Origin of the sequence: Candidatus Salinivivens marinus (assembly GCF_965655845.1) — a bacterium.
GTDB classification, from domain to species: Bacteria; Pseudomonadota; Alphaproteobacteria; order Rhodobacterales; family Rhodobacteraceae; genus Salinivivens; species Salinivivens marinus.
Genome location: NZ_CBFHHX010000009.1, coordinates 57,672 through 114,847 on the forward strand (window position 1 = coordinate 57,672; position 57,176 = coordinate 114,847).

The following is a 57,176-nucleotide window of genomic DNA, read 5'->3' on the forward strand; positions in this document are numbered from 1 at the left end:
AACTGCGTTGGCGGAACGTAACCTTAAACTGGATGAAATTATGGAAGAATGGTTGTTACTTGAAGATAAAAAGGGATGACAAATTGCTACTGTCCTTATAATTTAAGCAGGCCGTTTTACCTACTCTAATGTACTTTATCTATACACTTTTTGTAAATAAACCCTAATAATGAGACGGTAATTACAATTCGAAAAATATGATGAGCGCTTACTAAAGCTGGACTTGAGGCAACAGTCAAAGCAATTAATGACATTTCTGTGACGCCGCCAGGTGCAAAGGATATAAAAAGCGTAACCACGGACAAGTCTGATAAGCTTTGGAGCACTAATACAAAAATGAACGCCAAGATAAGCATTGTGACTACCGACAATGTTGATAATCGAATTGCAATGAAAAGAATATTTTTATCTATCCCATAAAATCTTGCGCCCAGGCTGGCTCCGATTACAACCTGTGCGACTAAAATCAGTATATTGGGAAGTTGAATGTTAGCATCTGTGCCCAAAGTAACAAAAACTGTTAAAAGCATCGGGCCAAACAAGTGCCCAGCAGGTATCCTTAAGCGCGATCCTAGACTCAAGCCTACAATTACTAAAAAAAAGATGTAAATTAGGTCAATTAAAGTGATCGCTGCATTTTCTTGTATGGTAATTCCGGCTGCACTTCCAACTGGAGCTCCAAACCAAATTGAAATTATGATTGGAACTAGAATTATTACCAAAATTATACGTAAGAATTGCAGAAGAGTGACGATTTTTATTTCTCCGCCATACTCTTCAGACATGGCTATACTTTCCATTAACCCACCGGGCGCAGAGGAGAAAAATGCTGTGGCTCGATCATATTTTCCAAACTTTGTTAAAATTTTATAGTTCAAAAAATGGGCGCACCAACTAAAAACAATTAAACCTAATAAACTCGGTAGATAATCAGTTATCTGAAGTATGAGATCAGCAGTAACCTGTAATCCAATCATTACGCCAATTATCGCCACAAAGTAATTTCTGAATTTTTGTGGGAAAGTGTAATTTTCAGGAATTATTTTAGTTCCAAAATTAATTGACCATACAGCACACATTAATAATGAACCTATCATCCAAGGCAGTGGCATTAGGGTTTTTGATGTTAACCAGCCGGCTGATCCTCCAAGCGCTAATAAAAATACCGTATATAAAAGGCTTTTCCTCAATGAAATTCCTTTGTTAAAAATTAGTTTTACAGAAAATAGCATTCCTAACGCGGAAGACTGTTATTTTTCTCTATCGTATTTTTGCAGAAACTGAAAGAAGGATAACGTATCAGGGTGGTTACACTCCAGAGCAAGAGTGTAAGCATTCACCATGAAAAAACAGGCCTTGTTTAAATTAGATGTTGTATATGCGGCTTTAGCGTATAACTCTGCTAATTTTACTCCATCATTATTCTGGTGGGCAGTTAAAATTTTTTCCTCTAAATCGATTTTATTTTTTATGCTTGAGTCCATTTTGGACCTCATTAGCAACCCAACAATGAAAACAATGAGTAGGATTATCCATCGCGGGTGAAAATCTACCACCATCAAAATTTACCGCGTAACGTCCTCGTTGCATGCCCTCGACGACTGGAACATCTTCCTCGAAAACTAGCTTCCATTGTTTCATATTTTGGAGCCGCAATTGCTCCGGAGTGTTTTCCTTAGAATAAAATAGGTGAATGTGTTCATATGTTTTCTCAGGACCATCTGGTATTAGGATAATTACAAACGCATGATCCCTATGAACACCCAGTAGAACATTAGGATAAACTGCAATGTATTCAGCGGCAGTTTCCCATTTAGCATTTAAATCAGCAAAATCAGGAAAAACGTTACCGTTCCCATCTTTTAGCTGCTGATAAACTCTTGTTCCCTGGCCCGAAAATTTATTTTTGTGTTCAATGTGATAATGATCTTCTAATTTGGAGTAAATGTTCAAGCCAGGGTGCACCCAAGGTAAATGATAACTTTCACAATAATTTTCTACCGCCAATTTCCAATTTGCTGCAACTTCGATCGTAAATGAACTCTCCTTACCTCCGTGAAAAAGGGGTCTATCGAAGTCTGACCATCTATCTATCAATTCTTTCATGTTGTCTTCAAATTTTGGTGCGTCTCCGGAAAGATTTATCCAAATTACACCCATCCATACGTGGCTTCGAATTTCAGTTAATCCTAATTCAGACCTATCAATAGCATCATGCAGATTTCTACCTGGCCCCCCCACATGAGGTGTGCTGATTAGACTGCCTTCTGTGGAATAACACCAGCTATGATAGGGACATCTGATAGCTCCTTCTATAGATTTCACTCTATCAATAAGTATCATGCCGCGATGTCGACAAGTGTTTTGAAAAACTTTTACTTTGTTTTTTTTAGTGCGAATAATAAATAAAGGAGTGCCCTGAAAAGAAATAGGCACAGCGTCTCCTATATTTGGAATTTGAGCTGAAACTGCCAGCCCACTCCATTTTCCAAAAAGTAGGATATCTTTTTCTTCTTTAAAAACAGATGGGCAAGTGTAATGTTCATTTGGAAGCCCATTTGCTTCATCTACTGGTAAGCACACCTGATTTAGTCTAGCTGTCTTTTCCATTGTCTGGCTCAATTTTTTTATATTGATAAAAAAAGATACTATTTGAGGCTAGCTCAAAACGACACCTGACTAAATTGAAAACGACAATATTTTCAGCTTGTTGTTCAGCCGCGAGACAGAGCTGCTACACCCGTTCTGGCAATTTCTATAAGGCCCAGCGGACGCATCAATTCTGCAAATGCATCAACTTTTTCTGGTGTGCCGGTGATTTGAAAAGTAAAGCTGTCTAGCGTGCTATCTACCACGTTTGCCCTAAAAATGTCCGCTAAACGTAATGCTTCTACTCGTTTTTCACCTTTTCCTCCAACCTTGAGCAGAGCAAGCTCTCGCTCTACATGAGGGCCGTCTACAGTTAAATCGTGTACCTCATGAACAGGTACAATTCGTCCTAATTGGGCTTTTATTTGTTCAATAACCTGAGGAGTGCCTGTTGTTACGATTGTAATTCGACTGAGATGACCCTCGTGGTCAACCTCTGCTACCGTTAGACTATCGATATTGTATCCGCGGCCTGAGAAAAGCCCTATTACGCGAGCAAGAACTCCAGCCTCATTATCAACTAATATTGCTAAGGTATGTGTTTGTATTTCATCACCAAAAGTAGACCTAAGATCATAAGCAGAATGCTTGCTAGATCCTTTTTTTATTTTTAATGCTGACATCTGTAACCTACGAAGTAAATTCTCATACTAATACTGCCCCGCTGCTTCCTATGGCGTCCTCCGTTGTCGCTTCTCCTAACAACATTTTGTTATGAGGCTCCCCAGACGGGATCATTGGGAAGCAGTTCTCATGTTTCTCAACTAAACAATCAAAGAGAACCGGACCATCGTAAGACAGCATTTCCATAATAGCATCATCTAAATCTGCAGGATCTGATACCATGATGCCTTTTGCACCAAATGCATCTGCCAATTTCACAAAGTCGGGAAGGGCATCAGACCAGCTGTGAGAGTAGCGTTCACCGTGCAGCAACTCTTGCCATTGTCTTACCATACCCAATCTTTCGTTATTTAATATAAATTGCTTAACAGGTAACTTATATTGGACTGCCGTACCCATTTCCTGCATATTCATCAGCCAACTAGCCTCGCCAGCGACATTAATAACCAATGCCTTTGGGTGAGCAATTTGCACGCCTATTGATGCAGGAAAGCCATAACCCATTGTTCCAAGTCCGCCTGAAGTCATCCATTGATTGGGTTCCTCAAAACCTAAGAACTGAGCAGCCCACATTTGATGCTGACCAACTTCAGTGCATATAAACCGGTCTGCTCTACTCCGAGTAAGTTGTTCTAGACGCTCAAGCGCAAATTGTGGTTTAATTGTCTTTTTACTATTTTTATAGTCCAGACACTTAACAGATCGCCATTCGCTTATTTGGCTCCACCATTTATCGATAGCGGCAGAGTTCGTCTTACGTCCTCGGGCTTTCCACATATTCAAAACGTCATCTAATACGTGTGCAATATCGCCTATGATAGGAATGTCAACGTGAATTACTTTATTAATAGATGATGGATCAATATCAATGTGCGCTTTTTTAGAGCTTGGGCTAAAAGCATCTATTCTACCGGTAATCCGATCATCAAATCGAGCACCGATATTTATCATAAGATCGCAATCGTGCATCGCCATGTTGGCCTCGTAAAGCCCATGCATTCCTAACATTCCAAGCCAGTTGCTGCCGGACGCGGGATAGCACCCCAAGCCCATTAGAGTGGAAGTTATTGGGAAATTAGTACCTTTAACCAATTCTCTCAGAAGTTGGCTCGCACCTGTGCCAGAATTAATCACTCCGCCACCTGTGTAAAAAATTGGTTTTTCCGATTGTTCAATTGCTTCAACGAGTTTTGTAATTTGTTCAATATCGCCTTTTAATTTAGGCCTGTATTGGGAGGTTGGTGCTTTTTTATTTGAAATGTAAAAACCAGAAGCAAATTGAACATCTTTTGGAATATCAACTAAAACAGGCCCTGGGCGACCAGATTTTGCAACATGAAAAGCTTCATGTAAAATCGGTGCCAACTGATCTGTGTCTTTAACCAGCCAATTGTGTTTAGTACATGGTCTTGTGATCCCAACCGTATCTGCTTCCTGAAAAGCGTCTGAGCCGATCATAAAGGTAGGTACCTGTCCAGTAAGAACAACTAAAGGAATAGAATCCATTAAAGCGTCGGTCAATCCTGTAACAGCGTTAGTCGCGCCTGGTCCAGATGTTACTAAAACCACTCCAGGTTTTCCAGTTGACCTAGCGTATCCTTCAGCCGCATGAACTGCTCCTTGTTCATGTCTAACTAGGATATGCCTTATCTCATTTTGTTGGAAAATTTCATCGTAGATTGGCAGTACTGCTCCACCCGGGTATCCAAACACAGTATCTACCCCTTGATCCTTTAAGGCTTTTACTACCATTTTGGCTCCAGTCATTTGGCTAGTCATATAGAAACTCCTGCTCACTCTTTAACTAATTAGTAAATCGATAAAATTTGCTCTAATTCACTCGCAAAGGCCAACATATGAACAACAAAAAGATTGGTCAACTAGAAATGGCTCTATTTAGCGATAATTTAACGATATTTTTTAATTTTATTACGAATATTATTGAAATAAAGTAATAATTGGAAAGAATATTTCTTTTTTTGGCAACACACAAAAAAATGAGCCTCACTAGGGCTCATTTTTTTATTATAATTGGTAAAACAAACTAAGAATTAGTTTCGTCGGCCTCTTTAGTGTTTGCTTCCTGATCTTCCGCTACTTCTTCATCAAGAGCTGCGCTTCCAATATCGTCAAATAATTCTGCTATTTCAAACTCAGCTTCTGCCTCTGCCTCAGCAGCAACATCTTGAATGGATTTACCGGATGCTTGTAGCTCAGCCTCTTCGTTCGACCTGGCTACATTAAGAACTATCGTTGCCGTCACTTCTGGGTGTAAAACAACAGACATTTCATGCAGCCCAAGCTCCTTGATAGGCTTAACCAGAGAAATTTGCTTACGGTCAATAGAAAACCCTGCAGAAGTAGCGACTTCCGCTGCATCTCTTGGAGAAACCGACCCATAAAGAGCTCCCGAGTCTGATGCAGATCTAATGACTATAAAAGTCTGCCCATCCAGCTTTCCTAAAAGTGCATCTGCTTCTTTCTTAGTTTCTAAATTTTGGGCCTCGAGCTGAGATTTCTGCCTTTCAAAAGCAGCAATATTAGTTTCTGATGCTGTTTGCGCCTTTCCTTGAGGCAGTAGAAAATTTCTTGCATAGCCTGGTTTAACGTCAACCACGTCGCCCATCTGGCCTAGTTTTGATACTCTTTCCAAAAGAATAACTTGCATTGTGTCTACCTCTCTTCCTACTTAACGGCGTAAGGTAATAGCGCTAAGAAGCGTGCACGTTTTATAGCACGGGCCAATTCTCGTTGCTTTTTTGCAGAAACCGCTGTGATTCTTGATGGCACAACTTTTCCACGTTCTGATATGTATCTTTGAAGCAATTTTGTGTCTTTATAATCAATTTTTGGGGCATTCTCACTTGAGAATGGACACACTTTCTTTCTGCGAAAAAACGGTTTGTTTGTCATTTTGAAAACTCCTTACAGGCCTAATCGTGCTGTTCGCGCCTGTCGCCGCGATCATCTCGTTTATGCATTTGAACTGATGGACCTTCGTCGTGTTTATCAACTTTAATAGTTAAAACTCGCATCACATCTTCGTTGAGACGCATTAATCGTTCCATTTCTTGAACAGCCTCTGACGGTGAATCTGTTCGCATCATTGCATAATGCCCTTTACGATTTTTGTTTATTTTATAGGCCATTGTTTTCAATCCCCAATATTCGGAGTTGACTACTGTACCACCATTATCTTTAAGGACTATTCCAAAGTGCTCAACAAGGCCTTCCGCCTGGGTATTTGATAAGTCTTGTCGAGAAATAAAAACATGCTCATATAGAGGCATCTTTGTTTCCAATCTATCAATGGCGCGTTTCATAGGAAGGGGGTTAAATCTTTTTGTTCCCAACCACGAGTGACTACGCTTACACAAACTACAAAAAGATTGTGGTTACTTATACTAATTTCGTAAAACTACAAGCCCATAATTACAATACATAAGTAGTAACTTTTAGGTCATAATGCAGAATGAATAGTGGCTTTAGGATACTAGCACCACACCGGTTATTCCACGGTTACGGATTTTGCCAAATTTCGGGGCTGATCAACATCGGTACCTTTAAACACAGCGGTGAAGTATGCAAGCAACTGAATTGGTAGTGCGTAGATTAATGGCGCTAATAGGGGGTCGGCTTTTGGCATTTCTATAGAAGTTTCAGATTTTAATCCGGCCTCTCGAAGGCCGTCATTATCAGAAATTACTATCACATTTGCTTTTCGTGCGATTACCTCCTGCATATTTGAAATGCTTTTTTCAAATAAATTGTCATATGGCGCTAAAATAATGACTGGGACACTATCATCTATAAGTGCAATTGGACCATGTTTGAGTTCTCCAGAAGCATATCCTTCAGCATGAATATAGCTTATTTCTTTTAATTTTAATGCTCCCTCAAGGGCCAGCGGATACATTAAACCACGTCCCAAAAACAGTACATCACTAGTTGTCGACAATTTGTAAGAAATATCTTTTAGTGAATTAACATTTCCCAAGTATTGGTTGAGTATTGCTGGTAAGTTTTTTAAGTTATTGACTGTTTTTGAAATATCGGTTGAAGAAATTTCTGCTCTATCCTTTGCAGCCTTTAAAGTTGCCAACAACAATACGGCCAGTTGACATGTGAACGCTTTGGTTGAAGCTACGCCTATTTCTGGGCCAGCGTGAATCTCCAATACCTCATCACTTTCCCGAGCAATTGAGCTTGTAGAGACGTTCACAATGGAAATAATCTTTTCTGCTCTGCCGCTACAGTAGCGTAATGCTGCCAATGTATCTGCTGTTTCTCCCGATTGACTTACAAAAATTGCTACAGTGGCATGCTCAATCGGCGGCTCTCGGTATCGAAATTCGCTAGCAATATCAATTTCAACAGGGATTTTAGCTAGTTTTTCAATCCAATATTTTGCAACGTAACAAGCGTAGTATGCAGTTCCGCAGGCTACCAAAATAATCCTTGATACTTCCGTGAAGTTTATTTTTTTCAAAAGGTTAAATGTTGGTTTGCCGGTGCTGTCGCTAAGATAGGAACTAATTGCTCTTTCCAAAGCTATTGGTTGCTCGTGGATCTCTTTTTCCATAAAATGGCTAAAACCAGATTTATCATGAAAATTTATGCTTTGATTTAAGTATGTAATCTGTCGAGAAACAGAATTTCCCTTTATGTCATATATTTCTGCGCCTTCTCGAGTTAGTACAGCGTGATCTCCCTCTTCAAGATAGGCAACTTTTTTTGTCAGTGGCAGCAGTGCTAGAGCATCTGAACCAAGATATATTTCATTTTTGCCATATCCAACCGCTAAAGGCGATCCAGATCTTGCAGCAAAAATGAGATTTTTTTGTCCCTCAAATAGCATTGCTATTGCAAAAGAACCGCTAAGTTTCAATAATGTCTTTCTTGCCGCAACGAGTGGCTCATCTCCCTCATCGATAAATTTCGAGCACAAGATTGCAATTGTTTCAGAGTCGGTATCTGTTACAGCTTTGTAGCCCTCACATTTTAATTCTTCTCGAAGGGTAAGAAAGTTTTCGATTATACCATTATGTACAACTGAAACTGCGCCTCTAGTATGGGGGTGTGCATTTTTTTCGTTTGGCTCCCCGTGTGTTGCCCATCTAGTATGCCCAATCCCCGCTTTTCCTTTTAGCGGTTCAAAAACAAGTTTGTCTTGCAATTCTACTAGTTTGCCAACTGCTCGCCGTCGATCGAGTGAACCATCATCTTTCACGGTGGCAATGCCAGAGCTATCGTATCCCCGGTATTCCAAGCGCTTTAATGCTTCGACCAGAATTGGTGCTGCTTCATGTTTACCTAAGATTCCAATTATGCCACACATTATTTTGCCTTGGGATTTTTCTTGCGGCTTAAAACTGCTTTAAGTTTTTTAGCGCCACCCTTTTTATTACTTTGATCGGAGCGTGCAATGGCTAAATCTTGAGCTGCTACATCTTTCGTAATCACTGATCCGCTACCAGTCATTGCATTATTTCCTATATTCACGGGAGCAACAAGCATGGTATTTGACCCAATAAATACGTCTTCACCAATTACGGATTTATGCTTGTTAAAACCATCGTAATTACATGTGATCGTGCCGGCGCCAATATTTGTATTCTGACCAATCTCGGCGTCACCAATGTACGAAAGGTGGTTTATCTTTGAATGTTTTGCAACTTTTGCATTCTTTATTTCTACAAAGTTACCAATCTTAACACCCTTTGACAGATCTACTCCTGGTCTAATTCGAGCGAAGGGGCCAATATTGCAATCCTTAGAGATTTTACATCCCTCAAGATATGAGAATGCTTTGACCTTGCAGCCAGTGCCTATTGTAACGCCGGGCCCAAATATGACGTTTGGTTCAATGACCGTATCTTGGCCAAGGTTAGTATCTAATGAAAAGAAAACAGTCTCGGGCGCAACAAGATGAATGCCGTTATTCAAAGCCACATTCCGCGCTGTCTGTTGAAATCTTTTCTCAGCATAGGCGAGTTGCTGAGGCGAATTAATGCCTAGTGCTTCCGTCGGATCACAAGTCAAGTAGGTGCTACTCAGCCCTTCTGTTTTAGCTAATTCAATACAGTCGGTTAGATAAATTTCATTATTTTTATTATTTCTATCTAACTCTTTCAAAAGCTTTTTTATCAATACCGCGCTACCGGCCATAACGCCACTATTACATAACGTGATTGCTAACTCTTCATCGTTTGCGTCCTTGTGTTCGACTATTCGTAAAAGTTCTTTGTTTTTTGTAACTAGTCGCCCGTAACCGGTGGGATCTTGCGGATGAAAACCTAAAACTACCAAATCAGCTTGCTTACACTCATTTTCAATTTTAGTCATTGTTTTGGCTGATATAAAAGGAGTATCACCGAAAAGTACGATTAAATTACCATCAAAGTCTGCTAACTCGTTTGTGGCCACACCCACGGCATGACCTGTTCCTAGTTGTTCCTCTTGTATTGCAAAATCGATAGAGGTGACCTCATTTCCCAAGACCTTTTTTATCTCAGATTGTCCATGACCCAAAACAATCAAGATTTTTTTAGGATCAATTGATTTAGCTGTTCTTATGCAGTGAGAAATAAGTGGAAAATTTCCTACTTCATGTAAGACTTTAGGACGAGAAGAGATCATCCGAGTTCCTTTGCCTGCGGCCAGTATTATAACTGCAGTATCCATAGAAAATCCTTAATGTTTGAACCCGTTTTATCGAAAAAATGCTTCGTTGCAAGCGTAACTTGTGTCAAAATTAGTTGCTGAATGTTTCATTTTGTGGTGAAGATTCTAGCTAAAATACGTGGAGTTTAGATATGAAAACTGTTGTTTTTGACTTAGATGGCACACTTGCCGACACAAGCGCAGATTTAATATCAGCCGCTAATTTTTGTTTTGATAGTTTGGGTTACCCAAAGCTTCTAGATTGCAAAGAGGATGCTGGAGTGGCAATGCGTGGCGGTAGGGCAATGCTAGAATTAGGCTGCCAAAAAATTGGATTGAATGATGAGCAGTTTATTCACCAACAATATCCGATTCTTCTCAATGCTTATTCTAAAAGCTTGGACAAGCACACCGAATTTTTCCCACACGCGTTGGACTCTATTCGTCAGCTACAACTGCTGGGTGTAAACTCTGCTATTTGCACGAACAAGCCGTCTGCTTTGGCAGAAGAGTTGATGGTGCGGTTGGGGGCAAGACATTTGTTCCAAGAGTTAATTGGATCGGATACCCTTTTATCTAAAAAGCCTGATCCTGCTCCCTTCATAGCGGCCGTAACTGGCTCAGGCGGTCTTGTTGAACAATCATTGATGGTTGGTGATACTTCTACAGACTTTGATACAGCAAAGGCCGTTGGCGTACCAATAATTATGGTCGACTTTGGCTTTGCAGGCTTTGATTTTAGTGCCTCCAAACCTGATGCAATACTCAAATCTTTCTTAGATCTTCCAGAGATTGTAATTGGGCTGCTAGATGCATAGCTGCAAAAATAGGATACGAATGCCTAGTAGACTTTTGGTAAAAATAATAGCTTTTAACGATTTAATTCATTTGCCTAATTCGTATTGAAGAATTAAATCAGAGAAATCTGATATTATTTTCTCTATCTTAAATCTTTTGAGAAGTTTATTAAGAAGTTATTAATTTCAAAATCATTTTTCTGGTAATGAAACAATGGAAATATTCAACGGCAGTTTTACTCAACAAGAACCCTTATCCCAGGAAGCAATAAATGCAGCTTTACAAGTTCTACATTCGGGCCGCTTGCACCGATATAATTTAAAAGAGGGAGATGCAGGCGAGGTTGCTTTACTTGAGGTTGAATTTGCTAAAAGGGTGGCGTCAGAATTTTGTTTGGCGGTAGCCTCCGGCGGCTATGCCTTGGCTACAGCATTACGTGCTGTAGATGTAAAACCAGGGCAGAAGGTTTTGACAAATGCATTTACCTTGGCTCCTGTTCCGGGCGCAATTGCTTCAATTAATGCAGTTCCTCTTTTAGTTGAGGTTACTGAGAATTTAACGATCGACTTCGACGATCTAGAAGTAAAGGCCCCGCAATCTGATGTTCTCTTATTGAGCCATATGAGGGGACATATATGCGACATGGACAAACTTCTACAAATAACAAACCGGCACGGTATCAAGGTAATAGAGGATTGTGCTCATACAATGGGTGCGAGCTGGAATAAAAAACCATCTGGCTCTTATGGAATTATTGGTTGTTTTTCTACTCAAACTTACAAACATATAAATTCAGGCGAGGGTGGTTTAATTACTACGAACGATCCCGAAATAATGGCAAAATCTATTGCTTTATCGGGGTCTTACATGATGTTTGAAAAGCATCTGTCTGCTCCGGATAAAGCCCATTTTGATGTGGCAAAATATGAAACGCCAAACATATCTGGTCGTATGGACCAATTGAGAGCTGCCATTTTACGGCCGCAGCTCAAGGAGCTTGATAATCAGATTGCTCGCTGGAATGAGAGATACATGATAGTAGAGTCTTCTTTAAGGCCGGTGGAAGGTCTGCAAATAATTGAACGTCAAACCGAAGAGAATTTTGTTGGGTCATCTTTTCAATTTTTGCTGCTAAATCGGTCCTATGCTGAGATAAAAGCAATAGTTGAGGGCTGCAAAAGTAGGGGGGTTGAACTAAAATGGTTTGGCCAAGACGAGCCTATTGGCTTCACTTCAAAATATGATACCTGGAAATACATCCCATTTCAAAAAATGACTAAGTCCGATCGAATTATCAATTCAATATTAGATATGCGTTTACCTTTAACATTCTCATTAGAAGATTGTAAATTAATAGCTACGATAATTGGTCAAGAGGTAGAGCGCAAGAAACTATTCGAAAGAAATGGCTAGTGTGATAAAGAGTTATTTTATTGAGTAATATCTGGTACGGCTTTGGGGTCTGTGTTCTAATTGGGTTTATTTTAATGATGCGTTTAGGCTTTCAGACAGCTTATTTGGATGAAAGTGCGGTAATAGATCATTACGCTGAGCAGTATGTTACTACCATGCATGATAGAGGTATTGATGCCTCTGTATCAGATTGTGTTGCAGTTCAAGATGAGAGTTTTTGGATTCGATTAAGAATAGAATGCGATGGTGCCAAAATTGAAATTTATAAGATTGGACTTTGGGGCCAGCTTGTTAATGAAAACTCTCAGGTTTTTCGAAAAGATATATAATTGTGTCTTTGGAGAGGCAACTCTCCGGTAAAAAATTAGATCTCTTCTAAAAAGACCTCAAATTTTTTTGTCTACTAGGACAAAATGTACGCTTTATCATCTCTTCTGTACGTTGTTTAACTACAAAAAAAAGACTCGTGTTGACCCTGGCAAAGTCTGAGGTTAAACCACGATCAAGCCAAACTCGATGTGCGATGCATATTGAAACCTAGAAGGAGCCATCTGTGGACGAGATGTTGTCGGAATACCTCCCGATCCTCATATTTTTGGCTATAGCTTTAGCCTTGGGACTGCTTTTGTTGTTATCTGCTACAATAATCGCCGTTAGAAACCCCGATACTGAGAAAGTATCTGCTTACGAATGTGGCTTTAATGCATTTGATGATGCGAGAATGAAGTTTGACGTGAGATTTTACTTAGTCTCTATTTTATTCATCATTTTTGATCTTGAAATCGCTTTTTTATTTCCATGGGCTGTAGCATTTAAAGATGTTTCATTGTTGGGGTTTTGGTCGATGATGGTATTTCTTTTAATACTTACTATCGGCTTTGCTTATGAGTGGAAAAAAGGTGCTTTAGAATGGGAGTAATGACTGGGTCGAATACTGCTGGACGTGATTTCGAAGTGGAAACCACGGCCCTAAGTGGTCAGCTGCAGGACAAAGGCTATTTGCTTACAACTACTGAAGATGTCATAAACTGGGCAAGAACTGGGTCGCTTCATTGGATGACTTTCGGTTTGGCTTGCTGTGCAGTAGAAATGATGCACACCTCAATGCCACGATATGATTTAGAGCGTTTTGGTACTGCACCAAGGGCATCTCCGAGGCAATCTGACTTGATGATTGTTGCAGGCACTTTGACTAACAAAATGGCACCTGCTTTGAGAAAAGTTTATGATCAAATGCCAGAGCCAAGGTATGTTATATCAATGGGTTCATGCGCAAATGGTGGTGGATATTATCACTACTCATATTCAGTCGTTAGGGGGTGCGATCGAATTGTGCCAGTGGATGTGTATGTTCCTGGCTGCCCTCCAACCGCAGAGGCTCTGCTATACGGGATAATGGCGTTACAGCGTAAAATTCGGCGGACAGGAACTATTGTCCGATGATTGAAGCATTGCATGATCTGGCAGAATATGTAGAGCAGAAAAGAAGTGATTGTGTAATTTCTTGGGATGTTACGAATGGCGAACTCAACATTTCTGTTGCTCCTTCTAATATTGCAAGTTTTGTAGAGTTTCTTAGGTCCGACAATAGGTGTAAGTTCTCTACATTGGTGGATATAACAGGCGTTGATTACCCCGATAGAACAAAGCGCTTTGATGTGGTCTATCATTTATTGTCAATGTATCAGAACCACAGGATCAGATTGAAGGTTTCGATCAGGGAAAGTGAGGCGATTCACTCTATAGTAAGTGTTCATCCGAGCGCAAACTGGTTCGAACGAGAAGTTTTTGATATGTTCGGCATCCTGTTTAGAGATCACCCAGATTTGAGACGGATCCTTACAGATTATGGGTTCCAAGGTTTCCCTTTAAGGAAAGATTTTCCAACCACAGGTTATAACGAAGTGCGTTATGATGAAGTCCAGAAGAAAGTAGTTTATGAGCCAGTGAGCTTAACGCAGGAATATCGTCAGTTTGACTTTATGAGCCCCTGGGAGGGCGCGGAATACATAATTTCTGATGATGAGGCTGGGGGGGCAAACTAATGGACGGGTCAAAAGGTTTTAAGGATACTCTGACGAGCGAACAGAAAATTCGAAACTTCAATATTAATTTTGGTCCCCAACATCCTGCAGCACATGGTGTTTTAAGACTTGTTCTTGAGTTGGACGGTGAGATTGTCGACCGGTGTGATCCTCACATTGGTCTTCTGCATCGGGGTACTGAAAAATTAATGGAGAGTAGGACTTACCTACAGAACCTACCATACTTTGATCGTCTGGACTATGTGGCTCCAATGAACCAAGAGCATGCTTGGTGTCTTGCGATTGAAAAATTAACAAAAGTCAATGTACCAAGAAGAGCTTCGTTAATCAGGGTTTTGTATTCAGAGATAGGCAGAATACTGAACCATTTATTAAATGTTACCACCCAAGCTATGGATGTGGGAGCTTTAACACCTCCATTGTGGGGGTTTGAGGAGCGTGAGAAGCTAATGGTCTTCTACGAGCGGGCATGCGGTGCTCGTTTGCATGCCGCATATTTTAGACCGGGCGGGGTTCATCAGGACTTGCCAGACGATTTGCTGAAAGATATTGCGAATTGGGCAGATGAGTTCCCAGCAGTTTTGCAGGATATAGACGAATTATTGACTGAAAACAGAATTTTTAAACAGCGAAATGTCGATATAGGTATAGTATCAGAGGACGACATTCAAAAATTTGGTTTCTCAGGAGTAATGGTGCGGGGTTCGGGGTTGGCATGGGATTTAAGGCGTGCTCAACCTTACGAATGTTACGATGAGTTTGATTTTAAAGTGCCAGTTGGAAAAAATGGAGATTGTTATGATCGATATTTGGTTCGAATGGAGGAAATGCGGCAATCGCTCTCTATCATAAAGCAGGCGATACAAAAGCTTTTGGACGAGCCCGGTGATATCCTTGCTCGAGGTAAAATAACGCCTCCAAAACGTGCTGAGATGAAAGGTTCAATGGAGGCTTTGATTCATCATTTTAAGCTCTATACAGAGGGTTTTCATGTGCCCGAAGGAGAAATTTATTCTTGTGTTGAGGCTCCTAAAGGAGAATTTGGGGTTTATCTTGTCTCGGATGGCTCTAACAAGCCATATCGAGCAAAGTTGCGTGCGCCCGGCTACCTTCATTTGCAGGCGATGGATCACATGGCGTCTGGCCATCAGCTCGCAGATGTTGCTGCTATCATCGGAACCATGGATATAGTATTTGGAGAGATTGACCGCTAATGTTAAGACGATTGCATGAGGAGCAGCCTAGATCTTTCTCATTTACTCGTGAGAATAAAGTTTGGGCTGAAACTCAAATTAAAAAGTACCCTGCCGGTCGTGAGGCGTCTGCGATAATCCCTTTACTTTGGAGGGCGCAGGAGCAAGAGGGTTGGCTGACTCGGCCAGCTATAGAGTATGTCGCGGATTTGTTAGGCATGGCGTATATGAGGGCTTTGGAGGTCGCTACCTTTTATTTTATGTTCCACCTTAAGCCTGTTGGAAATATTGCTCACATCCAAGTTTGTGGTACTTTGTCGTGTATGCTCTGCGGCGCTGAAGATTTAATTTCAGTTTGTAAAGATAAAATCGCTCCTAATCCCCATCAGTTGTCAGAAGATGGTAAATTTAGTTGGGAGGAAGTAGAGTGCTTGGGTGCTTGTTCAAATGCTCCCATGGCGCAAATTGGTAAGGATTATTTTGAGGATTTGACTCAGGAATCTATTGGTCAGATAATCGATAATTTGTCGGCTGGGGAAATTCCGACGCCTGGTCCGCAGAATGGACGATTTGCCTCTGAGCCAAAAGATGGCCTGACATCTCTTATGGAAAATGAAAGTGGGCGTACAAAGTTTAATGGTAGTGTTCAAATGGCCGAAGATTTTAAGGATACTATAAAGCGAATAAATGGTACTGAGGCTGAATTGGTAACTCCATGGCTTCAGAGTAGTGGTAAAAAAACGAGCCAGTTGAGGATGAAGAAGCCAAAAACCTTTAAGTCTCCTCGAAAGTCAGTTCCAGAAGATTTATCAAATTTATTGGGCTTGGGCGAGAAAGCTAAAATTGAACTCAATAATCTGGGGGTATATCATAGCTCGCAAATATCAAAGTGGGACTCTGATGAAATTCACTGGGTGCATTCAAATTCATCTGGTTCGCTGAGCTTGAATAAGTTGAAAAGCTTTGTTGAGCAGGCAAAAAAATTACAAACAAACAAAGATGGGTAATTTAAGTTGGAAAGCATAATGCAGGCCAAAGAAAGCAGGAGAGAGGCAAAACAGGGCCGAGTGGTCGGTTTGGTCATCGCAACTTCCATGGTGATTTGGATATTAGCTCAGTCTTTAGGTCCTTATCTTGGACTGCCAGGGCGATACGCTATACTTATAGATTTTTTAGCACTGGTGGCTTTCCTTTGGGCCATAATATCTGGAATGCTGATGTGGCGGTCGCGTCGAACTAAAAGGAATGAAAAGTAAATGTTAAGCGACAGAGATCGGATCTTTACAAATATCTATGGCATGCACGACCGGACTCTTCGCGGAGCCATGGCGCGGGGACACTGGGATAATACTAAGTCGATATTAGTCAAAGGACGAGACTGGATTGTTGAGCAAATGAAAGCCTCGGGTCTGAGAGGCCGTGGAGGCGCCGGTTTCCCAACAGGACTAAAGTGGTCATTTATGCCAAAGGAAAGTGATGGGCGTCCATCTTATTTAGTAATTAATGCTGATGAAAGTGAGCCTGGCACATGTAAAGATAGAGAGATAATGAGGCACGATCCCCATACATTGATCGAGGGCTGTTTGATTGCTTCTTTTGCAATGAGTGCAAACTGTTGTTACATTTATATTCGAGGCGAGTACATCAGAGAAAAAGAAATGCTTCAGCGCGCAATTGACGAGGCATATGAAGCAGGTCTTGTTGGTAAAAATGCATGTAATTCTGGGTGGGATTTTGACATTTTCCTTCACCATGGAGCAGGTGCTTATATCTGTGGTGAGGAAACAGCTTTACTTGAAAGTTTAGAGGGTAAAAAGGGTATGCCTAGAATGAAGCCACCCTTTCCAGCTGGCGCTGGTTTGTACGGATGCCCCACCACCGTAAACAACGTTGAGTCGATAGCTGTTGTGCCGACTATTCTAAGACGCGGATCGGATTGGTTTTCATCTTTTGGAAGACCTAATAATTCTGGAACAAAGCTTTTTGCTATTTCTGGACATGTGAATAATCCGTGTGTGGTAGAGGAGGCTATGTCCATTTCTTTCCAAGAGTTGATCGATAAGCATTGTGGTGGCGTACGTGGAGGTTGGAAGAATTTGAAGGCAGTAATCCCAGGTGGTTCCTCAGTTCCATGTGTCCGCGGCGAAGATATGAAAGATGCAATCATGGATTTTGATTATCTGCGAAATGATTTAGGATCTGGGTTAGGCACCGCCGCAGTTATAGTAATGGACAATTCTGTAGATATTATTAAGGCTATATGGCGTTTATCAAAATTCTATAAGCATGAAAGTTGTGGCCAGTGCACACCATGTCGCGAAGGTACAGGCTGGATGATGAGAGTTATGGAGCGACTTGTTCACGGTAATGCAGAAAAAGATGAGATTGATATGCTTTTCGATGTAACTAAGCAGGTTGAAGGGCATACGATTTGTGCTTTAGGAGATGCCGCTGCATGGCCAATTCAGGGTCTCATAAGGAATTTCAGAGATGAGATAGAGGAGAGAATATTAAATAGAGATATCGCCCATGTTAGTAAACCTTTAGCTGCTGAGTAATGTAACATTGAGTAATTATATGTTCATACCGTTATCTATGTTACTTCTTTTTGGATGTTCCGCTCGCATCAATGAAAATCGAGTTTCTTTTGATGGTTTTATGTTCAATTCGAAGTTAAAAGTCGGTGTAAATAAGAAAGATTTTGAGATCACAGTGCTGCGCGCTAACCGTTCTTTAAGTGGAGCAAAAGAAGCCGGACGATATGAAGCAACAATTTACTGTGTTAATAAATTCGGTACGTCTGATATTGTCTGGGATCTCGATCCAGAAGACGTGTCGGAAGTTTCATCCAGCAAGTCAATATTTATTAAAGGTCGTTGCAGAATATGAAAATCTTGAAGTATTTGTTCTAAACAGCATTTTTGAAACATAATACCTAATAATAACATTAAAAAAATCCTATAATATATTGAAAAAAAGTGAAAATAGCTATCAATAAGAAATATGACAGATGTAAAAAAAATCATAATCGATAATCAAGAAATTGAAGTTGATTCCGAAATGACACTCATTCAGGCCTGTGAGTTAGTCGGTATAGAAATTCCAAGATTTTGTTATCATGAGCGGTTGTCTATCGCTGGGAACTGTCGGATGTGCTTGGTAGAAGTGGTCGGTGGTCCTCCAAAGCCTACTGCATCGTGTGCTATGCAAGTTAAGGATCTACGCCCAGGACCTGAGGGGCAACCTCCAGTGGTTCGCACAAACTCCAAAATGGTCAAAAAGGCCCGTGAAGGAGTAATGGAATTCTTGTTGATTAATCACCCACTTGACTGTCCAATTTGTGATCAGGGAGGTGAATGCGATCTTCAGGATCAAGCAATGGCGTTCGGCGTGGACTTTAGTAGATTTAAAGAGCCTAAGCGCGCGGTAGATGATCTCGCTTTAGGGCCACTTGTGTCCACTAATATGACGAGATGCATAAGTTGTACACGATGTGTTAGATTCACCTCGGAAGTAGCTGGGATAAGTCAAATGGGACAAACAGGTCGTGGTGAAGATGCTGAAATAACCAGCTACCTAAACCAGACTTTAGATAGCAACTTGCAGGGTAATATTATTGATCTCTGCCCGGTAGGGGCTTTAACCTCTAAGCCTTATGCTTTTACAGCTAGACCGTGGGAACTATCAAACACAGAGACAATTGATGTTATGGATGCATTAGGGTCCAACATAAGAGTTGATACAAAAGGGCGCGAAGTTATGCGCATTCTGCCTCGTAATCATGACGGTGTAAACGAGGAATGGATTTCAGATAAAACTCGATTTGTATGGGATGGTTTGAGGCGTCAGAGATTGGATAAACCTTACATACGGAAAGATGGTAAGTTGGTGTCTGTAGACTGGAATGAGGCTTTGAACTTTGCAGCTGAGTCACTTTTGGGCAAAAATATTATGGGACTCGTTGGGGATTTAACTTCAACAGAGTCAGCTTACTCCCTGAAAAAATTGGTAACGAAGCTTGGTGGGGTTGTAGAATGCAGAACAGATGGTTCCAAGCTGCCAATCGACAATAGGTCCGGATACGTTGGTAATGCTAATATCGATGATATCGATCTTGTTGATGAGATTTTTTTGATTGGAAGTAATCCACGTAATGAGGCGCCTGTTCTGAACGCTCGAATACGGAAAGCATGGTCTGAAGGAGCGAATGTGCATTTGTTAGGACCCAAAGCAGAGCTTACTTATGACTATTCTTACCTTGGATCTGACCGCTCAGCTTTAAGGAAACTTACAACCCGTGGTTTAAAGGTTGGCAAGGGCAGGAGCGCTGTTGTGATTTTAGGTGTTGGCGCTTTGACAGATGCAGATGGTGCTGCAGTACTTGGTCATGTAATGCAGCTGGTAAGTGGCACAAATTGCAAGCTTTTAGTGCTGCATAATGCCGCTTCTCGAGTGGGAGCTATGGATGTAGGAGCGAACAATCCTAAGGGTATTTCCGATTTAATAAATTATGATGTGATATTTAATCTTGGTTCGGATGAAATGGAAATTCCAAATGGGCCGTTTGTAATTTATCAGGGCAGCCACGGTGATAGAGGAGCTCACAGAGCTGATATAATTCTTCCGGCTGCCGCTTACACAGAAGAAAGTGGTATATTTGTAAACACAGAAGGTCGGCCACAAATGGCTAATAGGTCTGGGTTTGCACCAGGTGATGCTAGGGAAAATTGGGCAATTCTAAGAGCTCTTTCTCAAAAAATGGACGTAACACTGAATTTTGACACGTTGGGTCAACTTCGCGAGGCTCTTTTTATTGAGCATCCCCATTTAAAAAATATTGATCTTCCATTGGAAAATGAATGGCGTAATGAAATGGTGGGGGATTTAGATAAGGGTGATTTTACTTTTGCAATTAAGGATTTTTACCTAACAAACCCAATAGCTAGGGCCTCAACTTTGATGAGTGAATTGTCAGCTCAAACTAAAGCCAGAAAATCTAGCAGAATTGCAGCGGAGTGATCTTATGCTCAAAAAAACATATCTGTTTAAGAGAAAAAGACCACTGCCAATGGTGTCATTTATGTCAGAACTATTGGGTGTTCAATTTCGACCTATTGAGTATATAAAATTGCCAACTCTGTTCCTGTGCAAAATATCGGATGGGTACAATTACAAAGTGAGGACTAATGGCTGAATTTTTCGCTTCCTCTTGGGGCATTGCGTTAATTTTAATTTCTCAAGGATTGATGATGGCAGTCTTTTTGCTGCTTTCTGCCTATTTTTTAATTTATGCAGACCGTAAAGTCTGGGCGGCCGTTCAAATGAGACGTGGTCCTAATGTTGTGGGTGCTTTTGGGTTGCTTCAGTCTGGAGCTGACATGCTTAAGCTTGTCTTCAAAGAGATTATAATACCAGCTGGTGCAGATAAGCCGGTATTCTTCTTGGCTCCTCTGATTTCTTTTGTAATGGCTATTCTTGCTTGGGCAGTTATCCCATTAAACGACGGTTGGGTTCTATCCGAGATCAATGTAGCCCTATTGTTCGTTTTCGCGATTTCCTCCTTGGAGGTGTATGGAGTGATTATGGGGGGATGGGCATCTAACTCAAAATATCCGTTTCTTGGATCACTGAGGTCGGCCGCACAGATGATTTCATACGAAGTATCAATTGGGCTCATAATTATTGGTGTTATTATCTCAACCGGATCTATGAACTTCGGGGATATAGTTAGGGCTCAGGAAGGTGAATTTGGAATTTTTAACTGGTACTGGTTGCCACATCTTCCAATGGTTTTTCTCTTTTTCATATCCGCGTTAGCCGAAACAAATAGACCGCCTTTTGACCTGCCAGAGGCTGAAAGTGAATTGGTTGCAGGCTTTCAGGTTGAGTATAGCTCTACGCCTTTTTTATTGTTTATGGCCGGTGAGTTAATTGCGGTCTTTCTTATGTGCGCTCTAACAACGCTGTTGTTTTTTGGGGGGTGGTTATCGCCAATTCCTGGTCTTGCAGATGGGTTTCATTGGATGCTCGCAAAGATGGGTTTTTTCTTTTTCATCTTCGCAATGGTAAAAGCAATAACTCCCAGGTACCGTTATGATCAATTAATGAGGTTGGGGTGGAAAGTATTTTTGCCAATTTCTTTAGGTTGGGTTATCATCGTAGCTTTTCTTGCAAAATTTAACATGTTTGGCGGCGCATACGCACGTTGGGTAATCGGAGCTTAAATCATGAGTAAAATTGATTACACGAGAGCAGTAAAATACTTTCTGCTAATCGATATATGGACTGGTTTTAAGCTAGGATTTAAGTATTTTTTTTCACGTAAAACGACACTCAATTATCCACATGAAAAGGGGGAATTAAGTCCACGTTTTCGTGGTGAGCATGCGCTTCGTCGATATCCGAATGGTGAGGAAAGATGTATAGCATGTAAGCTCTGCGAAGCGATCTGTCCTGCTCAGGCAATTACAATTGATGCTGAACCCAGGGGTGACGGTAGCAGGCGGACAACTAGATATGATATCGATATGACAAAGTGTATTTATTGTGGTTTTTGTCAAGAAGCCTGCCCAGTTGATGCCATAGTAGAGGGGCCAAATTTTGAGTTTTCCACTGAGACTAGAGAAGAGCTTTTTTACGACAAAGAGAAATTATTAGCAAATGGTGACAGGTGGGAATCTGAAATTGCGAAAAATTTAGAAATGGATGCACCTTACCGATGAGCAGTGATCAAAATCCATATGAGCAGATGTTCAGCTTCGTAAACGAAGTATTTAAAAATGCGGGTATGGACAATTATGACCTATCTGTGGACGAGTATGCAAAACGTGGGCCGACTATGCCCAAAGAGGCTATGGAATTTCTTTTTGGAAATACATTTAATAAATTGGGCTTAGACGCCAAAACAAAGCTATTTTTGACATTAGCAGGAGTACTAGCTCAGGGCATGCAGAGCGAGCAAGTTTTGAGGCAAACTATACGCCATTTGCGAGAAGCAGAGGTGTCAGCTGAAAATATATCAGAAGCAATTATGCTTCTTTCATTATTTTCAGGACCTTTGGTAACTACAAAAGCTTTGAAAATCACACACGAAATCAGTGAAGAATTAAAGGATTCATAGACTTGAGTATTTTTGTTTTAACCTTTTATCTGTTTTCATTAAGCGTGATTGCCGGTGGCCTAATGACAGTGATTAGTCGAAATCCAGTACATTCGGTTTTATGGCTTATACTGGCTTTTTTATCGTCTGCAGGGTTGTTTGTGTTACTTGGTGCAGAGTTTTTAGCAATGCTTCTAATAATTGTTTATGTCGGAGCAGTCGCAGTTTTATTTCTTTTTGTTGTTATGATGCTTGATGTTGATTTTTCTACTTTAAAGGCAGAAATGGCCGGTTATCTCCCAATTGCTCTCCTTATAGGTGTTGTGCTGGTTATGCAGCTCGCTATGGCATTTGGGGTATGGTCTTATGCAGACACTGCTGTAGGAGCGCGAGAGGTTTTGCTAAACCCTGAATACCACAACACACAAGCCCTAGGTCTGATTTTGTACGACAAATATTTTATTTTATTTCAGCTGTCAGGACTAATTCTTCTAGTGTCAATGATTGGGGCCATAGTTCTCACTTTGCGCCATCGCAAAAATGTAAAAAGACAAAATATTCTTTCACAAATATACAGAGACCCCGATAAGTCATTAGAAATAGTAGATGTAAAACCTGGGCAAGGTTTGTAAAGAAACGGCGATTAAAAAAGGGAATAAACTTAATATGATAGGCATAGAGCATTATCTAACCACCGCCTCGATACTTTTCGTTATTGGAATTTTTGGCCTTTTTCTCAATAGGAAAAACGTGATTATTCTTCTTATGTCAATTGAACTAATGTTGCTGGCTGTAAATATTAATCTAGTTGCCTTTTCTAGCTATCTTGGGGATTTGGTTGGACAGGTTTTTACTCTGTTTATTCTTACTGTTGCGGCGGCTGAGGCTGCAATAGGTCTAGCTATAATCGTTAGTTTTTTCCGAAACCGCGGAACGATTGCGGTTGAAGATGTAAATGTGATGAAGGGCTAACTTCTATGGAATTATTTGTCATATTTTCCCCACTCGTCGGGGCTATTCTTGCGGGTTTTGGATGGAAAATTATTGGTGAAAAAGCAGCTCTTATTTTGGCTACTTTGTTACTTTTTTTAGCGTGTTTCGTCAGTTGGTTTCTTTTTATAGGTTTTGACGGTGATCTGAGAATTACAGAAATTTCCAAATGGATGAGTTCGGGGTCCCTTGAAGCTTATTGGGCTATTCGTTTTGATCGTTTAACAGCAATCATGTTGATCGTAGTGACCACTGTTTCTGCATTGGTGCATCTATATAGTTTCGGCTACATGGATCATGATCCCAACTGGGAGCATGATGAAAGTTACAGACCGCGTTTCTTTGCATATTTATCGTTCTTTACATTTGCGATGCTAATGTTAGTGACTTCTGATAATTTACTTCAAATGTTCTTCGGATGGGAAGGTGTCGGCGTAGCATCCTATTTGCTTATTGGCTTCTACTACAAAAAACCAACTGCTAATTCAGCGGCAATTAAAGCTTTTGTCGTCAATAGAGTAGGTGATTTTGGATTCGCGTTAGGTATATTTGGAATTTTCTACTTAACCGGTAGCATTCAGTTCTCCGATGTTTTTTTATTAGCACCGGGTTTAGTAGATCAAGAAATAAGCTTTCTATGGACTGAGTGGAATGCTGCTAACTTAATTGCCTTTCTTTTGTTTGTTGGAGCAATGGGCAAGTCTGCTCAGCTTTTCCTCCATACTTGGCTGCCAGACGCTATGGAAGGTCCTACTCCGGTTTCAGCACTCATTCATGCCGCAACGATGGTTACAGCAGGTGTTTTCCTTGTTTGTCGTATGTCTCCGCTCATGGAGTTTGCGCCGAATGCAATGGCCTTTATTACGTTCATTGGAGCCACGACAGCATTTTTTGCTGCTACTATCGGTCTTGTGCAGAATGATATCAAAAGGGTTATTGCATATTCGACGTGCTCTCAACTTGGGTATATGTTCGTTGCTGCCGGCTCGGGAGTGTACTCAGCAGCAATGTTCCATTTGTTCACGCATGCATTTTTCAAGGCTCTGCTATTTTTAGGTGCTGGGTCAGTTATACACGCTATGCATCATGAGCAAGATATGAGAAATTATGGCGGTTTGAGAAAGAAAATACCGTACACTTTTGTCGCTATGATGATTGGGACATTAGCAATAACGGGTGTTGGTATTCCTTTAACGCATTACGGGTTTGCTGGGTTTTTGTCCAAAGACGCAATAATCGAAAGTGCTTACGCAGCGTCGGTAGGTGGTTACTCGTTCTGGATGTTGGTTATATCGGCGTTGTTTACGTCTTTTTACAGTTGGAGGCTAATCTTTATGACATTTTACGGTAAGCCTCGTGGAGATTCACACACTCATACTTCAGCCCATGAAAGCCCTAAAGTGATGATTATACCGTTGGCTATTCTATCATTAGGAGCAATATTTTCAGGAATGATTTGGTACAAAAGCTTTTTTGGCGATCATTACAGCGTAAATAAGTTTTTTGGTATTGAAGAAACGGAATACCACTCGCAATATAATGATGATAATCATGGGTCTTCAGATGTAAAAAATGAGGGTTTGAGTAACCACTCATCTTTTTATATGCCATCAGGTGCTATTTACATGGCTCCTGATAATCACATTTTGGATGAAGCTCACCATGTTCCTAAATGGGTTAAATTGAGTCCTTTTATGGCTATGCTGTTAGGGTTTATACTATCTTACATCTTTTATATTTGGCGTACAGATCTACCCCAAAAATTAGCTGAGAACCAAAGGCCTTTATATCTCTTCCTACTCAACAAATGGTACTTTGATGAAGTTTATGAAATTCTTTTTGTTCGGTCTGCTAAGTTTTTCGGACGCCTTTTGTGGAAGAAGGGCGATGGTACGGTAATAGATGGGTTTATAGATAATCTTTCGATGGTATTTATTCCATTGCTTACGAGACTGGCCGGGCGTGCCCAGTCAGGATATATTTTTACTTATGCTTTTGCCATGGTCCTAGGAATTGTTGTTCTTATTACATGGATGACATTAGGGACAGGTAGCTAATATGGATTATTTTTTACTTTCCATAGTCACCTTCATACCTGCTATATCTGCGCTTATTTTGCTAGTAGTAGCGAGAGGGAATGATGCAGCGGCAGCTTTAGTTGCAAAAAGGTTTGCTCTTTTTGCAACTGGAGTAACATTTTTTGTTTCCCTATTCATCATAGCGCAATTTGAGCCGGAAAATACTGGTTTTCAAATGGTGGAGGAAGCTGAATGGATAATGGGTTTAAAGTATAAGCTGGGTATTGATGGAATAAGTGTTCTTTTTGTAATCCTCACTACTTTTATGATGCCAATTGTCATATGGGCCAGCTGGGGTATCGAAGTACGTGTTAAGGAATATATGATCGCGTTCTTATTGCTGGAAACACTCATGCTGGGTGTTTTTATGGCATTAGATTTAGTGTTGTTCTATCTCTTCTTTGAGGCTGGTTTAATTCCGATGTTTTTAATAATTGGAATTTGGGGTGGAGCTAATAGAGTTTACGCATCATTCAAGTTTTTTCTCTATACCCTTTTGGGATCAGTTTTAATGCTCATTGCGATGGTTGTGATGTATGCTGAAGCAGGCACAACTGATATTGAATCTCTAATGCTTCATCAATTCGCATTTGATGATTTTAATTTGTTTGGTTTTCAGATTTTAGGCGGAACGCAAACGTTGCTATTTTTAGCATTCTTTGCAAGTTTTGCGGTGAAGATGCCCATGTGGCCAGTGCATACATGGTTACCGGATGCCCACGTTCAGGCGCCAACTGCAGGGTCAGTAGTGCTTGCTGCTATCTTACTAAAGATGGGTGGCTATGGTTTCTTAAGATTCAGCCTGCCGATGTTTCCGGTTGGTTCATATATAATGACTGATTTTATTCTTTGGTTATCGGTAATCGCTATTGTTTATACTTCATTAGTTGCACTAGTCCAAAGCGATATGAAGAAGTTAATTGCTTACTCTTCTGTTGCTCACATGGGGTACGTAACCATTGGGATTTTTGCTGCCAACCAACAAGGAATTGATGGTGCTATTTTCCAAATGCTGAGTCATGGGTTTATTTCGGGAGCGTTATTTCTCTGCGTTGGCGTTATTTACGACAGAATGCATACTCGTGAGATAGAGGCCTATGGTGGCTTGGTGAATAGAATGCCGGCTTATGCACTCATATTTATGTTCTTTACGATGGCTAATGTAGGCTTGCCTGGCACCTCAGGTTTTGTGGGGGAGTTTCTTACGTTAGTTGGGATTTTTAAGGTTAACACGTGGATTGCTTTGCTGGCGACATCAGGTGTCGTTTTGTCAGCGGCTTATGCCCTTTGGTTATATCGTCGCGTAATGATGGGAGATTTAATAAAGGAAGCGCTTCGTACGATCCAGGATATGTCTCTACGGGAGAGGGCGGTATTCGCTCCTCTTGTATTCATGACTTTGTTATTGGGGGTATATCCCGTTCTTGCTCTTGACTTGATAGGTCCATCGGTACAGAGCCTTATCGACAATTATAATTCTGCCCTTTCAATTGCAGGCATTGATGGCAACACAATGATAGCATCACATTAACGGAGCAATATTTAATATGATCCAAAATGATTTAAATTTAATTTTGCCTGAAATAATTCTATCTATTTTTGCAATGCTGGCATTACTATTTGGTGTTTATAGAGGTCAGGATAAAAAAACAGCAACTTTAACTTTAGCTACTGCAGGGCTTATGTTGATTGTTGGCATGTGGATGATATTAGGTGGCTCATCAAGTGAGGCTGCGTTTAATAACATGTTTATTAGCGATGCATTTTCCAGATACGCAAAAGCGCTGATTTTGCTGTCTTCGGCTGCGGTTCTAATTATGAGCTTAGGCTACATGCTTAGACATGATTTGGGACGTTTTGAATATCCAATTTTAATAATTTTTTCAGTTGTTGGAATGATGTTTATGGTGTCTGCTAACGATCTTATGGTATTATATCTAGGCTTAGAATTGCAGTCGTTGGCACTCTATGTGGTTGCTTCCATCAGACGTGAAAGTCTCAAGTCTACAGAAGCCGGTATGAAGTATTTTGTTTTGGGGGCATTGTCGTCTGGGTTATTGTTGTACGGAGCGTCGTTAATATATGGTTATTCAGGATCAACAAACTTTCAGTCTATAATTATATCTTTGGATTCTGGCAGTGTTAGCCTTGGTCTGATGTTTGGAATGATTTTATTAGTCGCAGGGCTTGCATTTAAGATTTCAGCGGTACCATTTCACATGTGGACACCAGATGTTTACGAGGGATCCCCAACTCCAGTTACAGCTTTTTTATCGACAGCCCCTAAGATTGCCGCAATGGCTCTTTTTGCACGGGTTGTTTATGATGCCTTTTATGTTTTAATTTCTGACTGGCAGCAGGTTGTTGCTCTGATGTCTGTTCTTTCGATGTTTGTTGGGGCAATCGCGGCAATTGGACAGACAAATATTAAGCGTTTGATGGCTTACTCGTCTATTGCGCACATGGGTTATGCTATGATTGGACTTGCCTCAGGAACGTTATTAGGTCTCCAGGCAATGCTGGTTTACATGGCGATATACTTAGCGATGAATATTGGCACTTTTGCATTCATAATGTCGATGGAAAGAGATGGACAGCCTGTAACTGACATTGGTTCCTTATCACAGTTAGGCGTAAAGCAACCTGGGAGAGCGTTAGCTATGTTGGTACTTCTTTTCAGCCTTGCCGGTGTTCCCCCTCTGGTAGGATTTTTTGGTAAACTGTACGTTTTAAGGGCCGCTTATGATGCAGGGTTGATTTGGTTGGCGGTTATGGGTGTTTTGGCTTCCGTTATTGGGGCATATTACTATCTAAGACTTGTGTATTTGATGTACTTTGGCGAGAAACAAGATCTTTCTTTAGATATAGTTAAGTCACCAATATTGCCAGGTTTTGCTGCAACTGCAGCAGTTGTAATGGTGATTGGAATTATCAATCTTTTTGGAATAGAGGCTGCTGCAAGTTTAGCCGCTAGTTCTTTGATTAATTAGGTATTAATATTTCTTACGACATAATAGTATTAGATAAAATTGATAGTACTATGCTGGAAGCCCGTAGACGGGTATCTAGCGGGTCTGGTCCCTCCTGGATATTTGCTCATATTCAATTGGCTGGTAAAGGTCGGCGGGGTAGGGCGTGGGTTGATCCGATAGGGAATTTTGCATGTACTTGCGTATTTTTCCCAGACAGAACCATAGATGAATATGCTCTAAGCTCGTTTACCGCCGCATTATCATTATGTGACTGTTTGAGTGACTTCACAGAAAGTAGTGCTCAGGTATCCATAAAATGGCCAAATGATATTTTGTTAAATCAAAAAAAGGTTGCTGGAATTCTGCTAGAAACGATAGCCGTTGGTAAAAACAAAATAGCCCTATCAATTGGTTTTGGAGTTAACTTATTGTCATACCCAGAGGCTTCAGAGCTGGAAGAAAGTGCCTTCAGTCCTACATCTATTTTGACCGAAACTGGAGTTGCCATAGATCCAATTGAATTATTGAATAAGCTAGCGGTTAATTTTTCTAAATATGAAGGTACTTTACAAGATAAAGGTTTCACGGAATTGAGAAGTCTTCTGATGGATCGTATTCACGGGATTGGAAGCCAGATTATTGTGAGAACGACAAATGAGACACTAAGTGGAGTATTTAGTGATATTAACATGGACGGGCATTTGATTTTAAAAGCAGGGCGCACTAAACGGGCAATAGCTGCGGCCGACGTTTATTTTGACTAGAGAGGTTTCTTATGCTTTTAGCAATTGATTGTGGAAATACAAACACTGTCTTTTCTATCTGGGACGGAGACAAATTTATTGCTACCTGGCGAACTGCAACTGAGCATCAAAGGACAGCGGATCAGTATTATGTTTGGCTCTCATCTCTTATGCAATTGAATAAGATTGAGGTAAAAATCAGAAATGTTATAGTTTCATCGACTGTTCCTCGAGTGGTTTTCAATTTAAGAGTACTCGCTGATCGTTACTTCGCTACTCGCGCAATGGTGGTGGGAAGGCCAGAATGTCAACTTCCCCTTGATGTGCGAGTAGGCAGTGGAGCTGGAGTAGGGCCTGATAGGTTAGTTAATACTATTGCTGGTTATGACTTGTTCGGTGGGAATTTGATCATAGTTGATTTTGGTACTGCAACAACATTTGACGTGGTTGATCATGATGGTGCTTACATTGGGGGAGTGATAGCCCCAGGCGTAAATCTATCTCTAGAGGCACTTCATCAAGAAGCGGCAGCACTTCCACATGTCGATATTGCAAGGCCAGATAGAGTTATAGGTAAAAATACAGTGATGTGTATGCAATCAGGAGTATTTTGGGGTTATATTGGATTGCTAAAAGAAATTTGTGAGCGCATAAAAACTGAACACGGTTCCAAAATGAAAATAATTTCTACCGGTGGGTTGGGACCTTTATTTCAGTCAGCAGAAAAAGTATTTGATGAGTGGAAAGATGATCTTACCATGCATGGTTTGCGGTTGATCTTTGAGCATAATAAGAGTTCAGAAGTCAAATGAGCGAAAATCACTTAATCTATCTGCCGCTAGGCGGAGCGGGCGAAATTGGACTAAATTCATATATCTATGGGTACGGTCCACCAGATAAAGAACGTTTTATTATCGTTGATTTGGGCGTCTCCTTTCCAGATATGGAAACTACTCCTGGTGTAGACTTAATTCTACCAGACATATCATGGATAAAGGAGCGGCGTGATAGAATAGAGGGAATTTTGATCACTCATGCCCATGAGGATCATATTGGTGCCCTTGGGCATTTATGGAATGAGTTGCGGGCACCTATATACTGCCGAGCATTTACCGCGCATATAGCACGTTTAAAGTTAAATGACGCCTTATTAACAGATCATTCCGTTCATACCTTGCAACCATGGCCTGAAATGAAAAAATTAGGGCCCTTTGAAGTAGGGTTTGTACCTGTTTCTCATTCAATACCAGAGAGTAGCAGTCTCGTTATAGACACTCCGACTGGCCGATTAGTTCATACGGGTGATTTCAAAATTGATGAAACACCAGGTGTTGGTGAGCCATTTAATAGAGAAGTGTGGCGAAATATTTCCAAAGGCGGCATAAAAGCTCTTATCTGTGATAGTACGAATGTTTTTTCAAAACAGGAGGGCCGTTCAGAGTTATCAATTGGCATGCCGCTACAGGGACTGATAGAAAATGCTGAACGGCTCGTCGTCGCCACAACGTTTGGATCTAATGTTGCTCGATTGAAGACATTAGCAGAAGCAGGTGTGAGATCTGGCCGCTCTGTATGCATTCTTGGGAGAGCCATGAGAAGAATGATAGATGCTTCAGTGGAAACTGGAGTTTTAAGTGATTTTCCTCCGCTCATAAGTCCAGAGGATGCATTACAAGTTCCGCGAGAAAATCTATTGATATTGGCAACTGGATCACAAGGAGAACGCAGAGCAGCCACTGCGCAGTTAGCGAATGGAAAATATAGGGGTTTTTCATTACAAGAGGGCGATCTCTTTATATTTTCATCAAAAACAATCCCCGGTAATGAAAAAGGCGTTTCTAGAATAATTAATCAATTTTCAGAAATGGGTGTTGATGTTGTCGATGATGAGTCTGGTCTTTATCATGTGTCTGGTCACGCAAATAGACCTGACTTGGAGGAAATGCATAAAATTATTCAACCTCAATTTCTTATACCAATGCACGGGGAGCATCGGCACTTGCGAGAGCATTCTAAGTTAGCATCTCAGAATGGATTTTCATCATTTGTTTGTACTAATGGTAATATTTTAAATATATCCGCTAATGAATTAAAGTTTGTGGATAAAATAGAGATCGGGCGGTTATATTTAGATGGAAGTTCTAAAATTACTTCAACAGAGGGTATAGTACGAGATCGTATTCGTATGGCGTTAAACGGTTTGGTTGTTGTTACTATTCTGCTAGATGAGAACGATGATCTTGTTGGGGAGCCATGGTGTGAAACCAGGGGTTTACCTTCGGTTACAAATTCAAGTGCACCTTTGGTTGATTGCTTGGAAGAAGACCTAAGTCAATTAATAGGACGAGCAGGGTCAGATGTAATGTTGGACAATGGACTGTTAGAAGAAGTAGTTAGAAGGTGCGCCAGGCAAACGTGTAAATCCGAAGTAGGGAAGAAGCCAGAAGTTTCCGTTATTGTGAGTCGTTTGGTTTAATATAGGGCTTTAACTAATTGTAACTAAAGAGCTGTGAAGTAGAATATTGTTTTATTTTAGAGTGACAGCCTCTCCATGAAACTCTTTGTTATAAAGTTTGGGAGTTGAAATTCATCTTTATATTCTGACGAAGTACTTGGCTCATTTTGATTTGTCGCCAATGACTTTGAAAACCTATTATTAACCTTATTATCTTTTGCTGTTGGTTTGCCTTTGGTATTTTGCATGGCAACGTTTTTCTGAATTTCCTTCCTATTCTCGTCCTTAATATTGAGGGAGGAATTTTCGATTTTTGGAATTTCTATCTGTATTAGTTTTTCAATAGCATTGAAGTTTTTTTCATCTCTTGGTGTGGAAATCATTAAGGCTTTGCCATTACGACCGGCTCGCCCAGTTCTGCCAATTCTATGAACATAATCTTCCGCATTGGTGGGTACGTCGAAATTATAAACATGGCTAACGCTTGGTATATCTAATCCGCGAGCAGCTACATCTGAAGCTACCAGAAATTGTAGAGATCCCGTTCTAAAGCCGTCGAGTGTGTCCATTCGGTGTTTTTGGTCTAAATCCCCATGAATTGCTGCAGCATTGAACCCGTATTTCTTTAAGGATTTTGCACAAATATCAACATCGCTCTTCCGATTACAAAAGATTATCGCGTTTTTGCAATCGCTGCCTTCATTAAGGATCATTTCTCTTAAAAGCTTGCGCTTTTCTGTACCCTCACGGTCTTTTCTTGAGGGCTTAAAAAGTAATACGCTCTGCTCAATATTCTCAGAAGCAGATGCTTGTCTTGCCACCTCTACACGCAAGGGAGCTGACAAAAAAGTGTTGGTTAACCTTTCTATTTCCGCGGCCATTGTTGCCGAAAAGAAAAGTGTTTGGCGAGTAAAAGGGGTGAGATTAAATATACGCTCAATGTCTGGGATGAAACCCATGTCTAGCATTCTATCCGCTTCATCAACCACCATTATTTGAACCCCAGTTAGTAGTAATTTACCTCGCTCAAAATGATCCAATAGGCGTCCTGGGGTCGCAATTAATACGTCCACGCCTTTGTCTATTAATTGGTCTTGCTCTTTGAAGGATACTCCACCAATTAGCAATGCTTTAGTAAGCTTCAAATTTTTTGAATATAGCTCAAAATTTTCTGCTACTTGAGCAGCTAGCTCTCGAGTTGGGCAAAGAACAAGTGATCGTGGCATACGAGCTCTAGCCCTACCTCGAGCAAGTAAATGGATCATGGGTAATGTGAAACTGGCGGTTTTACCAGTACCTGTTTGTGCAATTCCTAATACATCACGGCCTTCAAGTGCTGCGGGAATAGCCTGCAATTGAATTGGAGTTGGCTCTTGGTAGCCAACATCTTCAATCGCATTCAAGATTTTTGGATTTAATTTGAGATCAGAGAATAATGCCATAAATAATTTTCAATTTTATTTAAAGCTTCGGTTGCAAATGAGTATAATCAATTAATTTTTCCCGAAATATCTATCTCGCCGGTTAATATCCAAAAATGTATCAAAGGTCAATCTTTGAGCTAGAAAACATGATAATTTTAAAGAGTGAGTTCTTTAGTTTTAGATGTTTTTATGCTTGGATAATCTCTGGCTAGGCGGTCAAAGTCCCATTGTAACCGGGATAGGAAGACGCTATCCCCATCGCTGTCTATGGCCATGTGTTGTTTGTTCTCTGAGTTAAGCCTATCTATTTCTTGCTTTTCACCTGAGATCCAACATGCTGATTTGAATTGGCTCGCCTCAAAGCGCACTGGTAATCCATATTCTAGCTTTATTCGGCTCTCAAGTACTTCAAATTGTAGTTGGCCAACGACACCAACTATATATCCAGACCCATAGGTTGGTTTAAATATCTTTGCAGCGCCTTCCTCTGCAAACTGAAAAAGCGCCTTCTCTAAATGTTTTGTCTTCATCGGATCTAAGGATAAACAATTCTGTAAAAGCTCAGGGGCGAAAGAAGGTATTCCTTTTGCCTTCAATAGCTCACCTTCGGTGAGAGTATCACCTATTCTCAATTGTCCATGATTAGGAATTCCAATAATATCACCCGCCCATGCTTCTTCTGCAAGAGATCTATCCGAGGCCAAAAAGAGTACAGGATTTGATACAGATAAAACTTTTTTTGTTCGAACATGAGTTAATTTCATTCCTCGTTTGAAGTGTCCAGACGCTAGACGTACAAAAGCTACTCGATCGCGGTGCTTTGGATCCATATTAGCTTGCACCTTAAATACGAAACCAGATACTTGTTTTTCTGAAGGCTGTATTGGTCTTGGCACTGCTGATTGTATTTGTGGAACTGGTCCAAAATTTGCGATTCCTTCCATCAATTCTTTAACACCAAAACTATTCATTGCAGATCCAAACCAAATAGGTGTTAGATGTCCTTCCAATAATGATTTTGGGTTGAGCGGAGGTAGAAGTTCCTTTGCCATTTCAACTTCATCTACTAGCTTTTCTTTTAGATCGCTTGGAATATATTTATCCATTTCGGGATCATTAAGACCGTTAATTTTTATGCTTTCACCCAAACGGTTTTTATCGGTCCTATCCATTAACTCTAGTCTATCGTTTATGAGGTCATAGCACCCTAAAAAATCTGAACCTATCCCAATGGGCCAACTGGCTGGAGTTACATCTATTGCTAAGTTTTCTTGAATTTCATCAATAATTTCAAAAGTATCACGGCTTTCTCGGTCCATCTTGTTACAAAAGGTAAATATTGGTAAGTCGCGTAAACGGCAAACTTCAAACAGTTTTCGGGTTTGGCTTTCTACCCCTTTGGCTCCATCAATTACCATAATAGCTGAGTCTACAGCCGTAAGTGTTCTGTATGTGTCTTCAGAGAAATCACTATGTCCGGGGGTGTCTACTAAGTTGTATCTATAGCTATTGAAATCAAAAGACATTGCAGAAGCTGACACTGATATTCCTCGGTCTTTTTCCATTTGCATGAAGTCAGAACGAGTTCGTCTTGCTTCTCCTTTTGCTCTTACTTGTCCCGCTAATTGAATGGCTCCTCCATACAAAAGAAACTTTTCAGTGAGTGTTGTTTTGCCTGCATCGGGATGCGAAATAATGGCGAAAGTTCTCCTACGAACAACTTCGTGATTAGCAGGGTTTAAGCTGGGTGGATTTATAGACATTAAATTCCGATAGCGTAAGGTAATTTAAAAGGCAACCCAGTCAAAAGATATCAAAAAGAAATTTTTAAGGGTAGAATGTTTCTATTCAATCATACTGTAGGAAGAGTTCTCAGAGCGAACCTATTTGTACACCGCTTTCAAATTAGGTCTTGGTTGCACGTTAATTATATCCCTGTTAAGTCTCCCGTGTTGTTTCTTGGGATAAGTTTCACAGAGGTTATTTTTTGGCAAAATCCTTAATTCCGCGTTTAGAAGTTAAGTCGCTTACCAAAGTATATGATAATACTAAAGTAGTAGATGATATCTCATTAAGCGTGCTTCCTGGACAAATAACTTGCTTGTTGGGTCCATCAGGTTGCGGTAAATCTACGACTCTTAGAATGATTGCAGGTGTAGAAACTCAGTCTTCTGGAGAAGTCTGGGTCGATGGTCAGTTAATTTGTGGTTCTGGGTTCAGCCAACCACCAGAAAAACGCTACATCGGTCTGATCTTTCAAGATTTTGCTTTATTTCCGCATTTGACAGTATGGCAAAACGTTGGATTTGGAATCTCTAAAAATAATGAAGGCATCAGAGAAAAAGCGTATGATCTTTTGTCAAAAGTTGGCCTAAGTTCTAAATCAGATAAATATCCACATGAATTGTCTGGAGGAGAGCAACAACGTGTTGCACTTATTCGTGCACTGGCGCCAAAGCCCCGAATAATGTTGATGGATGAACCCTTCTCTGGATTAGATAAACGTCTTCGAGATGATATTAGAGATGAGACTTTAGATATTTTAAAATCAGAGGAAACTGCTGTTTTGCTGGTCACTCATGAACCCGAAGAAGCCATGAAAATGGCTGATGAAATAGCATTAATGAGAAATGGAGAAATTGTTCAGAAAGGTGCTCCTTACAATTTGTATAATGCTCCAGTGGACAAAGAGGCTGTGGCATTTTTTTCTGATGCAAATATTATAAAGTCAAAGGTAAGCGGTTCGCTTGCAGACTCACCGTTCGGCCAGTTTTTTGCGCCTGGATTGGACGAAGGCACCGATGTAGAGATCGTTATTAGGCCCCAGCACGTGAGGATAGATTTTGATAGAGAAGGGAAAGGACCGCTGCCCACGGTTTCAATGGGTATTCCAGTGCGAGGCTGCGTAGAGCGTGCCAGATTTCTGGGTAATGAGAGCCTAGTGGAATTTAAAATGGATTTTGATAACAGTATATTTAGAGTGACAGTTCCAAGCGTATTTCTGCCAAAAACTGGTCAACCCCTGTGGCTTACTATCCCGCGCGATCGATGTTTTGTATTCCCCAGATAATGAAATGTACTAAAAAAAACTATTTTATTATGTTGCCTCTTTGATAACTGAGCATTAACAACTAAATACAGTGGATGAAACACACGGGTTTTAGGCCCTCAAAGTAGAAGGATCGTTGAGATGCTTAATAATATTGGACTTCCTGGTATCTTACTAATAGCGGTAGTTGTGTTAGTACTATTTGGCCGGGGTAAGATCAGCTCATTAATGGGTGAGGTTGGTAAAGGTATTACTGCCTTTAAAAAGGGCGTTAACGACAGCAAGAAAGAATTAGAAGAAGAAACCTCAGAGGCTGCAAAGGATATCACGCCAGAGACTGAAAAAGATAAGGTCTAACTTGTATGTTTGACTTGGGGTGGACCGAACTACTCCTTATCGGGATAGTCGCTTTAATAGTAGTTGGGCCAAAAGAACTGCCGGTATTGTTCAGAAAAGCCGGACAATTTGTAGGTAAAATTCGAGGAATGGCTCGTGAATTTTCGCGTGCTATGAATAGTGCTGCTGATGACGCCGGGGTAGGGGATATATCTTCAACAATTCGCTCCGCTGCCAACCCTCTTAAATCAAGCGTTGATGCGGTAAAAAGTGCGGCGACAGATTATGCGTCGTATGACCCTGATACAGAGACCGGTCGATTGGCAGGTGAGAGGGCGGACCAGGCAAAGAAGATAAGAGAGCATGCAGAAAAAAAAGCCAAAGAAAAGTTAGATAAAAGAAACGATGAAAAAACAGATAAGAAAGAACTAAAAAAAAATAACTCTGCAACAGTTAAAAAAGATGCGCGGTCGCGAGATCTTAAGGATAGCTAATGGCTGCAGATGATGATATACAAGATAGCTCTGCGCCACTTATTGAACATTTAGCGGAGTTACGTCAAAGGCTAATTTACTCTTTTGTAGCATTCATTATTGGCATGATAATCTGCTTTACAATTTGGAACCCCATCTTTGACTTTTTGACACACCCCTTATGCTCAGCAATGGCGCTTCGAGGACACTCAGACTGTGGTCTAATACTTATAAAACTACAAGAAGGGTTTTTTGTAGCTATATCGATTTCTTTGCTGGGAGGTCTGGTCTTATCATTTCCTATAATTGGCTTTCAAATGTGGCGCTTTGTGGCTCCAGGATTGTACAAAACCGAGAAGAACGCCTTTTTACCCTTTATTGTCGCATCGCCTTTTATGTTTTTTCTTGGCGCATCTTTTGCGTATTATGTAGTAACTCCCTTAGCTTTTGATTTCTTTTTAGGCTTTCAGCAAACTGGAAGTGTTTTGGATGGAGAAGATGTTGATAATGCTGCAGCTGGCATTGCTTTTCAGGGGTCGGCACAAGAATATTTGAGTCTTACCATAAAATTTATTGTTGCGTTTGGAATGTGTTTTCAGTTGCCTGTTCTGCTGACATTAATGGGCAAAGCAGGTTTGGTAAGTGCCGAAGGGCTCGGAGATGTACGGAAATATGCAGTTGTAGCAATATTGGTTCTGGCTGCACTTGTCACACCACCTGATGTTATTACTCAGGTAATACTATTTGTTGTGGTGTATGGACTGTACGAAGTATCCATTTTTCTTGTTTCGCGTGTTGAGAAGAAACGGGAGCAGAAGCTTCGTGAAGAGGGTTTCTACGATGACGAAAATGATTTTGATGATCCTATGTTGAAAGAGTTTGATGACGACAGAAAAGAATGATCAGCTTGAGAGAATAGCCGATGCTCTAGAGCGGTTGGCGCCAAAAACAGAAGATTTTCCAAATTTTGATAATTTTTCAGCTTTTATGTGGCATGTTGCACCGGACTATCTAGAGCCTGTAAAAATAACGAATGCAGTTGATATTTCACTTCTAAAAGGTATTGATCATGTTAGTGATATTCTTCTGAATAACACAATGCAATTTGCAAATGGATTTCCGGCCAACAATGCGTTGCTTTGGGGTGCACGCGGTATGGGAAAGTCTTCATTGGTAAAGGCTGTGCACACAAAAATAAACAACGATGGCTTAAATCTGAAAATAGTTGAGTTGCAGCGAGATGATTTAGGATCAGTCAGTAGGCTTTTAAAAGTTCTTCGAGGTCTTCCATATAAGTTTATACTTTTTTGTGATGATTTGAGTTTCAGTTATGATGATCAAAATTATAAGTCATTAAAAGCAATCTTAGATGGTGGTTTAGAGGGCAGGCCGGAAAATGTTATATTCTATGCCACTTCTAATAGAAGACACTTAATGCCTCGGGATATGATCGAAAATGAACGGTCTTCCTCAATAAATCCGTCAGAGGCAGTCGAAGAAAAAATTTCTTTGTCAGATCGTTTTGGCTTGTGGTTAGGGTTTCATCCTTGCTCGCAAGATGAATTTTTTGACATCATAGAGGGCTATGTAAAACACTATAATCTCATAATTGATCGTTTGGAAATAGAAACCCAGGCTACTGAATGGGCTCGTACGAGAGGATCAAGATCGGGTAGAGTTGCTTGGCAGTTCTTCGTTGATTTAGCTGGCAAGAACGGATTAGTTATTAAATAACAGCGGGATATTTAGTTGCTTAATTTTCATTAAGGTACTCTAATGGATCGATACTCTCAAAACCCTCACGAATTTCAAAATGAAGATATGGCGGATCGCCCTCTGGTATTTCCCCTATTACTTCTCCGCGTAGAATAGTCTGATTATTGGAGACTTGGATGTTAGTGAGGTTTGCATAAACTGTTAATATATTTTTGGGATGTTTGAGAACTACGATTGCAATTTGATTTGTATCCTCAGTAACCGTAGCTACAACGCCCGTATCGGCTGCGACCACTCTAGTGCCCGCCTGTGCGGTAAAGTCAATACCATCATTTTTATTCTTTGAATACTCTCGTATCACTAGACCCTCTATCGGATAAGCCATTCGACCACTTTCAGGTACTGATATTGAAGTATTGGATGGTTCAATCGCCTCTTGTTTGGCAATATTCCTGGGTTGGGGTTTTTTGGAGCTAGGTGGGGGAGGCGCAACAGATGCGATTTCTTCTTTTTTAAACTTCTTTTGAACTTTTTTATCAACCAAGGGAACAATTAAAATTTGCCCTTCACGCACAGTATAGTCGCTATCGAGTCCATTCCAGTCAGCCAGGGATCTAACTGAGATATTATAAAGGCGAGAAATAATAAAGGCCGTTTCTCCTCTTACAACCTTATGTTTGATTGGGTCTACCAAATTTTTTGGATCAGTTGAGTCACGATTAATTCGATTATTATTAGATCCACCTGCTACTTTCAAAGCCGTGTCGGCAAGCTCCAGTACGTTTATATCTTTTGAAAGTGTCGTCTTCTCTATCTCTTCATCGTCAGCCGAGTATTGTCTGGGGCTTCTGGAAATTTTAGGAAGTGCTAATACCTCGCCGTTGCGGAGCCGCTGTCCTTCTGCGAGGCCATTGTATCTGGCCAATTCATTTGCATCCTGTCCAAGTCTTATAGCCATACTTTCAACAGTATCGCCTCTTCTAGCTATAGCTACTTGATAAGTGGGGTAATTAATTATGCCTAGTTCGTCTGCTTGGGGTCTAGACTGAGTGGCTTGCAGGGCCGCGTCAGAGGTGTCGAAGGAATTTCCTCGAAAATCAAAATCAAAATTGTTGAGAGTTGAATTTCCGCATGCGCTTAGGTTCCATAAAATAGATAGATAGAAACAATATTTTAAACTAATTCTGATGGACCTAATCATTTGTAGTTTTCCACGACCTAAATATCACAGTATTTCTATACATAGATATCTTCTTCTTTTCCGTCGAGCAATGGAACAAAGCGTACATCGCATAAATCTTCATATTTGAAGTGCGTTTCCGTTCTTTCCACTCTAATAAGTTTTTGAATTTCATCGGATTGCCCCACAGGTATTACCATGATGCCGCCGATCTTTAGTTGATTGAGTAATGTTGGAGGTGGATCTTCAGCCGCCGCAGTCACAATTATCCGATCAAACGGTTGTTGTTCCACGAGTCCCTGACTTCCGTCGCCCCAAATAGATGTAACGTTATTTAAATTTAATTTATTGAAAATTTCTCTTGCTTCTTCGTATAATGGTTTGAACCTTTCAATTGAATAAATTCTACGGGCTAGCTTGCTTAATATTGCTGTTTGATACCCTGATCCTGTGCCAATTTCTAAAATTTTATCGCGATTTTTAATATTCAAAGCTTGCGTCATTAACCCAACTACAGATGGTTGACTTATGGTTTGGCCACATTCTATCGGAAGTGGAGTGTCTTCGTATGCTCTTTGGGCAAATAGACCTTTAAGAAAGTACTGTCTATTAACTGTCTCGAGTGCATTGAGTACATTTTCATCTACTACTCCTTTTGAACGAATAGATAAAATAAACTGCATTTTCTGTTCATGATTTCTATTCATAAAAACTCTTCAAGGTCAGCTATCCTATCGAAAGCAGTAAGGTCGGCTCTCATCGGCGTTAAAGATATATATCCCGATAAATTGGCTGCAACATCTGACTTCTGGGAAACCTGAACGTGTTGATTTCCGCCTTTGATGAATAAAAACTCTTTTCCATTTTGTGTCGTAAATGGGTTTACGCCAAAAGTCGTATTAGGCCGCAATCCCTGAGGAACAACAGCTACCCCGTTTATATTTTCAGTAGGAGGAAAGTTTACGTTGTAAAAGACTTTATAGCCACCATCAGTATGCTTGTCGTTATCAAGTATTTTTTGAATAACATTTAGCCCATGAGTAATTGATGGATTAAATGGGTTTGACATTTTTTTTGACTCAGGGCCCAAATATTGCGAGAGCGCAATAGAGGTAATGCCTTGAAGAGCACCCTCGAGCGCTGCTCCGATTGTGCCGGAGTAGAGTACATTTTCAGCAGAGTTATTTCCTCTATTTACTCCTGATAGAATTAAAGAAGGTGGATCATCCTTCATGACATGATGTATTCCAGCAAGTACGCAATCGGCGGGATATCCGGAAATCGAATAGCGGTTTTCTGAAATTCTCTCAATCTGTGTGGGCGCATTGTAACTAACACAATGCCCAACTCCTGATCTTTCGCCACTTGGAGCGATTATGAAAATATTTTCTTCGTTCGTTAAACCCCTAGCTATTGCTTCCAAGACTTGCAAGCCAGGGGCGTTAATTCCATCGTCATTAGTTAAAAGTATACGCATAATCTCAAAATAATTTTAGTAACTTTTGTAAGAGTGAAGTATTACTTCCACAATAGTCTTGTTATTAATAAAATCTATGGGTTAAAAAGTGTTGCTAAAACACGCTTTGCTTCACTTTTGGGCGATAATAGATTTTCTTTATTTTCTCCAGGAAAAAATCTGGCCCGCAAGGCTGTTTTCATTGGAGCAGGTTTGAAAACAGTAATATTTGGGCCAAAATTTTTACACTCATTTGCCCATGATTGAACCAATGACATTTGAGCAATTTTTGATGATCCGTACGCTCCAAAAAACTTCTTTCCATTGCAAGGGTCGTCAAAAAATAGCGCGTTACCTTCCTTGCTTATTATAGGGCTTATAAAGTTTATGAGTAATGCAGTCGCTGTAATATTAGTCGAAATAGTTTTGTCCAAATCCCCCAAGTCGATTGTGCTCAATGGGCTTAATGGCGGTGCGTGAATTGCAGTATGACCCCAAAAATCAATGGTTCCCCATTTTTCGAATATCGATGTGAATAGCTGGCTCATAGCATCCCGATTTGTAATGTCCATCGGAGCTAATGTTGCAGTTCCATTTTTTGATTTTATTCTATCATCTAAGTCTTCTAGTCCGCCCACGGTGCGTGCAACAGCTATAATGTGGTGAGTTTCGCTTAATCGTTCTGATAGAGCTGCTCCTAACCCACGAGAAGCACCTGTAATTAAAGCTATTTTTTTAATCATGGGAATGGCTTTCAGAATTTTTATGGACGGTATCTCGAATTAGTCATGGTTTTGCTAGTTAACTTTCTGTTGTTATGATCCGTCTACTATTTCAGCATGCTTGAGTTTGAAACCTTTTTCTATCATGTCTGAAGGTAAAACAGGATATTCGCCAGAAAAACATGCATCACAATACTGCGGACATTTAGTATCTCGACCCTCTTTTTCGCCAGTAGCCCTGTATAACCCATCTAGCGATATAAATTTCAAAGTATTTACAGAAAGGTGCTGGCGCATTTCTTCTTCAGTCATAGTGGCCGCAATTAACTTTTCTCTTTGAGGTGTATCTACTCCATAAAAGCATGGCCAGGCAGTTGGAGGACTGGCTATCCTAAAATGCACCTCCTTTGCACCCGCATCAATAATCATTTCTTTGATTTTTCGCGATGTCGTGCCTCGTACGACGGAGTCGTCTACCAAAATTATTCTCTTGCCCTTTATTAATGCTCTATTGACATTCAGTTTTAACCTAACACCCATATTTCGAATTTGTTCAGTTGGCTCAATAAATGTTCTACCCATATATTGATTTCTGATTATACCCATAGCATAGGGTATCCCAGACTGCTGCGAAAACCCTATCGCCGCAGGTGTTCCACTATCGGGTACTGGGCATACCAAGTCAGCATCTATTGGACTTTCTTTTGCGAGTTCCACCCCAATGCGCCTGCGAGTTTCATAAACAGATTGCCCTTGAATTATGCTGTCTGGTCTAGAGAAATATACATGTTCAAAGATACAAAATTTTGAGTTTTGACTCCGGAATGGAAATATACTTTCAATCCCATTATTCGATATTACAACCATTTCACCTGGCTCTATATCTCTTACAAATTCTGCACCAATTATATCAAGAGCACATGTTTCAGAACTTAATGCAAAGCCGTCTCCTACCTTTCCAAGTACAAGAGGCCGCACACCGCGGGGGTCTCTAACGCCAATCAGTTTAGACCGTGTCATAGCTACTATTGAAAATGCCCCTTCAACCCGTCTGAGTGCATCTTCCATCCGCTCTGGGATATTTCTTTGTAGTGAACGGGCCATTAGATGAATAATACACTCAGAATCGGACGAACTTTGAAAAATAGACCCCCGCTCAATAAGTTCGCGTCTTAAAGATTCTGCATTTGTTAAATTACCATTATGAGCTATTGCAGCCCCACCCATCGCAAACTCACCGAAGAAAGGTTGGACGTCTCTTATAGCCGCGCCTTTTGCTCCTGCTGTTGAGTACCGAACGTGTCCAATTGCTAAAGAGCCTGGTAATGTTTCCATGAGGGATTGTGAGGTAAAGTTATCCCGAACATAACCAAATCTTCGAGCAGAATTGAACCCTTGGCTTGGGTCGTATGCAACTATACCACCGGCTTCCTGGCCTCGGTGTTGTAGTGCATGCAGTCCTAGAGCGACGAAATTTGCTGCATCATTTAGACCAAGAACACCAAATACTCCACACTCTTCCTTTAGTTTATCGCAGTCATATGAATTATTAAAAATTTTACGATTTAACGCCAAAATATTTTCTCCTGACCACTGATCAATAATTTGAGCTCTAAAATTTTCAAATTAAAAATTATTTGATTTGAGCAGGATAATTGAATGCAATTCTTATCGTCTATTCGCATGTTTTCACTAATATTTCGTATTTTTCAATGATCCAGCCTAAGGCTTTTTCGGGGTTTTGTTCTTTAATTGAAGCTATCATGTCCTCAAATATCAATGCGCTTTTACTAGCATCGATTTGAGGGAGTGCATTCTCTCCCAGTATGGCAAGGTAAGCAAAGAAGGTAATTGCAACCAAAAAGAGACCACGAAGTATCCCAAAAACAAACCCTAAAGCTTGGTCAATTTTTGTCAGACGGGTCTTGTTTATAACGGTGCTTAAAAGTGGTGTAAAAAATGAAAATATAAGCAGGCTCAGCGCAAATACACTGGCAAATGCCGCAATTATTGCCAATTCACAGCTGTCAGCTAATATTGGTCCAAGTAAAGGGATTTCTTTGATTAATGGAGTAGTTAATGGTGCAAAAATGAAAGATATTATAGATGAGAAAATCCATCCCATTATTGCCATTACTTCCCGCGTGACACCGCGAGCATATGCAAGTATCGCAGAAATCAAAACTATTATTATGACAATTCCGTCTACAATATTAAGGCTTTCCATCGCCCAATCCCTCAGTTGAATCTTTATATTTATGCATCATATTTACAAAATCGCGGAGATTGACTGTCTCTCGAATATTTATTCCATCTTTGGGCTTTTTTTTGTTTCGCGGCGCAGTTATCGCTTCGCTAAATCCTAACGTTTGAGCCTCTTTTAGTCTATTGTCCACTTGGCTAACCTGGCGAACAGCCCCTGATAGACTAATCTCTCCAAAAAAAACAGTGTTTATTGGGAAAATAATATCTTCCTTTGCAGAAAAAATTGCAGCTGCAACTGCTAAATCCGCTGCGGGCTCATTTATTTTTATTCCACCGGCGATATTCAAATATACATCGTGGTTGGCAAAACTTATACCACAACGAGATTCTAATACAGCTAGAACCATCGATAATCGGTTTCCATCCCAGCCAATAACGTTTCGGCGGGGCTGCCCAAGCGTTGAGGGTGTTACCAGAGCCTGAAACTCTACTAAGATTGGTCTGGTGCCCTCAATACCTGCAAAAACCACTGAGCCTGGTATGTTTTTACCTCTTTCGGATAAGAAGAGCTCTGATGGGTTTTTAACTTGAGCTAACCCCTCCGATGCCATCTCGAATACGCCAATTTCATCAACTGGGCCAAACCTATTTTTTACAGCTCTTAAAATTCTAAATTGATGGCCTCGTTCTCCCTCAAAATGTAAAACTGTATCGACCATATGTTCAACTACGCGAGGTCCAGCAATTTGCCCATCTTTAGTTACGTGCCCAACCATGATTACTGCTGCACCCGTGCGTTTTGCATAATTGGTAAGCTCGAATGCTGCCGATCTTACCTGTGATACACTGCCCGGTGCACTGTCAACTGTGTCAGCCCATATGGTCTGAATTGAATCTATTATAACAAGATTTGGTTCTTCGTCCTCAAATGTTGTAAGTATATTCCTTAGATTAGTTTCCGAGCCTAATCTGATAGGGGCAGTTGATAAACCCAAACGTTTTGCGCGTAGTTTTACTTGGGAAGCTGCTTCCTCTCCCGATATATATAGAACCTTAAGTCCTGCTTCACCAAATCTTGCCGCAGCTTGAAGTAAAATTGTAGATTTGCCAATGCCAGGATCACCGGATAGCAGTATTGCCGCGGAACTCACTAGCCCTTTCCCAAGAACACGATCAAATTCAGCGATCCCAGACTTAGAGTATGAAAGATTTTTGCTTGAAGGTAAAAGATCACTGAGTAATATTTTTTCGCCTTTTTCAATGCCTATAGAGACCTTTTGGGGGCCATTTGAGAGCGCTTTGCTCTCATGAATCGTATTCCAATCGCCGCAACCATCACAGCGTCCAGCCCATTTATTCGTTACTAATCCACAAGATGTGCATGAGTATGATTTTGAGATTTTCGCCATGTCACACTTGTGCCAATTGTTTTTATACAATTCAAGTTGATAAAAAATAAACGATTTGATTATTTTGAATCAATTAACGTTTATTGGTCCATTATGTTTTCCATTTATAAACTGAAATACATAAGGATCTTTGGACCCTTTTAATTCCTTGGACTTCCCTTCCCATCGAATTCTTCCTGAGTCCAAAAGAGCAACATTATCGGATATCTGCTGCACAGATGAAATGTCGTGAGTAATAGTAAGAGTGGTTACGTCCATTGTTTCGACAATTTCCCGTATAAGACTATTAATTGTATTTGTCATTATTGGATCAAGGCCAGTAGTCGGCTCGTCAAATAAAATAATTTTTGGGTTGCCCACGATTGCTCTGGCTAGTGCTACCCGTTTCTTCATTCCACCCGATAAGTCAGCGGGAAATTTATTCGCCACTTTATAATTAAGGCCAACTTTCTCTAAGTTTTGAATAGCAAGCTCCTTTGCATCTTTACTAGATAACTTTTCGGTACCTTTTAAAAATTTAAAACAAATATTTTGCCATACTGGAAGGCTATCAAATAAGGCTGAGCCTTGAAACAGCATGCCTATTCTGGAAAGAGTTCGGCCAGGTTCTCGATGTGAGACTTTTACTTTATCTATGAAGACTTCTCCTTCATCGGGTTCGATAAGTCCAAGTAAAATTTTTAAAATTACTGATTTACCACCTCCAGAAGTACCTATTAGCGCGGTAGAACTTCCTTGGTGTGCAAAAATATTGACCCCGTCGAGCACCTTTTGCTTTCCAAACGTTTTGTGAATGTTTTTAATTTCGATCATGAATTAAAAAAAGCCTCTGTCAAAATATAGTTAGTTGCTAAAATAAAAACGCATGCGGCTACGACAGCAGATTTTGTGGCTTTGCCTACGCCCTCAGCGCCATTCGACGCATAAAAGCCATTAAAACAACCCGATAGAGCTATAATAAAACCAAAAAAAACGCCTTTAATTATTCCACTAAAAATATCTGAAATTTGAAGCATGCTCGCTGTGCTTGCCAAATAAGTACTAGAGCTAAAATCCAAACGATTTATGCCTACCAGATATCCCCCCAGTATACCTATTGAGTCACCAATGGCTATCAGTGCTGGTAGTGAAAGTGTTGCTGCAAGGACCCTGGGCACAACTAAATATTTTATTGGATTGGTGGAAAGTGTTGTCAATGCATCCAATTGTTCAGTTACTTTCATTGTGCCTATTTCAGCCGCGATTGAGCTCGCCACACGTGCTGCCACTATTAAACCTCCAAGAACTGGGCCTAATTCACGTGCCATACCGATAGCAACGATTGCCGGAACGACTTGCTCTGCATTAAACCGGGAACCACCAGCGTAGATTTGTAGTGCTAGTGCACCGCCTGTAAAAAGAGCGGTTAATCCAAGTACTGGCAACGACATCCATCCAATTTGGTAAAAGGCTTTTAATATCTCTCTACCATAAATTGGCGGCGTAACTAGATTTAAAAAAATTGAGATTATAAAATCTGTTACTTTACCTATTTTATTTAAAAAGCAATTCACACATTGGCCTAAATTTCGTAAAACTTTCATTTGAATGTCTCTAAATGTAGCTACGATTGTATCGCTGTCCGAGAGCCGTTAAAATTTCATAACCAATCGAATTTGCATCATCAGCAAGATCATCAATTGATTGGATGTCATTCAAGAGCCATAAGTGATCTGGGTTCTCACCACAATTAGAGACATCTACACCGATTAAGTCCATTGAAATGCGGCCGATTATATTGCAAGGTATTTGATCGTAATATAACATTGCTTTGTCGCTCAAACACCTAAAGATACCATCTGCATAGCCCGAGCTTACAGTAGCGACTTTTGTAATTTCTTTTGCGGTCCAAGTATTAGAATAACCAACAGTTTCATTTGGAAGAACGGATCGAATTTGAATTACAGGCAATTTAAGTCCTACGACGTTTTTTGACCCAGAGTAAGGGTTTCCACCATACAAACCTATACCAGGTCTAGTCATATCGAAATGATATCGCTTTCCCAATAAAATGCCACCAGTGGCCGCAAGTGATTTTTTGCAATCAATGTTGTCGGTCATAGCATTGAAATAATTCAATTGTTTCTCATTCATGGGGTGGCTCGGCTCGTCCGCGCACGCTAGATGTGATATTATAAGGTCCGGATTTAATTTTAAAATTATGTCCTTAATGGCTTCAAATTCGGCACCTTCCATCCCAAGGCGGTTCATTCCCGTATCTAGTTGGATGCCAATCGACTGATCTGCTGAATTTTCTGCATGAAATGCCAGTTGTTCTGCAGAATTTATGAGCGGTATTAAATCAAAGTTCTTTAGTAAAGAAGTGTCTCCAATCATATGGCCTGAAAAAACATAGATTTTTGGACCATGACCAATTGCGCGTCGGAGTTCCGCTCCTTCTTCTGCGATGGCGACAAAAAAATCTCTAGCGCCGGCTTTTGCGAGTGAGATGCCCACTTCTTTTATTCCAAGGCCATAGGCGTTAGCTTTAACTACCGCTCCGGCGGAGCCATCAGAAAGACTATTCAGAGCACTCCAGTTAGAGCAAATATTTGTTAGATTTATATACAGTTCAGCAGAACTCATATGCATATCCTAAGTCAATGCTTCGTTAAGCTTACTTCGAAGTCTGGCAATTGCAAGGCTCAACCCATAAATGTACTAGAAGTTAGCTAGCTGACGGCTTTCTGAATGCTTGGGTGCTGCGAGCTAGTTCAGTTATTGCATGCCAATCAGCGGCTTTGATTTTTTTTTCAGGAGCAACCCAACTTCCACCAACACAAGGCACATTAGTCAATGACAAATAGTCAATTGCATTTGTTTGGGTCACCCCTCCTGTGGGACAGAAGCTCACGCCAGGTATTGGGCCGAGGATTGACTTTAGAGCTTTTACGCCACCATTTGACTCTGCAGGAAAGAATTTTTGTACCGAATAACCTTTTGATAGTAAACTCATTACTTCTGACGGTGTGGCCGCACCTGGTAACAGTGGCAAGCTAACTTCAGCGCATGCTCTCAATATTTGTTCTGTTGCTCCGGGACTTACCCCAAATTTTGCTCCTGCTTTCTTAGCCGCATAGACATCGTTTTCAGATAGTAGCGTCCCCGCGCCAATTATTCCCTCGGCATTATTGTTTACCATTTCCTTAATCACAGCAAGCGCATTATCCGTTCTTAAGGTTACTTCTAAAACCCTCAGACCTCCTGTTATTAAAGCTTTTGCAAGCGGTACAGCTTTTGAAGTTTCATCAACCACCAAAACGGGTATGACTGGCGCCAATGTGCAAATTTTCAGTAAATCATGATTTTCTTGGTATGAAGTCATCTCATCTCAACTTATGTTATCCCGCCACCAAATTTTGCAGCGGTAGCATTTTCGCGAAAAATATTAAAAAGCTCCCTGCCTAAGCCTCGCTCATTTTCACTTAAATCTTTTTTTCTGGATTTTCGTAGTTCAAAGTTCTCATCTAAAATATTTAATTCCCCAGAACGGGCATCGAGACGTATCAGATCTCCATTTTTTATTTTTGAAATAGGTCCTGAGTTTGAAGCTTCGGGACTCAAATGAATGGCGGCTGGTACTTTGCCCGATGCTCCCGACATTCTGCCGTCTGTAATTAATGCAACTTTTAGACCTCTATCTTGTAGCACGGCCAGTATAGGCGTTAATCCGTGAAGTTCGGGCATTCCGTTAGCCTTAGGGCCTTGGAACCTAACCACGATTATAGCGTCTGTGTTGAGTTCATTGTTTCTAAAAGCAGTTTTAACTTCTTCTTGAGATTCAAAAACCCTAGCTGGCGCTTCGACCATTTGCTTTTCCATGGGAACGGCTGAAATTTTAATTATGCAAGTCCCAAGATTTCCCTCTAATTTCTTTATTCCACCAGATTTTTGGAAAGGGTTAGTTACTGGTCTTAATATCTTCTCGTTATGTGATTTTGTGCTTGAGGGCACAAACTCTATCCCATCGTCGACCAATTTAGGTTCTTTTGTGTATGCTTCCAAACCTGGTCCCATTATAGTGAGCACATCGTTGTGCAGATAACCTGTCTCCAAAAGCTGAGCTATCATGTAACTTAAACCACCTGCAGCATGAAAATGATTAACATCGGCTAATCCGTTTGGGTATATTTTCGCCATCAAGGGTGTGACGCCTGAGATGTCGTCAAAGTCACTTAGTTCGAGTATAATTCCCGCAGCTTTAGCCATTGCGGGCAAATGTAATACCAGATTCGTCGAGCCTCCTGTGGCCATGAGCCCCACGATTCCGTTCACAAAAGCTTTTTCGTCTAAAATTTCGTAGGCTGGCGTAAAGTTTTTTCCTAAACTTGTAATATCTAATGCGCGTTTTGTTGCCAATTCAGTTAATGCTGTCCGTAAAGGTGTATTGGGCGGAACAAATGAAGCTCCAGGTAAGTGCAATCCCATAAACTCCATAAGCATTTGATTTGAGTTTGCTGTCCCGTAAAATGTGCATGTACCGGGACTATGATAGCTTGCCATTTCGGCTTTCATTAATTCCTCTCGACTAATTTCTCCAGTGGCAAACTTTTGTCGCACAATAGATTTTTTGTCATTTGGAATTCCGGAGGGCATTGGGCCAGCTGGAGCAAATACAGCTGGTAAAAATCCAAAAGTAGCCGCTGAAATAATCAAGCCAGGCACAATTTTATCGCACACCCCCAAATAAATAGAAGAATCAAAAGTATTGTGCGACAGGGCAATTGATGCTGCTAACGCAATTACATCTCGCGAGAAAAGCGAAAGCTCCATACCGGGTTGCCCTTGCGTAACACCGTCACACATGGCTGGTACTCCACCTGCCACTTGGGCTGTACCACCAAATTTTCGTGCGGTATCGCGAATGAGTTCAGGGTAGGTTTCAAATGGCTGATGAGCGGAAAGCATGTCATTATATGCGCTAACTATTCCGATATTTCCATTTGAAGTTTTGGACAGTGACATCTTATCTTTAGATGTGCTTGCATATGCGTGCGCCTGATTTCCACATGTTAAGTGCGCTCGACGTGGACCTATATTTAATTGATCTTGCATATTCTGGAGATATTTTGATCTAGTCTCACGAGAGCGATGGGTGATACGCTCCGTAACTTCCAATATTACCTTATTAATTGCCATTCTAAATATCTCTGTATCATGTTAGCGCTAACACATGTAATTAGAGCTATCTTAAGAAAATATAAAACTCAAGAAAAAAGATAGTAATTAGAATTTTATTTAAATAAATAAAATTAGATAGTTATAAAAGATTATTATATGAAACTTGGCGAATAGCCTTTATTGATCTGTTCAGAAAATGGAAGTTTTCCGTATGACTGAATTTAATTTGAGATTGAAGGCTAGCGTTGAAGCTAATAAGTTTCGCTATGGTTACCCGTGGATCTACAGCAATGAAATAATCTCTGACCGTCGCACGAAGTCACTTTTGCCTGGTTCGTTCTGTACTCTTGTTGATTACAACAAAAACCCTATTTGCCTCGTTACTGTTAATCCGAATTCAAAAATTTTTGCCAGAGTAATGGATTATAATCTTGAAACTATAATCAATGCCTATTGGTTAAAAGATAGAATTTCTAAAGCGTTAGCTAAGAGAAAAGAGATATTCAGAGACCCATTTTATCGACTTGTCAACGCGGAGGCAGACGAGCTCCCAGGATTGATTGTTGATCGTTTTGATAAAGTTATTGTTATGCAACCAAATGCATTTTGGGCTGAGAATATGAGTGAAATTATTGCAAATTCGATCAAGGAAGTTTGCAGCATTGATGTTGTTATAAAAAATGCATCTGGGCGTTCAAGGAGGTTAGAAGGTTTGGATGATAAAAACTCAGTATTTTTTGGTGATCTTCCAGAAGCGGCAATTTCAGTTCCAATGAATGGAGCGATATATAAAGCGGATGTTCATGAGGGGCAAAAAACGGGTTTATTTTATGATCAAAGGCAGAATCACAAATTTGTCGCAAGTTTGGCTAATGGAAAAACAGTATTAGATGTATTCTGCCACGTAGGTGGTTTTGGGTTGGCAGCCATTGCTGCCGGTGCGTCCAAAGTTTCATTTGTCGATAGTTCAGCAAATGCACTGGACTTGGTCAGGGAGGGTGCCTCTGAAATGATGGCATCGAGTAAAATAAATATTATCAGAGGTGACGCTTTTTCGGTTTTGAGGAAACTTTTAGAGTCTGATAACTCTTATGATATAGTAATCTGTGATCCACCGGCATTTGTCACATCTCGTAAATCTCTCAACAGTGGTTTGAGAGCATATGAGAAAATAGCAAAGTTAGGTTCCAGTTTGGTGCGCGAGAATGGAATTCTAGTCCTCTGTTCCTGTAGTCAACTTGCTGATCTAACAAAGTTCAGAAATGCATGTGTTAGAGGCATTGGTAGGGCAGGTCGGCGTGCTCAATTAATTCATACTGGCTTTGCAGCAGCCGATCACCCTATACATCTCCAACTTTTGGATAATTCATATCTCAAGTCTCTAGTTTTTAGATTATGAAACTTTTACTTGATGCATGCGTTCTATATCCGACGGTAATTCGAAATCTTCTTATTAGCGTTTCGGGAGAGCAGAAATGGGATTTAATTTGGACTGAACAAATTTTCGAAGAATGGCGGCGCGCGTCGAAAAAAATAAATTTAGAGGCTAAAGCCCAAACAGAAGCAGAAATAGCGATCCTTAAATCGAAATATCCAAAATCCATGGTAAATGATTATGAAAAGCACATCCCAAAATTATATTTGCCTGATAAAGATGATATTCATGTTTTAGCAGCAGCTATTGAAGGTAACGCAAATACCATAGTAACACTCAACTTGAGGGATTTCCCAAATTACGAGTTAAAAAAATATGGAATAAGAGGTGTGCATCCGGATGAATTGTTATACCGCGAAGCACTTGATAATTTTAATCTGATCGCAGGCTTTGTTATTAGTATTCTGAATGATTTTAATAAAAATAATGCCAATAAGTTAAGTGAGTATCGTCTTTTAAAAAAGGCGAAGCTGAACAGGCTTAGCAAATTATTTCGTTAATACTTAATGGACGCAGAATTTATAAAAACCGCTAATAAACTTTAGTTAAAATTGACATAATATTACTTTAATATTGATCTGCCGGCGTATTTTGCAAAACCTCCCAAGTCTTCTTCGATCCTAATTAACTGATTGTATTTCGCCAATCTGTCGGATCGAGCCAGAGATCCCGTTTTAATTTGACCGCAGTTCGTTGCAACAGCTAAATCAGCAATAGTCGTATCTTCCGTCTCACCAGATCTGTGGCTCATCACATTTGTATAATTAGCTCTATGTGCCAAATCTACGGCTTCAAGTGTCTCTGTAAGTGTTCCTATTTGATTAACTTTCACCAACATTGAGTTTGCACAAGACTTTTCAATTCCTTTCTTCAACCTCCTAGGATTGGTTACAAATAAATCATCTCCCACAAGTTGTATCTTGTCCCCTAGTTCGTTAGTTAAGATTGCCCAACCTTCCCAGTCATCCTCAGCCATACCGTCTTCTATTGAAATTATCGGATAGTCTGCAACCAAGTCGGCTAGGTAGGCGGCATTATCTTTCGAGCCGAGGACTTTACCTTCTCCTGACAAATGATATTTCCCATCGCAAAAGTATTCTGTTGAAGCGCAGTCCAATGCCAGATAAATATTTTCGCCTGCCTTGTATCCTGCATTTTCAATGGACTTTAAAATGAAATCAAGCGCATCTCTGGTAGAACTGATATTTGGTGCAAAGCCACCTTCGTCGCCAACACTGGTTGATAGGCCAGATGAACTCAATTCGGCTTTTAAAGTGTGAAATACCTCCGAGCCCATGCGGATAGCTTCTTTAATATTTTTTGCACCTATTGGCATAATCATAAACTCTTGAATGTCTATTGGATTGTCTGCATGTTCCCCGCCGTTAATAATATTCATCATTGGAACAGGAAGAACTCTTGCACGCTCGCCGCCAATATATCTATATAGCGACTGATTACTGCAAGTGGCAGCAGCTTTTGCAATCGCCAAAGAAATACCCAAAATTGCATTTGCGCCGAGCCTTGATTTGTTTTCTGTACCATCCAAATCAATCATTTTTTGATCAATGCTTTTTTGATCTTTTGCATTTAGTCCGATAAGTTCTGTAGCTAAGTCTTTGTTTACGTTTTCTACCGCTTTTAAAACGCCTTTACCCTTGAATCGTGCCTTATCATTATCACGAAGTTCAACCGCTTCGTGAGCTCCCGTTGAGGCTCCAGAAGGAACTGCTGCGCGACCAACAGTGCCGTTTTCAAGGGTGACGTCAACTTCAAGAGTTGGGTTGCCGCGACTATCCAAAATTTCACGAGCTTTGATCTGATTAATATTAAACATATTTGACTTTCAAAAATTGGCTGAATTTACCGCTTTAGCCTTATTCTAGCGCTCACGTAAATACAATGTTCAGTAAAGGATTTATTAAACTCTACTAATTATGCCTTCTTTATTGGCACACCATAGAGTTCTAGCTTATGACCTCGAAGTTCATAACCGAGGCGAAGGGCAATTAATTCTTGCAATTTTTCAATCTCATTATCTACAAATTCTATAACTTTTCCGGAGTTAATATCGATTAGATGATCATGATGTTCTCGGTCAGCATTTTCATATCTTGCTCGACCATCCCCAAACTCGAGTTTGTCCAGAATGCCACTTTCTTCAAACAATTTAACTGTTCTATAAACAGTAGCAATAGATATGGAGTCATCGATAGCTGAGGCGCGGTTGTAGAGTTCCTCTACGTCGGGATGATCAAATGAGTTTTCTATTATTTCAGCGATAATTTTTCGCTGATTTGTCATCCGTAACCCTTTTATTTCGCATCGGTCTAAAATTGTATGGCTCATAATTGCCTCAATAATCGGTAGAAATGGTTTTTGTGTTGTCTTCTCTTGAGCTTAACAGGCAGAAAAGAAAATTTGAAATACAATTTAAATTCAGTTGGAATTTACTTATTTAGCCAAAGCAAGACCAACAATCCTTACGTACCGCAGAAAGTAGCAGTAACCTTTTCATCTTCCTTTGGCGCGTTTAGAAAATTGCACTGCCCTGTGTAATCATAAGGTTTTTGTAGTGCTTTATTCAGACTATAAAAAGGTTCAAAGTCACCTGAAAGAGCAGACTGAATAGCTTTTTCTACAATGTGATTACGTGGAATAATTACCGGGTTTGCCTGCCTCATGGTTGGCTTTGCATCGGGTATGCTTTTTACACGATTTTGCCATTTTTTTTCCCATGTTAAATATGGGGTTTTCATCATAAATTTGAAAGGCTTCTCGTCATTTGTAATTTTTGAGAAAAAGTTAGTAAAATCTGCAGTTTCTCCAGCTAAAATTGTTAGCAGGTCATCAACTAACCGTTTATCTTTATCGTCAGGGGTTACAATTCCCAATTTAGAGGCAAATTGCGTGTAATACTCTTTAGACAAATATGTAGAGGTTTCATTGATAATTTCTTGAAAAATTTCCAAAGTATTTTGATCATCATCGTGAAGCATTAATAGAGCGCTGGCTAGTTGGGCTAGGTTCCAAATAATAACTTTCGATTGATTAGAAAAAGAATATCTACCAAAGTTGTCTATTGAAGAGAAAACTTTATCAGGATTATACTCGTCCATAAATGCACAAGGCCCATAGTCTATCGTTTCGCCTGAAATAAGACAATTATCAGTATTCATAACGCCATGGATAAATCCTACTCTCATCCATTCAGCTACTAATCGGGCTTGCTTTAAAGAAACAGCTCGTAAAAATTCTGCTGTACTGCTTGCATCAGGATAGTGACGTTTAATCGAATAATCTAATAAGATTTTTAGGTTTTTAATATCTGATATCGCAGCAAACCATTGGAATGTTCCTATTCTAATATGGCTTTTAGCAATGCGAGTAATTATCGCTCCTGGCATTTTTGCTTCCCGATATACAGGTTCGCCGGAGCTTACAATTGCTAGGGAGCGGGTTGTAGGAATCCCCAAGTTGTGCATTGCCTCGCTTACAATATACTCTCTAAGAATGGGTCCTAACCATGCTCGACCATCCCCACCTCGTGAATACGGTGTTTTGCCCGAACCCTTAAGAGCTATATCGTATCTCTCACCATTAGGAGATATTACTTCCGTTAATAAATGTGCGCGTCCATCCCCAAGATCAGGATTAAATTGTCCAAATTGATGCCCGGCGTATTTTTGTGCTATCGGAGTACCATTCAGAGGAAGATTACCAGAAAAAATATTTTCTTTTTCGTGCAAACTTTCAAATTTAAGTCCTAAATCTTGCGCCAGTTCCGTATTCCACTTCAACAATTTAGGATTCGCAACCGGTGTTGGTGGCGTTATCGAATAAAAGTTTTCAGGAAGAAGAGCGTAGCTGTTTTCAAATCTATTCATTTACCTAACTAATGCCGTTTAGCGGCAATCTTCCTAATCGATTTGTTAGTAGACTGAAAAATTTATTAGTATCCAAGTCTCCAACAAAAAAAGCATTAGCTTCTCGATCGGTGACACGCCACCAATCTGCTACAGTCATACCCAAAGTTAATTCTGACTCTGTCTCTATCTCTACATTGATTTTTCTACCTGAAAATATCGTTGGATCGATCAAATATGCGGTAACGCATGGATCATGCAAAGGAGCCCCGGTTGAACCATATTTTTCTTTGTCAAATCTTTCAAAGAAATCTGTCATTTCAGCAACTGCCACTCCAACAGGAGTTTTCAGTTGCCTGAAAGCTTCATTCCGTTGAGTTGTTACAAGAGCTTTGTGCGTCACATCTAGAGGCATCACTACTATTTCAATTCCAGAGGCGAAAACAATCTTTGCTGCATCGGGATCTACAAAAATATTAAATTCCGCCGCTGGCGTAATATTCCCAACTTCAAAGTATGCTCCCCCCATTAAAACAATTTGTTTTATTCGTGGAGTAATTCTTGGCTCCTTCAACATTGCAGTGGCAATATTAGTCAGAGGCCCCAATGGACAAAGTGATACAGAATTTGCAGGCTCTTGCATCAATGTATCAATTATAAAATTAACACCATGTTTTTCTTTCAATTTTATCTTTGGCTCCGGTAATTCAGGTCCATCGAGGCCTGTTTTTCCATGTACATGTTCTGCTGTAACAAGTTTTCTTTTCAACGGGTGAGCACATCCGGCATAAACACCGATATCGGATCTCCCTGCCAATTCACATACAATTCGAGCATTTTTTTCGGTTAAAGAAAGTGGTACGTTACCCGCTACTGCGGTAATGCCCAAAACTTCTATCTCATCAGGACTTGCCAGTGCAAGCAAAATAGCGACAGCATCGTCTTGACCGGGATCTGTATCAATTATTATTTTTTGAGCGCCCAACATCGTCTCCATATATCTAATTATTTACCTGATTTTTT

At 40.4% G+C, this 57,176-nt stretch carries 60 protein-coding genes (2 of these 60 cut by a window edge); 31 read left to right on the top strand and 29 right to left on the bottom strand.

The genetic code is table 11. The features are described 5' to 3' along the window. Positions 1-79: the 3' end of an ABC-F family ATP-binding cassette domain-containing protein gene (locus ACTF5Q_RS09190; RefSeq protein WP_438954320.1), read on the top strand. 1,730 nt of this gene lie to the left of the window's left edge; the window shows 79 of its 1,809 coding nt (coding positions 1,731-1,809); the start codon falls outside the window, past its left edge; its stop codon occupies positions 77-79. Between the two features lie 46 nt (positions 80-125). On the opposite strand, the gene ACTF5Q_RS09195 is transcribed toward ACTF5Q_RS09190, so the two are convergent. From ACTF5Q_RS09195 to glmU, 10 genes are all read right to left on the bottom strand, one after another. Further along, positions 126-1,190: an AbrB family transcriptional regulator gene (locus ACTF5Q_RS09195; protein ID WP_438954321.1), complete on the bottom strand. Its 1,065-nt coding sequence runs from the start codon at positions 1,188-1,190 to the stop codon at positions 126-128. 60 nt (positions 1,191-1,250) lie between these two features. Next, positions 1,251-1,484 carry a hypothetical protein gene (locus ACTF5Q_RS09200; protein ID WP_438954322.1) on the bottom strand — a complete coding sequence of 78 codons (234 nt, stop codon included), beginning with the start codon at positions 1,482-1,484 and terminating at the stop codon, positions 1,251-1,253. Then, entirely contained in the window at positions 1,462-2,610 is a 1,149-nt protein-coding gene (locus ACTF5Q_RS09205) for an aromatic ring-hydroxylating oxygenase subunit alpha (protein ID WP_438954323.1), read from the bottom strand. Before ACTF5Q_RS09205 ends, ACTF5Q_RS09200 begins: the two co-directional genes overlap by 23 nt. A 104-nt stretch (positions 2,611-2,714) precedes the next feature. Then, positions 2,715-3,272 (bottom strand): acetolactate synthase small subunit, encoded by a 558-nt coding sequence (gene ilvN, locus ACTF5Q_RS09210; RefSeq protein ID WP_153693829.1) that lies wholly within the window; start codon positions 3,270-3,272, stop codon positions 2,715-2,717. Positions 3,273-3,294: 22 nt separating this feature from the next. Continuing rightward, positions 3,295-5,052: an acetolactate synthase 3 large subunit gene (locus tag ACTF5Q_RS09215; protein ID WP_438954324.1), complete on the bottom strand. Its 1,758-nt coding sequence runs from the start codon at positions 5,050-5,052 to the stop codon at positions 3,295-3,297. Between the two features lie 265 nt (positions 5,053-5,317). Continuing rightward, on the bottom strand, positions 5,318-5,941 hold the full coding sequence (gene rplI / locus ACTF5Q_RS09220; protein WP_438954325.1) for a 50S ribosomal protein L9: 624 nt from the start codon (positions 5,939-5,941) through the stop codon (positions 5,318-5,320). A gap of 17 nt (positions 5,942-5,958) precedes the next feature. Continuing rightward, positions 5,959-6,186 (bottom strand): 30S ribosomal protein S18, encoded by a 228-nt coding sequence (gene rpsR, locus ACTF5Q_RS09225; RefSeq protein ID WP_438954326.1) that lies wholly within the window; start codon positions 6,184-6,186, stop codon positions 5,959-5,961. 20 nt (positions 6,187-6,206) lie between these two features. Continuing rightward, positions 6,207-6,563, bottom strand: coding sequence for a 30S ribosomal protein S6 (gene rpsF, locus ACTF5Q_RS09230; protein ID WP_438954327.1), 357 nt, complete (start codon positions 6,561-6,563; stop codon positions 6,207-6,209). A gap of 218 nt (positions 6,564-6,781) precedes the next feature. Next, on the bottom strand, positions 6,782-8,611 hold the full coding sequence (gene glmS / locus ACTF5Q_RS09235) for a glutamine--fructose-6-phosphate transaminase (isomerizing) (protein WP_438954328.1): 1,830 nt from the start codon (positions 8,609-8,611) through the stop codon (positions 6,782-6,784). Continuing rightward, entirely contained in the window at positions 8,611-9,957 is a 1,347-nt protein-coding gene (glmU, locus tag ACTF5Q_RS09240; RefSeq protein WP_438954329.1) for a bifunctional UDP-N-acetylglucosamine diphosphorylase/glucosamine-1-phosphate N-acetyltransferase GlmU, read from the bottom strand. The genes glmS and glmU overlap by 1 nt, the downstream gene beginning before the upstream one ends. Before the next feature lie 131 nt (positions 9,958-10,088). Here glmU and ACTF5Q_RS09245 point away from each other — a divergent pair, with 131 nt between their 5' ends. From ACTF5Q_RS09245 to ACTF5Q_RS09355, 23 genes are all read left to right on the top strand, one after another. After that, positions 10,089-10,754, top strand: a complete 666-nt coding sequence (locus tag ACTF5Q_RS09245) for an HAD-IA family hydrolase (protein WP_438954330.1) — start codon at positions 10,089-10,091, stop codon at positions 10,752-10,754. Between the two features lie 193 nt (positions 10,755-10,947). Continuing rightward, on the top strand, positions 10,948-12,147 hold the full coding sequence (locus tag ACTF5Q_RS09250; RefSeq protein WP_438954331.1) for a DegT/DnrJ/EryC1/StrS family aminotransferase: 1,200 nt from the start codon (positions 10,948-10,950) through the stop codon (positions 12,145-12,147). Positions 12,148-12,167: 20 nt separating this feature from the next. After that, positions 12,168-12,476, top strand: a complete 309-nt coding sequence (locus tag ACTF5Q_RS09255) for a hypothetical protein (protein ID WP_438954332.1) — start codon at positions 12,168-12,170, stop codon at positions 12,474-12,476. A 224-nt stretch (positions 12,477-12,700) separates the two neighbouring features. Next, positions 12,701-13,066 (top strand): NADH-quinone oxidoreductase subunit A, encoded by a 366-nt coding sequence (locus ACTF5Q_RS09260; RefSeq protein WP_153692115.1) that lies wholly within the window; start codon positions 12,701-12,703, stop codon positions 13,064-13,066. Then, a complete protein-coding gene (locus tag ACTF5Q_RS09265) occupies positions 13,057-13,590 on the top strand; it encodes a NuoB/complex I 20 kDa subunit family protein (protein WP_438954333.1) in 534 nt (177 codons plus the stop codon). Before ACTF5Q_RS09260 ends, ACTF5Q_RS09265 begins: the two co-directional genes overlap by 10 nt. Then, positions 13,587-14,192 carry an NADH-quinone oxidoreductase subunit C gene (locus ACTF5Q_RS09270; protein ID WP_438954334.1) on the top strand — a complete coding sequence of 202 codons (606 nt, stop codon included), beginning with the start codon at positions 13,587-13,589 and terminating at the stop codon, positions 14,190-14,192. The genes ACTF5Q_RS09265 and ACTF5Q_RS09270 overlap by 4 nt, the downstream gene beginning before the upstream one ends. Further along, positions 14,192-15,406, top strand: coding sequence for an NADH-quinone oxidoreductase subunit D (locus ACTF5Q_RS09275; RefSeq protein WP_438954335.1), 1,215 nt, complete (start codon positions 14,192-14,194; stop codon positions 15,404-15,406). The genes ACTF5Q_RS09270 and ACTF5Q_RS09275 overlap by 1 nt, the downstream gene beginning before the upstream one ends. Beyond that, positions 15,406-16,392, top strand: a complete 987-nt coding sequence (gene nuoE / locus ACTF5Q_RS09280; RefSeq protein ID WP_438954336.1) for an NADH-quinone oxidoreductase subunit NuoE — start codon at positions 15,406-15,408, stop codon at positions 16,390-16,392. The genes ACTF5Q_RS09275 and nuoE overlap by 1 nt, the downstream gene beginning before the upstream one ends. A gap of 18 nt (positions 16,393-16,410) precedes the next feature. Then, a complete protein-coding gene (locus ACTF5Q_RS09285; RefSeq protein ID WP_438954337.1) occupies positions 16,411-16,641 on the top strand; it encodes a DUF5337 domain-containing protein in 231 nt (76 codons plus the stop codon). Continuing rightward, positions 16,642-17,943: an NADH-quinone oxidoreductase subunit NuoF gene (nuoF, locus tag ACTF5Q_RS09290; protein WP_438954338.1), complete on the top strand. Its 1,302-nt coding sequence runs from the start codon at positions 16,642-16,644 to the stop codon at positions 17,941-17,943. Positions 17,944-17,962: 19 nt separating this feature from the next. Continuing rightward, the gene (locus ACTF5Q_RS09295) at positions 17,963-18,274 is read left to right on the top strand and encodes a hypothetical protein (RefSeq protein WP_438954339.1); all 312 of its coding nucleotides are present in this window, start codon (positions 17,963-17,965) and stop codon (positions 18,272-18,274) included. A gap of 114 nt (positions 18,275-18,388) precedes the next feature. Then, positions 18,389-20,404, top strand: coding sequence for an NADH-quinone oxidoreductase subunit NuoG (gene nuoG / locus ACTF5Q_RS09300; protein WP_438954340.1), 2,016 nt, complete (start codon positions 18,389-18,391; stop codon positions 20,402-20,404). A 167-nt stretch (positions 20,405-20,571) separates the two neighbouring features. Beyond that, positions 20,572-21,609, top strand: coding sequence for an NADH-quinone oxidoreductase subunit NuoH (gene nuoH, locus ACTF5Q_RS09305; RefSeq protein ID WP_438954341.1), 1,038 nt, complete (start codon positions 20,572-20,574; stop codon positions 21,607-21,609). 3 nt (positions 21,610-21,612) lie between these two features. After that, the gene (nuoI, locus tag ACTF5Q_RS09310; RefSeq protein WP_438954342.1) at positions 21,613-22,107 is read left to right on the top strand and encodes an NADH-quinone oxidoreductase subunit NuoI; all 495 of its coding nucleotides are present in this window, start codon (positions 21,613-21,615) and stop codon (positions 22,105-22,107) included. Then, on the top strand, positions 22,104-22,505 hold the full coding sequence (locus ACTF5Q_RS09315) for a carboxymuconolactone decarboxylase family protein (RefSeq protein WP_438954343.1): 402 nt from the start codon (positions 22,104-22,106) through the stop codon (positions 22,503-22,505). Before nuoI ends, ACTF5Q_RS09315 begins: the two co-directional genes overlap by 4 nt. 8 nt (positions 22,506-22,513) lie before the next feature. Next, the gene (locus tag ACTF5Q_RS09320) at positions 22,514-23,116 is read left to right on the top strand and encodes an NADH-quinone oxidoreductase subunit J (protein ID WP_438954391.1); all 603 of its coding nucleotides are present in this window, start codon (positions 22,514-22,516) and stop codon (positions 23,114-23,116) included. Positions 23,117-23,150: 34 nt separating this feature from the next. Further along, a complete protein-coding gene (gene nuoK / locus ACTF5Q_RS09325; protein WP_153692126.1) occupies positions 23,151-23,456 on the top strand; it encodes an NADH-quinone oxidoreductase subunit NuoK in 306 nt (101 codons plus the stop codon). A gap of 5 nt (positions 23,457-23,461) precedes the next feature. Continuing rightward, positions 23,462-25,531, top strand: coding sequence for an NADH-quinone oxidoreductase subunit L (gene nuoL / locus ACTF5Q_RS09330; protein WP_438954344.1), 2,070 nt, complete (start codon positions 23,462-23,464; stop codon positions 25,529-25,531). Position 25,532: 1 nt separating this feature from the next. Further along, positions 25,533-27,083 carry an NADH-quinone oxidoreductase subunit M gene (locus ACTF5Q_RS09335; RefSeq protein WP_438954345.1) on the top strand — a complete coding sequence of 517 codons (1,551 nt, stop codon included), beginning with the start codon at positions 25,533-25,535 and terminating at the stop codon, positions 27,081-27,083. A 16-nt stretch (positions 27,084-27,099) separates the two neighbouring features. Next, positions 27,100-28,542, top strand: a complete 1,443-nt coding sequence (gene nuoN / locus ACTF5Q_RS09340; RefSeq protein WP_438954346.1) for an NADH-quinone oxidoreductase subunit NuoN — start codon at positions 27,100-27,102, stop codon at positions 28,540-28,542. A 23-nt stretch (positions 28,543-28,565) separates the two neighbouring features. Further along, a complete protein-coding gene (locus ACTF5Q_RS09345) occupies positions 28,566-29,288 on the top strand; it encodes a biotin--[acetyl-CoA-carboxylase] ligase (RefSeq protein WP_438954392.1) in 723 nt (240 codons plus the stop codon). Positions 29,289-29,299: 11 nt separating this feature from the next. Then, the gene (locus ACTF5Q_RS09350; RefSeq protein ID WP_438954347.1) at positions 29,300-30,079 is read left to right on the top strand and encodes a type III pantothenate kinase; all 780 of its coding nucleotides are present in this window, start codon (positions 29,300-29,302) and stop codon (positions 30,077-30,079) included. Further along, a complete protein-coding gene (locus ACTF5Q_RS09355) occupies positions 30,076-31,743 on the top strand; it encodes a ribonuclease J (RefSeq protein WP_438954348.1) in 1,668 nt (555 codons plus the stop codon). The genes ACTF5Q_RS09350 and ACTF5Q_RS09355 overlap by 4 nt, the downstream gene beginning before the upstream one ends. 56 nt (positions 31,744-31,799) lie before the next feature. Here ACTF5Q_RS09355 and ACTF5Q_RS09360 read toward each other — a convergent pair whose 3' ends face one another. Continuing rightward, the gene (locus tag ACTF5Q_RS09360; RefSeq protein ID WP_438954349.1) at positions 31,800-33,164 is read right to left on the bottom strand and encodes a DEAD/DEAH box helicase; all 1,365 of its coding nucleotides are present in this window, start codon (positions 33,162-33,164) and stop codon (positions 31,800-31,802) included. A gap of 137 nt (positions 33,165-33,301) precedes the next feature. Continuing rightward, complete coding sequence (locus ACTF5Q_RS09365; protein WP_438954350.1) at positions 33,302-34,909, bottom strand: peptide chain release factor 3; 1,608 nt, start codon at positions 34,907-34,909, stop codon at positions 33,302-33,304. 224 nt (positions 34,910-35,133) lie between these two features. On the opposite strand from ACTF5Q_RS09365, the gene ACTF5Q_RS09370 reads away from it, so the two are divergent. From ACTF5Q_RS09370 to ACTF5Q_RS09390, 5 genes are all read left to right on the top strand, one after another. Then, positions 35,134-36,216: an ABC transporter ATP-binding protein gene (locus ACTF5Q_RS09370; protein WP_154034145.1), complete on the top strand. Its 1,083-nt coding sequence runs from the start codon at positions 35,134-35,136 to the stop codon at positions 36,214-36,216. A 120-nt stretch (positions 36,217-36,336) separates the two neighbouring features. Then, the gene (locus ACTF5Q_RS09375; protein ID WP_153697028.1) at positions 36,337-36,552 is read left to right on the top strand and encodes a twin-arginine translocase TatA/TatE family subunit; all 216 of its coding nucleotides are present in this window, start codon (positions 36,337-36,339) and stop codon (positions 36,550-36,552) included. Positions 36,553-36,557: 5 nt separating this feature from the next. Then, complete coding sequence (gene tatB, locus ACTF5Q_RS09380) at positions 36,558-37,025, top strand: Sec-independent protein translocase protein TatB (protein WP_438954351.1); 468 nt, start codon at positions 36,558-36,560, stop codon at positions 37,023-37,025. Further along, entirely contained in the window at positions 37,025-37,906 is an 882-nt protein-coding gene (gene tatC, locus ACTF5Q_RS09385; RefSeq protein WP_438954352.1) for a twin-arginine translocase subunit TatC, read from the top strand. Before tatB ends, tatC begins: the two co-directional genes overlap by 1 nt. Next, positions 37,887-38,738, top strand: a complete 852-nt coding sequence (locus ACTF5Q_RS09390) for an ATP-binding protein (RefSeq protein WP_438954353.1) — start codon at positions 37,887-37,889, stop codon at positions 38,736-38,738. The genes tatC and ACTF5Q_RS09390 overlap by 20 nt, the downstream gene beginning before the upstream one ends. Before the next feature lie 19 nt (positions 38,739-38,757). Here ACTF5Q_RS09390 and ACTF5Q_RS09395 read toward each other — a convergent pair whose 3' ends face one another. From ACTF5Q_RS09395 to edd, 12 genes are all read right to left on the bottom strand, one after another. Next, positions 38,758-39,921 carry a peptidoglycan DD-metalloendopeptidase family protein gene (locus tag ACTF5Q_RS09395; protein ID WP_438954354.1) on the bottom strand — a complete coding sequence of 388 codons (1,164 nt, stop codon included), beginning with the start codon at positions 39,919-39,921 and terminating at the stop codon, positions 38,758-38,760. 35 nt (positions 39,922-39,956) lie between these two features. Beyond that, positions 39,957-40,607 carry a protein-L-isoaspartate(D-aspartate) O-methyltransferase gene (locus tag ACTF5Q_RS09400; RefSeq protein ID WP_438954355.1) on the bottom strand — a complete coding sequence of 217 codons (651 nt, stop codon included), beginning with the start codon at positions 40,605-40,607 and terminating at the stop codon, positions 39,957-39,959. Further along, complete coding sequence (gene surE, locus ACTF5Q_RS09405; protein ID WP_438954356.1) at positions 40,604-41,377, bottom strand: 5'/3'-nucleotidase SurE; 774 nt, start codon at positions 41,375-41,377, stop codon at positions 40,604-40,606. The genes ACTF5Q_RS09400 and surE overlap by 4 nt, the downstream gene beginning before the upstream one ends. A 74-nt stretch (positions 41,378-41,451) precedes the next feature. After that, a complete protein-coding gene (locus ACTF5Q_RS09410) occupies positions 41,452-42,099 on the bottom strand; it encodes an SDR family NAD(P)-dependent oxidoreductase (RefSeq protein ID WP_438954357.1) in 648 nt (215 codons plus the stop codon). Between the two features lie 72 nt (positions 42,100-42,171). After that, the gene (gene purF, locus ACTF5Q_RS09415; protein ID WP_438954358.1) at positions 42,172-43,653 is read right to left on the bottom strand and encodes an amidophosphoribosyltransferase; all 1,482 of its coding nucleotides are present in this window, start codon (positions 43,651-43,653) and stop codon (positions 42,172-42,174) included. A gap of 100 nt (positions 43,654-43,753) precedes the next feature. Further along, complete coding sequence (locus ACTF5Q_RS09420) at positions 43,754-44,305, bottom strand: CvpA family protein (protein WP_438954359.1); 552 nt, start codon at positions 44,303-44,305, stop codon at positions 43,754-43,756. Next, positions 44,292-45,692, bottom strand: coding sequence for a DNA repair protein RadA (radA, locus tag ACTF5Q_RS09425; RefSeq protein ID WP_438954360.1), 1,401 nt, complete (start codon positions 45,690-45,692; stop codon positions 44,292-44,294). Before radA ends, ACTF5Q_RS09420 begins: the two co-directional genes overlap by 14 nt. Before the next feature lie 69 nt (positions 45,693-45,761). After that, entirely contained in the window at positions 45,762-46,505 is a 744-nt protein-coding gene (locus ACTF5Q_RS09430; protein ID WP_438954361.1) for an ABC transporter ATP-binding protein, read from the bottom strand. Beyond that, entirely contained in the window at positions 46,502-47,275 is a 774-nt protein-coding gene (locus tag ACTF5Q_RS09435; RefSeq protein WP_438954362.1) for an MlaE family ABC transporter permease, read from the bottom strand. Before ACTF5Q_RS09435 ends, ACTF5Q_RS09430 begins: the two co-directional genes overlap by 4 nt. 10 nt (positions 47,276-47,285) lie before the next feature. After that, positions 47,286-48,317, bottom strand: coding sequence for an alanine racemase (alr, locus tag ACTF5Q_RS09440; RefSeq protein WP_438954363.1), 1,032 nt, complete (start codon positions 48,315-48,317; stop codon positions 47,286-47,288). Positions 48,318-48,399: 82 nt separating this feature from the next. After that, positions 48,400-49,056: a bifunctional 4-hydroxy-2-oxoglutarate aldolase/2-dehydro-3-deoxy-phosphogluconate aldolase gene (gene eda / locus ACTF5Q_RS09445; RefSeq protein WP_438954364.1), complete on the bottom strand. Its 657-nt coding sequence runs from the start codon at positions 49,054-49,056 to the stop codon at positions 48,400-48,402. An 11-nt stretch (positions 49,057-49,067) separates the two neighbouring features. Beyond that, entirely contained in the window at positions 49,068-50,870 is a 1,803-nt protein-coding gene (edd, locus tag ACTF5Q_RS09450) for a phosphogluconate dehydratase (RefSeq protein WP_438954365.1), read from the bottom strand. Positions 50,871-51,063: 193 nt separating this feature from the next. Between edd and ACTF5Q_RS09455 the strand changes: the two genes are divergently transcribed. Next, entirely contained in the window at positions 51,064-52,251 is a 1,188-nt protein-coding gene (locus tag ACTF5Q_RS09455) for a class I SAM-dependent rRNA methyltransferase (protein ID WP_438954366.1), read from the top strand. Beyond that, entirely contained in the window at positions 52,248-52,787 is a 540-nt protein-coding gene (locus ACTF5Q_RS09460) for an RSP_2648 family PIN domain-containing protein (RefSeq protein ID WP_438954367.1), read from the top strand. Before ACTF5Q_RS09455 ends, ACTF5Q_RS09460 begins: the two co-directional genes overlap by 4 nt. Before the next feature lie 62 nt (positions 52,788-52,849). Here the strand turns inward: ACTF5Q_RS09460 and eno are convergent, their stop codons facing one another. The 5 genes from eno to mazG all read right to left on the bottom strand — a co-directional run. Next, a complete protein-coding gene (gene eno, locus ACTF5Q_RS09465; RefSeq protein ID WP_438954368.1) occupies positions 52,850-54,124 on the bottom strand; it encodes a phosphopyruvate hydratase in 1,275 nt (424 codons plus the stop codon). 98 nt (positions 54,125-54,222) lie between these two features. Beyond that, the gene (locus ACTF5Q_RS09470) at positions 54,223-54,636 is read right to left on the bottom strand and encodes a Fur family transcriptional regulator (RefSeq protein ID WP_438954369.1); all 414 of its coding nucleotides are present in this window, start codon (positions 54,634-54,636) and stop codon (positions 54,223-54,225) included. A 134-nt stretch (positions 54,637-54,770) separates the two neighbouring features. Further along, the gene (locus tag ACTF5Q_RS09475) at positions 54,771-56,174 is read right to left on the bottom strand and encodes a protein adenylyltransferase SelO (protein WP_438954370.1); all 1,404 of its coding nucleotides are present in this window, start codon (positions 56,172-56,174) and stop codon (positions 54,771-54,773) included. A 4-nt stretch (positions 56,175-56,178) separates the two neighbouring features. Continuing rightward, entirely contained in the window at positions 56,179-57,141 is a 963-nt protein-coding gene (locus ACTF5Q_RS09480) for a nucleoside hydrolase (protein ID WP_438954371.1), read from the bottom strand. Between the two features lie 17 nt (positions 57,142-57,158). After that, positions 57,159-57,176 carry the 3' portion of a nucleoside triphosphate pyrophosphohydrolase gene (mazG, locus tag ACTF5Q_RS09485; RefSeq protein WP_438954372.1) on the bottom strand. The gene runs 798 nt beyond the window's last position, so the window shows 18 of its 816 coding nt (coding positions 799-816); its start codon lies beyond the right edge, outside the window; the stop codon is at positions 57,159-57,161.

What these genes read in the sequence shown, in the direction of transcription:
- ACTF5Q_RS09400 (WP_438954355.1), bottom strand. Translation starts at nt 40,607, where the DNA reads ATGAATAGAAATCATGAACAGAAAATGCAGTTTATTTTATCTATTCGT.
- glmU (WP_438954329.1), bottom strand. Translation starts at nt 9,957, where the DNA reads ATGGATACTGCAGTTATAATACTGGCCGCAGGCAAAGGAACTCGGATG.
- ACTF5Q_RS09455 (WP_438954366.1), top strand. Translation starts at nt 51,064, where the DNA reads ATGACTGAATTTAATTTGAGATTGAAGGCTAGCGTTGAAGCTAATAAG.
- ACTF5Q_RS09250 (WP_438954331.1), top strand. Translation starts at nt 10,948, where the DNA reads ATGGAAATATTCAACGGCAGTTTTACTCAACAAGAACCCTTATCCCAG.
- glmS (WP_438954328.1), bottom strand. Translation starts at nt 8,611, where the DNA reads ATGTGTGGCATAATTGGAATCTTAGGTAAACATGAAGCAGCACCAATT.
- surE (WP_438954356.1), bottom strand. Translation starts at nt 41,377, where the DNA reads ATGCGTATACTTTTAACTAATGACGATGGAATTAACGCCCCTGGCTTG.
- ACTF5Q_RS09435 (WP_438954362.1), bottom strand. Translation starts at nt 47,275, where the DNA reads ATGAAAGTTTTACGAAATTTAGGCCAATGTGTGAATTGCTTTTTAAAT.
- ACTF5Q_RS09390 (WP_438954353.1), top strand. Translation starts at nt 37,887, where the DNA reads ATGACGACAGAAAAGAATGATCAGCTTGAGAGAATAGCCGATGCTCTA.
- tatC (WP_438954352.1), top strand. Translation starts at nt 37,025, where the DNA reads ATGGCTGCAGATGATGATATACAAGATAGCTCTGCGCCACTTATTGAA.
- ACTF5Q_RS09430 (WP_438954361.1), bottom strand. Translation starts at nt 46,505, where the DNA reads ATGATCGAAATTAAAAACATTCACAAAACGTTTGGAAAGCAAAAGGTG.
- ACTF5Q_RS09470 (WP_438954369.1), bottom strand. Translation starts at nt 54,636, where the DNA reads ATGAGCCATACAATTTTAGACCGATGCGAAATAAAAGGGTTACGGATG.
- rpsF (WP_438954327.1), bottom strand. Translation starts at nt 6,563, where the DNA reads ATGCCTCTATATGAGCATGTTTTTATTTCTCGACAAGACTTATCAAAT.
- ACTF5Q_RS09350 (WP_438954347.1), top strand. Translation starts at nt 29,300, where the DNA reads ATGCTTTTAGCAATTGATTGTGGAAATACAAACACTGTCTTTTCTATC.
- nuoI (WP_438954342.1), top strand. Translation starts at nt 21,613, where the DNA reads ATGAGTAAAATTGATTACACGAGAGCAGTAAAATACTTTCTGCTAATC.
- edd (WP_438954365.1), bottom strand. Translation starts at nt 50,870, where the DNA reads ATGGCAATTAATAAGGTAATATTGGAAGTTACGGAGCGTATCACCCAT.
- ACTF5Q_RS09410 (WP_438954357.1), bottom strand. Translation starts at nt 42,099, where the DNA reads ATGATTAAAAAAATAGCTTTAATTACAGGTGCTTCTCGTGGGTTAGGA.
- nuoN (WP_438954346.1), top strand. Translation starts at nt 27,100, where the DNA reads ATGATCCAAAATGATTTAAATTTAATTTTGCCTGAAATAATTCTATCT.
- nuoG (WP_438954340.1), top strand. Translation starts at nt 18,389, where the DNA reads ATGACAGATGTAAAAAAAATCATAATCGATAATCAAGAAATTGAAGTT.
- nuoL (WP_438954344.1), top strand. Translation starts at nt 23,462, where the DNA reads ATGGAATTATTTGTCATATTTTCCCCACTCGTCGGGGCTATTCTTGCG.
- ilvN (WP_153693829.1), bottom strand. Translation starts at nt 3,272, where the DNA reads ATGTCAGCATTAAAAATAAAAAAAGGATCTAGCAAGCATTCTGCTTAT.
- eno (WP_438954368.1), bottom strand. Translation starts at nt 54,124, where the DNA reads ATGTTTAATATTAATCAGATCAAAGCTCGTGAAATTTTGGATAGTCGC.
- ACTF5Q_RS09460 (WP_438954367.1), top strand. Translation starts at nt 52,248, where the DNA reads ATGAAACTTTTACTTGATGCATGCGTTCTATATCCGACGGTAATTCGA.
- ACTF5Q_RS09285 (WP_438954337.1), top strand. Translation starts at nt 16,411, where the DNA reads ATGCAGGCCAAAGAAAGCAGGAGAGAGGCAAAACAGGGCCGAGTGGTC.
- ACTF5Q_RS09265 (WP_438954333.1), top strand. Translation starts at nt 13,057, where the DNA reads ATGGGAGTAATGACTGGGTCGAATACTGCTGGACGTGATTTCGAAGTG.
- eda (WP_438954364.1), bottom strand. Translation starts at nt 49,056, where the DNA reads ATGACTTCATACCAAGAAAATCATGATTTACTGAAAATTTGCACATTG.
- nuoH (WP_438954341.1), top strand. Translation starts at nt 20,572, where the DNA reads ATGGCTGAATTTTTCGCTTCCTCTTGGGGCATTGCGTTAATTTTAATT.
- ACTF5Q_RS09395 (WP_438954354.1), bottom strand. Translation starts at nt 39,921, where the DNA reads ATGATTAGGTCCATCAGAATTAGTTTAAAATATTGTTTCTATCTATCT.
- tatB (WP_438954351.1), top strand. Translation starts at nt 36,558, where the DNA reads ATGTTTGACTTGGGGTGGACCGAACTACTCCTTATCGGGATAGTCGCT.
- ACTF5Q_RS09420 (WP_438954359.1), bottom strand. Translation starts at nt 44,305, where the DNA reads ATGGAAAGCCTTAATATTGTAGACGGAATTGTCATAATAATAGTTTTG.
- nuoE (WP_438954336.1), top strand. Translation starts at nt 15,406, where the DNA reads ATGTTAAGACGATTGCATGAGGAGCAGCCTAGATCTTTCTCATTTACT.
- ACTF5Q_RS09245 (WP_438954330.1), top strand. Translation starts at nt 10,089, where the DNA reads ATGAAAACTGTTGTTTTTGACTTAGATGGCACACTTGCCGACACAAGC.
- nuoK (WP_153692126.1), top strand. Translation starts at nt 23,151, where the DNA reads ATGATAGGCATAGAGCATTATCTAACCACCGCCTCGATACTTTTCGTT.
- ACTF5Q_RS09360 (WP_438954349.1), bottom strand. Translation starts at nt 33,164, where the DNA reads ATGGCATTATTCTCTGATCTCAAATTAAATCCAAAAATCTTGAATGCG.
- rplI (WP_438954325.1), bottom strand. Translation starts at nt 5,941, where the DNA reads ATGCAAGTTATTCTTTTGGAAAGAGTATCAAAACTAGGCCAGATGGGC.
- ACTF5Q_RS09375 (WP_153697028.1), top strand. Translation starts at nt 36,337, where the DNA reads ATGCTTAATAATATTGGACTTCCTGGTATCTTACTAATAGCGGTAGTT.
- nuoF (WP_438954338.1), top strand. Translation starts at nt 16,642, where the DNA reads ATGTTAAGCGACAGAGATCGGATCTTTACAAATATCTATGGCATGCAC.
- ACTF5Q_RS09270 (WP_438954334.1), top strand. Translation starts at nt 13,587, where the DNA reads ATGATTGAAGCATTGCATGATCTGGCAGAATATGTAGAGCAGAAAAGA.
- ACTF5Q_RS09200 (WP_438954322.1), bottom strand. Translation starts at nt 1,484, where the DNA reads ATGGACTCAAGCATAAAAAATAAAATCGATTTAGAGGAAAAAATTTTA.
- ACTF5Q_RS09295 (WP_438954339.1), top strand. Translation starts at nt 17,963, where the DNA reads ATGTTCATACCGTTATCTATGTTACTTCTTTTTGGATGTTCCGCTCGC.
- ACTF5Q_RS09475 (WP_438954370.1), bottom strand. Translation starts at nt 56,174, where the DNA reads ATGAATAGATTTGAAAACAGCTACGCTCTTCTTCCTGAAAACTTTTAT.
- ACTF5Q_RS09365 (WP_438954350.1), bottom strand. Translation starts at nt 34,909, where the DNA reads ATGTCTATAAATCCACCCAGCTTAAACCCTGCTAATCACGAAGTTGTT.
- radA (WP_438954360.1), bottom strand. Translation starts at nt 45,692, where the DNA reads ATGGCGAAAATCTCAAAATCATACTCATGCACATCTTGTGGATTAGTA.
- rpsR (WP_438954326.1), bottom strand. Translation starts at nt 6,186, where the DNA reads ATGACAAACAAACCGTTTTTTCGCAGAAAGAAAGTGTGTCCATTCTCA.
- ACTF5Q_RS09205 (WP_438954323.1), bottom strand. Translation starts at nt 2,610, where the DNA reads ATGGAAAAGACAGCTAGACTAAATCAGGTGTGCTTACCAGTAGATGAA.
- ACTF5Q_RS09275 (WP_438954335.1), top strand. Translation starts at nt 14,192, where the DNA reads ATGGACGGGTCAAAAGGTTTTAAGGATACTCTGACGAGCGAACAGAAA.
- ACTF5Q_RS09315 (WP_438954343.1), top strand. Translation starts at nt 22,104, where the DNA reads ATGAGCAGTGATCAAAATCCATATGAGCAGATGTTCAGCTTCGTAAAC.
- ACTF5Q_RS09480 (WP_438954371.1), bottom strand. Translation starts at nt 57,141, where the DNA reads ATGTTGGGCGCTCAAAAAATAATAATTGATACAGATCCCGGTCAAGAC.
- ACTF5Q_RS09355 (WP_438954348.1), top strand. Translation starts at nt 30,076, where the DNA reads ATGAGCGAAAATCACTTAATCTATCTGCCGCTAGGCGGAGCGGGCGAA.
- ACTF5Q_RS09215 (WP_438954324.1), bottom strand. Translation starts at nt 5,052, where the DNA reads ATGACTAGCCAAATGACTGGAGCCAAAATGGTAGTAAAAGCCTTAAAG.
- alr (WP_438954363.1), bottom strand. Translation starts at nt 48,317, where the DNA reads ATGAGTTCTGCTGAACTGTATATAAATCTAACAAATATTTGCTCTAAC.
- ACTF5Q_RS09335 (WP_438954345.1), top strand. Translation starts at nt 25,533, where the DNA reads ATGGATTATTTTTTACTTTCCATAGTCACCTTCATACCTGCTATATCT.